Origin of the sequence: Methylobacterium sp. OAE515 (assembly GCF_041806315.1) — a bacterium.
Lineage (GTDB): Bacteria > Pseudomonadota > Alphaproteobacteria > Rhizobiales > Beijerinckiaceae > Methylobacterium > Methylobacterium tardum.
In genome coordinates this window covers 3,868,344-3,922,770 of the sequence record NZ_JBGMUV010000001.1, presented here as the reverse complement: position 1 = coordinate 3,922,770, position 54,427 = coordinate 3,868,344, and the positions used below count along the sequence as shown (strand labels likewise).

The 54,427-nt window shown below is 69.1% G+C and carries 56 protein-coding genes and 1 pseudogene (1 of these 57 running past the window's edge); 33 read left to right on the top strand and 24 right to left on the bottom strand.

The window, feature by feature from the left end; genetic code table 11:
* The first annotated feature begins 611 nt into the window (after positions 1–611).
* A complete protein-coding gene (locus tag ABIE45_RS19130) occupies positions 612–1,142 on the top strand; it encodes a DUF2314 domain-containing protein (protein ID WP_192709464.1) in 531 nt (176 codons plus the stop codon).
* A gap of 135 nt (positions 1,143–1,277) precedes the next feature.
* Here the strand turns inward: ABIE45_RS19130 and ABIE45_RS19125 are convergent, their stop codons facing one another.
* Complete coding sequence (locus tag ABIE45_RS19125; protein WP_192709463.1) at positions 1,278–1,547, bottom strand: hypothetical protein; 270 nt, start codon at positions 1,545–1,547, stop codon at positions 1,278–1,280.
* 80 nt (positions 1,548–1,627) lie between these two features.
* Positions 1,628–1,972, bottom strand: a complete 345-nt coding sequence (locus ABIE45_RS19120; protein ID WP_192709462.1) for a low affinity iron permease family protein — start codon at positions 1,970–1,972, stop codon at positions 1,628–1,630.
* A 170-nt stretch (positions 1,973–2,142) separates the two neighbouring features.
* Here ABIE45_RS19120 and ABIE45_RS19115 point away from each other — a divergent pair, with 170 nt between their 5' ends.
* Together ABIE45_RS19115 and ABIE45_RS19110 are read left to right on the top strand one after the other, a co-directional pair.
* Positions 2,143–2,445: a hypothetical protein gene (locus ABIE45_RS19115; protein WP_192709461.1), complete on the top strand. Its 303-nt coding sequence runs from the start codon at positions 2,143–2,145 to the stop codon at positions 2,443–2,445.
* 91 nt (positions 2,446–2,536) lie between these two features.
* Positions 2,537–2,683: a hypothetical protein gene (locus ABIE45_RS19110; RefSeq protein ID WP_192709560.1), complete on the top strand. Its 147-nt coding sequence runs from the start codon at positions 2,537–2,539 to the stop codon at positions 2,681–2,683.
* Positions 2,684–3,027: 344 nt separating this feature from the next.
* Here ABIE45_RS19110 and ABIE45_RS19105 read toward each other — a convergent pair whose 3' ends face one another.
* From ABIE45_RS19105 to ABIE45_RS19070, 8 genes are all read right to left on the bottom strand, one after another.
* The gene (locus ABIE45_RS19105) at positions 3,028–3,576 is read right to left on the bottom strand and encodes a hypothetical protein (RefSeq protein WP_373622473.1); all 549 of its coding nucleotides are present in this window, start codon (positions 3,574–3,576) and stop codon (positions 3,028–3,030) included.
* Between the two features lie 220 nt (positions 3,577–3,796).
* Entirely contained in the window at positions 3,797–4,237 is a 441-nt protein-coding gene (locus tag ABIE45_RS19100; protein WP_192709459.1) for a MucR family transcriptional regulator, read from the bottom strand.
* 61 nt (positions 4,238–4,298) lie between these two features.
* A complete protein-coding gene (locus tag ABIE45_RS19095; protein ID WP_192709458.1) occupies positions 4,299–5,051 on the bottom strand; it encodes a hypothetical protein in 753 nt (250 codons plus the stop codon).
* On the bottom strand, positions 4,954–6,036 hold the full coding sequence (locus tag ABIE45_RS19090; protein ID WP_192709457.1) for a helix-turn-helix domain-containing protein: 1,083 nt from the start codon (positions 6,034–6,036) through the stop codon (positions 4,954–4,956). Before ABIE45_RS19090 ends, ABIE45_RS19095 begins: the two co-directional genes overlap by 98 nt.
* A gap of 398 nt (positions 6,037–6,434) precedes the next feature.
* Complete coding sequence (locus ABIE45_RS19085) at positions 6,435–6,926, bottom strand: hypothetical protein (protein ID WP_192709456.1); 492 nt, start codon at positions 6,924–6,926, stop codon at positions 6,435–6,437.
* Positions 6,923–7,786, bottom strand: coding sequence for an MT-A70 family methyltransferase (locus ABIE45_RS19080; RefSeq protein WP_373622471.1), 864 nt, complete (start codon positions 7,784–7,786; stop codon positions 6,923–6,925). The genes ABIE45_RS19085 and ABIE45_RS19080 overlap by 4 nt, the downstream gene beginning before the upstream one ends.
* A gap of 334 nt (positions 7,787–8,120) precedes the next feature.
* Positions 8,121–8,339 carry a hypothetical protein gene (locus ABIE45_RS19075; RefSeq protein WP_192709455.1) on the bottom strand — a complete coding sequence of 73 codons (219 nt, stop codon included), beginning with the start codon at positions 8,337–8,339 and terminating at the stop codon, positions 8,121–8,123.
* A complete protein-coding gene (locus tag ABIE45_RS19070; RefSeq protein WP_192709454.1) occupies positions 8,336–8,707 on the bottom strand; it encodes a hypothetical protein in 372 nt (123 codons plus the stop codon). Before ABIE45_RS19070 ends, ABIE45_RS19075 begins: the two co-directional genes overlap by 4 nt.
* 391 nt (positions 8,708–9,098) lie before the next feature.
* Here ABIE45_RS19070 and ABIE45_RS19065 point away from each other — a divergent pair, with 391 nt between their 5' ends.
* The 5 genes from ABIE45_RS19065 (at position 9,099) to tcmP (ending at position 12,183) form a co-directional block, all read left to right on the top strand.
* Positions 9,099–9,410, top strand: a complete 312-nt coding sequence (locus tag ABIE45_RS19065; protein ID WP_192709453.1) for a hypothetical protein — start codon at positions 9,099–9,101, stop codon at positions 9,408–9,410.
* A 381-nt stretch (positions 9,411–9,791) separates the two neighbouring features.
* The gene (locus ABIE45_RS19060) at positions 9,792–10,547 is read left to right on the top strand and encodes a helix-turn-helix domain-containing protein (protein ID WP_192709452.1); all 756 of its coding nucleotides are present in this window, start codon (positions 9,792–9,794) and stop codon (positions 10,545–10,547) included.
* 44 nt (positions 10,548–10,591) lie between these two features.
* Positions 10,592–10,933, top strand: coding sequence for a hypothetical protein (locus ABIE45_RS19055; RefSeq protein ID WP_192709451.1), 342 nt, complete (start codon positions 10,592–10,594; stop codon positions 10,931–10,933).
* Positions 10,930–11,190 (top strand): hypothetical protein, encoded by a 261-nt coding sequence (locus tag ABIE45_RS19050; RefSeq protein WP_192709450.1) that lies wholly within the window; start codon positions 10,930–10,932, stop codon positions 11,188–11,190. The genes ABIE45_RS19055 and ABIE45_RS19050 overlap by 4 nt, the downstream gene beginning before the upstream one ends.
* A 48-nt stretch (positions 11,191–11,238) precedes the next feature.
* Positions 11,239–12,183, top strand: a complete 945-nt coding sequence (gene tcmP, locus ABIE45_RS19045) for a three-Cys-motif partner protein TcmP (protein WP_192709449.1) — start codon at positions 11,239–11,241, stop codon at positions 12,181–12,183.
* Here the strand turns inward: tcmP and ABIE45_RS19040 are convergent.
* Both ABIE45_RS19040 and ABIE45_RS19035 read right to left on the bottom strand, forming a co-directional pair.
* The gene (locus tag ABIE45_RS19040) at positions 12,134–12,892 is read right to left on the bottom strand and encodes a DUF5131 family protein (RefSeq protein WP_192709448.1); all 759 of its coding nucleotides are present in this window, start codon (positions 12,890–12,892) and stop codon (positions 12,134–12,136) included. The genes tcmP and ABIE45_RS19040 overlap by 50 nt on opposite strands.
* A 485-nt stretch (positions 12,893–13,377) precedes the next feature.
* Positions 13,378–13,644, bottom strand: a complete 267-nt coding sequence (locus tag ABIE45_RS19035; RefSeq protein WP_192709447.1) for a hypothetical protein — start codon at positions 13,642–13,644, stop codon at positions 13,378–13,380.
* 181 nt (positions 13,645–13,825) lie between these two features.
* On the opposite strand from ABIE45_RS19035, the gene ABIE45_RS19030 reads away from it, so the two are divergent.
* From ABIE45_RS19030 to ABIE45_RS19020, 3 genes are read left to right on the top strand one after another with little or no spacing between them, the layout of a single operon-like run.
* A complete protein-coding gene (locus ABIE45_RS19030; RefSeq protein WP_192709446.1) occupies positions 13,826–14,128 on the top strand; it encodes a hypothetical protein in 303 nt (100 codons plus the stop codon).
* Complete coding sequence (locus ABIE45_RS19025) at positions 14,128–14,349, top strand: hypothetical protein (protein WP_192709445.1); 222 nt, start codon at positions 14,128–14,130, stop codon at positions 14,347–14,349. Before ABIE45_RS19030 ends, ABIE45_RS19025 begins: the two co-directional genes overlap by 1 nt.
* The gene (locus ABIE45_RS19020) at positions 14,349–14,762 is read left to right on the top strand and encodes an HNH endonuclease signature motif containing protein (protein WP_192709444.1); all 414 of its coding nucleotides are present in this window, start codon (positions 14,349–14,351) and stop codon (positions 14,760–14,762) included. Before ABIE45_RS19025 ends, ABIE45_RS19020 begins: the two co-directional genes overlap by 1 nt.
* 14 nt (positions 14,763–14,776) lie before the next feature.
* On the opposite strand, the gene ABIE45_RS19015 is transcribed toward ABIE45_RS19020, so the two are convergent.
* On the bottom strand, positions 14,777–15,142 hold the full coding sequence (locus ABIE45_RS19015) for a hypothetical protein (protein ID WP_192709443.1): 366 nt from the start codon (positions 15,140–15,142) through the stop codon (positions 14,777–14,779).
* A gap of 83 nt (positions 15,143–15,225) precedes the next feature.
* Between ABIE45_RS19015 and ABIE45_RS19010 the strand changes: the two genes are divergently transcribed.
* Genes ABIE45_RS19010 through ABIE45_RS18990 form a run of 5 tightly spaced genes read left to right on the top strand, consistent with a single transcriptional unit; the run spans position 15,226 to position 16,840 of the window.
* Complete coding sequence (locus ABIE45_RS19010; RefSeq protein WP_192709442.1) at positions 15,226–15,495, top strand: hypothetical protein; 270 nt, start codon at positions 15,226–15,228, stop codon at positions 15,493–15,495.
* Between the two features lies 1 nt (position 15,496).
* Entirely contained in the window at positions 15,497–15,778 is a 282-nt protein-coding gene (locus ABIE45_RS19005; RefSeq protein ID WP_192709441.1) for a hypothetical protein, read from the top strand.
* Positions 15,775–16,143, top strand: coding sequence for a hypothetical protein (locus tag ABIE45_RS19000; RefSeq protein WP_192709440.1), 369 nt, complete (start codon positions 15,775–15,777; stop codon positions 16,141–16,143). Before ABIE45_RS19005 ends, ABIE45_RS19000 begins: the two co-directional genes overlap by 4 nt.
* Positions 16,143–16,664, top strand: coding sequence for a helix-turn-helix domain-containing protein (locus ABIE45_RS18995; RefSeq protein WP_192709439.1), 522 nt, complete (start codon positions 16,143–16,145; stop codon positions 16,662–16,664). The genes ABIE45_RS19000 and ABIE45_RS18995 overlap by 1 nt, the downstream gene beginning before the upstream one ends.
* Positions 16,661–16,840: a hypothetical protein gene (locus ABIE45_RS18990; RefSeq protein WP_192709438.1), complete on the top strand. Its 180-nt coding sequence runs from the start codon at positions 16,661–16,663 to the stop codon at positions 16,838–16,840. The genes ABIE45_RS18995 and ABIE45_RS18990 overlap by 4 nt, the downstream gene beginning before the upstream one ends.
* A 699-nt stretch (positions 16,841–17,539) precedes the next feature.
* Here ABIE45_RS18990 and ABIE45_RS18985 read toward each other — a convergent pair.
* Positions 17,540–17,755, bottom strand: coding sequence for a hypothetical protein (locus ABIE45_RS18985; RefSeq protein WP_192709437.1), 216 nt, complete (start codon positions 17,753–17,755; stop codon positions 17,540–17,542).
* 74 nt (positions 17,756–17,829) lie between these two features.
* Positions 17,830–18,036: a pilus assembly protein PilZ gene (locus ABIE45_RS18980; RefSeq protein WP_373622468.1), complete on the bottom strand. Its 207-nt coding sequence runs from the start codon at positions 18,034–18,036 to the stop codon at positions 17,830–17,832.
* A 231-nt stretch (positions 18,037–18,267) separates the two neighbouring features.
* Between ABIE45_RS18980 and ABIE45_RS18975 the strand changes: the two genes are divergently transcribed.
* The 11 genes from ABIE45_RS18975 to ABIE45_RS18925 all read left to right on the top strand — a co-directional run bounded on the left by ABIE45_RS18975 (position 18,268) and on the right by ABIE45_RS18925 (position 24,538).
* Positions 18,268–18,927: a hypothetical protein gene (locus ABIE45_RS18975; protein WP_192709436.1), complete on the top strand. Its 660-nt coding sequence runs from the start codon at positions 18,268–18,270 to the stop codon at positions 18,925–18,927.
* Entirely contained in the window at positions 18,924–19,289 is a 366-nt protein-coding gene (locus tag ABIE45_RS18970; protein ID WP_192709435.1) for a hypothetical protein, read from the top strand. Before ABIE45_RS18975 ends, ABIE45_RS18970 begins: the two co-directional genes overlap by 4 nt.
* The gene (locus tag ABIE45_RS18965) at positions 19,286–19,615 is read left to right on the top strand and encodes a hypothetical protein (protein ID WP_192709434.1); all 330 of its coding nucleotides are present in this window, start codon (positions 19,286–19,288) and stop codon (positions 19,613–19,615) included. The genes ABIE45_RS18970 and ABIE45_RS18965 overlap by 4 nt, the downstream gene beginning before the upstream one ends.
* 6 nt (positions 19,616–19,621) lie before the next feature.
* Positions 19,622–19,876 (top strand): hypothetical protein, encoded by a 255-nt coding sequence (locus tag ABIE45_RS18960; protein ID WP_192709433.1) that lies wholly within the window; start codon positions 19,622–19,624, stop codon positions 19,874–19,876.
* Positions 19,873–20,148 (top strand): DUF2312 domain-containing protein, encoded by a 276-nt coding sequence (locus ABIE45_RS18955; RefSeq protein WP_192709432.1) that lies wholly within the window; start codon positions 19,873–19,875, stop codon positions 20,146–20,148. The genes ABIE45_RS18960 and ABIE45_RS18955 overlap by 4 nt, the downstream gene beginning before the upstream one ends.
* Positions 20,148–20,375: a hypothetical protein gene (locus ABIE45_RS18950; RefSeq protein ID WP_192709431.1), complete on the top strand. Its 228-nt coding sequence runs from the start codon at positions 20,148–20,150 to the stop codon at positions 20,373–20,375. The genes ABIE45_RS18955 and ABIE45_RS18950 overlap by 1 nt, the downstream gene beginning before the upstream one ends.
* 1 nt (position 20,376) lies before the next feature.
* A complete protein-coding gene (locus ABIE45_RS18945; protein WP_192709430.1) occupies positions 20,377–20,700 on the top strand; it encodes a hypothetical protein in 324 nt (107 codons plus the stop codon).
* Complete coding sequence (locus tag ABIE45_RS18940; protein WP_192709429.1) at positions 20,667–21,875, top strand: integrase; 1,209 nt, start codon at positions 20,667–20,669, stop codon at positions 21,873–21,875. The genes ABIE45_RS18945 and ABIE45_RS18940 overlap by 34 nt, the downstream gene beginning before the upstream one ends.
* 161 nt (positions 21,876–22,036) lie before the next feature.
* A complete protein-coding gene (locus tag ABIE45_RS18935; RefSeq protein WP_192709428.1) occupies positions 22,037–22,414 on the top strand; it encodes a hypothetical protein in 378 nt (125 codons plus the stop codon).
* Positions 22,415–22,443: 29 nt separating this feature from the next.
* A complete protein-coding gene (locus ABIE45_RS18930; protein ID WP_192709427.1) occupies positions 22,444–23,367 on the top strand; it encodes a ferredoxin--NAD(+) reductase in 924 nt (307 codons plus the stop codon).
* Between the two features lie 115 nt (positions 23,368–23,482).
* The gene (locus tag ABIE45_RS18925) at positions 23,483–24,538 is read left to right on the top strand and encodes a hypothetical protein (RefSeq protein WP_192709426.1); all 1,056 of its coding nucleotides are present in this window, start codon (positions 23,483–23,485) and stop codon (positions 24,536–24,538) included.
* Positions 24,539–24,568: 30 nt separating this feature from the next.
* Here ABIE45_RS18925 and ABIE45_RS18920 read toward each other — a convergent pair whose 3' ends face one another.
* Positions 24,569–27,094 carry a glycogen/starch/alpha-glucan phosphorylase gene (locus ABIE45_RS18920; RefSeq protein WP_192709425.1) on the bottom strand — a complete coding sequence of 842 codons (2,526 nt, stop codon included), beginning with the start codon at positions 27,092–27,094 and terminating at the stop codon, positions 24,569–24,571.
* A gap of 313 nt (positions 27,095–27,407) precedes the next feature.
* On the opposite strand from ABIE45_RS18920, the gene ABIE45_RS18915 reads away from it, so the two are divergent.
* A complete protein-coding gene (locus ABIE45_RS18915) occupies positions 27,408–28,994 on the top strand; it encodes an alpha-amylase family glycosyl hydrolase (protein ID WP_192709424.1) in 1,587 nt (528 codons plus the stop codon).
* Between the two features lie 350 nt (positions 28,995–29,344).
* Entirely contained in the window at positions 29,345–30,883 is a 1,539-nt protein-coding gene (gene glgA, locus ABIE45_RS18910) for a glycogen synthase GlgA (RefSeq protein ID WP_192709423.1), read from the top strand.
* 243 nt (positions 30,884–31,126) lie between these two features.
* Here the strand turns inward: glgA and glgB are convergent, their stop codons facing one another.
* From glgB to ABIE45_RS18875, 7 genes and pseudogenes are all read right to left on the bottom strand, one after another.
* Entirely contained in the window at positions 31,127–33,412 is a 2,286-nt protein-coding gene (glgB, locus tag ABIE45_RS18905) for a 1,4-alpha-glucan branching protein GlgB (RefSeq protein ID WP_192709422.1), read from the bottom strand.
* Positions 33,409–36,688, bottom strand: a pseudogene (gene treS, locus ABIE45_RS18900) (maltose alpha-D-glucosyltransferase). The gene glgB and the pseudogene treS overlap by 4 nt, the downstream one beginning before the upstream one ends.
* 146 nt (positions 36,689–36,834) lie before the next feature.
* Positions 36,835–40,215: a maltotransferase domain-containing protein gene (locus ABIE45_RS18895; RefSeq protein WP_192709420.1), complete on the bottom strand. Its 3,381-nt coding sequence runs from the start codon at positions 40,213–40,215 to the stop codon at positions 36,835–36,837.
* Positions 40,216–40,447: 232 nt separating this feature from the next.
* The gene (locus ABIE45_RS18890; protein ID WP_192709554.1) at positions 40,448–45,355 is read right to left on the bottom strand and encodes a malto-oligosyltrehalose synthase; all 4,908 of its coding nucleotides are present in this window, start codon (positions 45,353–45,355) and stop codon (positions 40,448–40,450) included.
* A gap of 11 nt (positions 45,356–45,366) precedes the next feature.
* Complete coding sequence (gene treZ, locus ABIE45_RS18885; RefSeq protein WP_192709419.1) at positions 45,367–47,172, bottom strand: malto-oligosyltrehalose trehalohydrolase; 1,806 nt, start codon at positions 47,170–47,172, stop codon at positions 45,367–45,369.
* Positions 47,173–47,680: 508 nt separating this feature from the next.
* Positions 47,681–49,798 carry a glycogen debranching protein GlgX gene (gene glgX, locus ABIE45_RS18880; RefSeq protein WP_192709418.1) on the bottom strand — a complete coding sequence of 706 codons (2,118 nt, stop codon included), beginning with the start codon at positions 49,796–49,798 and terminating at the stop codon, positions 47,681–47,683.
* Between the two features lie 54 nt (positions 49,799–49,852).
* Positions 49,853–51,274 (bottom strand): trehalose-6-phosphate synthase, encoded by a 1,422-nt coding sequence (locus ABIE45_RS18875; protein WP_192709417.1) that lies wholly within the window; start codon positions 51,272–51,274, stop codon positions 49,853–49,855.
* A gap of 477 nt (positions 51,275–51,751) precedes the next feature.
* Between ABIE45_RS18875 and ABIE45_RS18870 the strand changes: the two genes are divergently transcribed.
* From ABIE45_RS18870 to ABIE45_RS18855, 4 genes are all read left to right on the top strand, one after another.
* Complete coding sequence (locus ABIE45_RS18870) at positions 51,752–52,297, top strand: hypothetical protein (protein ID WP_192709416.1); 546 nt, start codon at positions 51,752–51,754, stop codon at positions 52,295–52,297.
* 4 nt (positions 52,298–52,301) lie between these two features.
* Positions 52,302–52,727: a phage holin family protein gene (locus ABIE45_RS18865; protein WP_192709415.1), complete on the top strand. Its 426-nt coding sequence runs from the start codon at positions 52,302–52,304 to the stop codon at positions 52,725–52,727.
* 5 nt (positions 52,728–52,732) lie between these two features.
* Positions 52,733–53,104: a DUF3618 domain-containing protein gene (locus ABIE45_RS18860; RefSeq protein ID WP_192709414.1), complete on the top strand. Its 372-nt coding sequence runs from the start codon at positions 52,733–52,735 to the stop codon at positions 53,102–53,104.
* A 102-nt stretch (positions 53,105–53,206) separates the two neighbouring features.
* A complete protein-coding gene (locus ABIE45_RS18855) occupies positions 53,207–54,037 on the top strand; it encodes a hypothetical protein (protein WP_192709413.1) in 831 nt (276 codons plus the stop codon).
* Positions 54,038–54,186: 149 nt separating this feature from the next.
* Here ABIE45_RS18855 and ABIE45_RS18850 read toward each other — a convergent pair whose 3' ends face one another.
* Positions 54,187–54,427: the 3' portion of a malonyl-CoA synthase gene (locus ABIE45_RS18850; protein WP_192709412.1), read on the bottom strand. The gene runs 1,268 nt beyond the window's last position; only the last 241 of its 1,509 coding nucleotides appear in the window; the start codon falls outside the window, past its right edge; it ends in the stop codon at positions 54,187–54,189.

Genomic DNA, 54,427 nt, shown 5'->3' with positions numbered 1-54,427 from the left:
GAGGTGCACTTAAGGGCGCGAGGAGGCGCGAAGGACGGAACTGTTCGAAGCCACAGTCCCGCGACGCGCGCGAAGACCCGATCCCACTCAATCGCGTGCCCAGTGCACCAGTACCGGAATCGACGCTGCCCTGTGAGTTCGGAGGATTATGCGGCACGCGGCTTGTGCGCGAGCCAGCGCGCTGATGGATCTATTCTAAGATCTGGACCCAATCACTTGAGCGTAAGACGGCTGCTTTCGGCCCAATCCTGCCGCCCAGAGTGCCGTTGCCTCTCCCCCAAAGCGGCCGTTCGTCAACCCTCCAGGAGCTTTGCGCTGTCGACGGCCGCCTCGAACGCGGGCGTGTGGACGACGAGCTCGTGCGCGACGTCGGTCGCCGGCGCGACCGGCACCGGAAGCTGGGACATCGTCAGTGATCTGCGTTGAGTCGATAATTGCACGATGGTGCTCAAGCCGTTGCCGCGGTGGCGCCACCGCAGACTAGGTCTCTAGATGCCACTATTAGGCATTCTAGTTGCGACTAATTCACCAATTCTGGTGGCTTCTCGAAGCCGTTGAAACCTCGTTAGTGCACATCGCGCATCGTGCCCGTGTTCTGCCCGGGGGATGCGATGCGTTTATTGATGTGCCTTCTAATCGGCGGCGGCATGATGGCCGTGGGCGCGATCGGAAAGACCTTCACGCACGGTGGCGTGACCAATCCAGTCGAAGCGAAGGCAAGACGGGATGAAGCTGTGCAGGTCGTCAAGGACGATCCAGCAATGCTTGCTGCCTACCAGCGCGGCCGCGAAACCCTAAGTGGCTTCCTCGCCGTCAACGAGAACCGGCCGCCCAACTCACGCGCTTTTGCGGTGAAAATCCCAGTACGGGATGGAAACATGGTTGAGTGGTTCTGGGTCAACAACTTTGTGAGAGACGGAGACCAATTCAGGGGCGCGATCAACAACGTGCCGCGCTCGGTCAGGACGGTGCGTGAAGGTCAGGACATCCGTTTCACGCGCGGCGACATCGTCGATTGGATGTACATGCATGATGGCCGGCTGAAAGGCGGCTTCACGTCCTGCGCGCTCCTCAACAAAGACCCAAACGTGCAAGCGCGGACCGCTCTGATCCGAAAGCTCGGCATGGACTGTGAGGTCTAACGACGGCCGACGCACAGCTTCTGCTGAGAAGCCTGGGCGGGCGGGACCGCAGCGTCCGCGCTGACGCTTTTGCCAGCGCGAAGCGGACCGGCAGAACTCCACTCATTACGGACGGCGCCAAGCGTTAGACTTGGCCTAATCGTTGTCGCGTTGAGGAAGACGCTCCTCGAGATGGGACGCCGCATCCGCGTACAGCTCGAAGCGTCGCAGCAGGACAGCACGCTTTTCTGACTTCCGCGTCCCGTCCATCTTCGCCTTGGCCTTATCAGCGCGCTCGCGCATCTTCTTGGCGAGTTTCCCGAACGCCTCGTCGATTTTGGCGCCGACCTTCTCAGCCTCAGCTTTCGCGGCGTCCTTGTGCTCCAGCATGGAGCCGGGAAACGCGCTCTTTTTATCTTTGGTCATCGTTAGTCTCCTTCAATCTGGCCGCCACCCCTTAAGCCATGCAGTACGACGATGCGATCACGACCGCCTCTCACCTCTCATTAGGCAGGCGGTAAGGGCGCCTTGTCCTGCCTGAGAAGCTCCAGTTCCTCGGCGCTCCGGTCCTCGATCCCGATCAGGCGCTCGTCCGTGTCGGCCACAGCACGGATGAGTTCATCGAGCTTGATTTGGATGGCCGCGGTGTCCCGTGCCCCGGCCACCAGGATGACACCCGCCAGGAGCATGGCAGCGATGGATAGGAACAGGTTGAAGACCAGTGCCCAGTGATCGTTGAAGCTGAGAAGCGCTCCCGATCCCAGGCCCGCGGCAACGGTGAAGCAGGTCGCCAGGAAGCCGATCGGCTTCGAGAGCCACACGGCGAGGGAAACGATAGGTCGGTCGAGCATCAAGCACCAAGTTTCGTCATGCAGCTTCAGCGGTAACGTCCGGCGGACGAATTCCGAACGCCGTCGCCTCGGACAGGAGTGCGGGGTTGTCGCGCCTCCGTCGTGGCGCCTATGAACCGAGGCTCCGCACTCATTAGCCGGCCCACGGTTCGTCGGCAGAAGGAGCGATCATGGCCACGATCGAGCAATTGGCCGCCACGTTGCAGGGTCTTGCCGGACCGGGGATCAAGCGCAAGGAACTGATCGCGGCGGTCCGCGAGAAACACCCGAAGGCGTCCAAGAAGGACATCGTGCGGGCCGCCTTCTACGCCCTTACCAGCACCGTGGAAGGCGACGTGGAACGCGCCCATCGGCTTCAGGATTTCGCGCTGAGCGAGCGGACGGCCGGAGATGGCGAAGTGCCGCTCTCCGTCACGCGTCGCAAGAAGGATAGGCGAAGAGATGCTCGCCGGGGTGCGCAACAGGTCCACTGACTGAGCCAGACGGCGCGGCCAAGGTCATCTCTTCGTCGTGGCACGGCCATAGGGAATGTCCTCCCCAGCGTACCTGACCCGACGAGACCCCTTGATAGATTGGTTCGATGATCCGGAAGACGGCCGCTTTTCGCCGCCCGCCGAGAAAAGCTGGATGCGGCTGTACATCGTTGCCGGGCTGATTGGCCTTGGCACGCTCGGCGCGATCGGCGGGATGCTTCACGTCCTGCCAGCGTGACACCCAGGCAAACAAGAGCCCGCCACGGCAATGCCGGGCGGGCTGAGTAACGGCATAGGGTCTGGGAGGTTCGCCGTAAGCCGCGGCGCTACCATCACTCATGCGACAGCCCCGTGACACGTTGGCCGACCGGATGGCAGGTATCGACCCATTGCAGCCGTCCAGACAGCCGCCCGCAATTCCGAAAAGCGGTCATGGACCGAACGCTATTCAATCCAGCGCGGGGTCGGCAGCGAATGGTGCTGGGTTGCTTTTACCATAAGCTTTTGAAGAGTCACTCAGGACCGTCAGTAGCAAATGTTGGCACCATGCGAAGCATGAGGTCCGCGGTAAGTTCCTCACACTCAGCCGTTATAGACTGCTATCGCAAGACCTTTTTCAGCATCAACAATCACAAACATGCTACCCGTATAAGTATAAAAATTGTTACTGCCATTCATGGCTTCATTTGCCAAATGAACGGCCTCGCTATCGGGAAGAAAGTCTGGCAGATAAGCGCCTGCAAACTTTAATGCATCGACTCTGCAGCCACCAATGGGATTGTTCCGGACCAATTCCAGCGGATAGCAGAAGCCACCAGGTGTTACGCTCCAATAGTATTTAGGCAGGCCTCGTCCGCTGCTGTCTTGGCGTTGGGGCTGGTTGTTTAAATACGCGATGCCAAGCGATTTTAATCGACTCGTAAATTTAGGACTAAGCCTATAAACTACAATCCCTGCCTCATTCCCTCCCGGACCCAGTCCTGATAACTCGGACTCATTGTAAACAACGTTTTCAACCTGAACGTATATAGGCAAAATGCTTACTGTCATACGGTATTGAAATGCGGAATAAGCATAATATATGCCGCAGATAAACGTCGCGATTAAAGCGAGGACAAGCTTAAGATACATTGGCATCTACTAACTTTGGCATGCTCGCGGTCGTAGGGCCGAGAAGGAACGATGGTCTAGCACGAGCAACCAGACCTCGTACTTGCATCCTATCGTCTGCTATGTGCACTGGCGGCAGTAAAGATGACGTCCGCTTCCATGCGCTGCCGCTCGGAAGCGGACCGGTTGAGATCCACCCTTCTCGGACGTACACTAAGGTGTGCAGCGGCCTCCCTCCACGCTACTCCGCTGCCTGACGTTTCGCCTGAGCGCCGGGCACGCCAAGACCGATGGCCTTCGCGAGCGCTGAACGCTGGGCGGCGTAGCCCGGCGCGGTCATCGGGTAATCCTCCGGCAGACCGTAGCGCTCGCGGTAGCGCTCCGGGGTCAGGCCGTGGGCGTTGAGGTGACGCTTCAGCGTCTTGTAGGATCGGCCGTCGATGAAGCTGGTCAGACCTTCGTCCCGGATCGACTTGCGAATTTGCACGGGTGTCGGGCGCTCGATCGCAGGCGCGGTCGCGGCAGGGATGCCGGCAACTGCTGCGGGCTTCTGAAGAGCCACCAGGCCCTCGTGGACCCGGCGCATCAGCCGGGGCAGATCGGCCGCGGCGACGGGCTGGCGGCTGACATAGGCCGCCACGATGCCGGCGGTGAGGTTGATGAAGTCTGGGGTGACGGACACGGGTGCTCTCCTGCGAGGGTGTTGTGGGCGGCCGGTTCGCGCGCCGGCCGGGCGCGTCAGCTCAGTGGACGTCTTCCTCCTGGTCGGCGGGGATCGGCACGACGAGGCCGACTTTGCGGGCGAGCTCGTCGCTGATCGGGATCCGGCCCCACACGGCCTGGCCGCGGCCCTGCGCCTCGGCCGCGAGCCTGGCCCGTTCGCGGAAGCGGTCGTTCACACGCGCCATGGACGCGCGCTCGGCGGAGATCTCCTCCTCCGTCTGTTCCGTGATTACGGACTCGCCCTGGATCCCGGGACGAACCTCGTTCCACCAGCGGCCGACGGCTCCGACGCGTTCGTCCTCGGTTGCGCCGGCCGTGTAAGGCTCGGCGTCGAGCACGCTGTCCAGGCGGGCGAGCTCCGTCTCGATCGGCAGCAGGATGTGCCGGCACTCGGCCACCACGTCGTGTGAGGAGGGCACGTCACTACCGTCCCAGAGGCAGCGCCAGCCGCCCTTGCCGAAGATCTTCCGCGCCTGCTCGACCGCCCAGATCGGCACGTCGGCGAGCGCCTCGTTGTAGAGGGCGAGCCGCAACCCGGCGGCCTTGGGGCTCAGGGTCCCGTACTCGCGGCTCGCCCCCAGGAGCAGGGTCAGCACGGCCGTCAACGCGGGGCCCGGTGTCGGGACGAGGCTCGCGCGCAAGGTATCCCGCCGCGCCTCAAGCCAGGCGCGCGCCTCACCGGCCGGCGCCTGCGAGGCGCGGATGCGCTTGCGCCGGAAGTCCGTCGGATGGTCCTCCACCCGGTTCACGTAGGCGCCCGTGAAGCGGTCCATCTCCGGCGTCATGACCGTTGGCGGAGATGGTAGGGCCAAGGCCGAAAGCGGCGAGGATGTCGGCAGGGTCATCGGGGACTCCCATCAGATCGGCGGCGAGGTCGAGCATGCCGTTGGTCGAACGGCGAGCTCGGGCGGGGTGGGGAGCGGTGCGGCGGGCCTCGCGGGCGGCGCGCTCGGCGGCCTCGCGCAGCGCGGTTTCGAGGATCCCGTCGAAGGCGAGCGCCCAGTCGGCCTTTCGGGCGATCGGGCGGTGCGCGTTGGCGAGCGACCAGCGGCGCATGGCGTCCGCCGTGGCCCGGACGAAGCGGCGGTCGAAGCCGGCGATCTCAGCGGCGGCGTAGTGGCGCTCCTCCGGCGCGAAGGTCTCCGGGCAGATGCACGCCCGAACCGGGGAAGACCGGAACGTCGAGGATCGAGAGGGGGAGACCTGGGGAGAGGGAGCCCCCTCGGGGGCCGTGGCCGCGTCAGCGGACGCGGGGGGTAGCGCCGAGTCCCGAGTCTCTCTCCTGGGGGATTCCCTTCTGATGGATTCCTTCTGGGGGATTCCTCTAGGGGTGACAGCAGTGTCACCCTCGGGGGTGACTGCGCTGACACACCCGGGGGTGACTGGATCGGACGGCGGTATGGGTGACTGTGTGTCACCCTCCCCTCGATTGGGGCGGCCGCTCGATCGAGGCGGCGACGGGTCGTTCGCCGCCGGCCGGGGCACCCCCGGCAGGTAGAGGATGAACAGGTTCTCCCGCTGCCGGCCCGTCTCCGCGTGGCGCTGTTCGACCCGCAGGATGCCGAGTTCTTCCAGGACGCGGATCTTGCGCTGGACGGTGCGGACCGACTGCGAGCACTTGCGCGCCAGCGTCTCGATCTTCGGCCAGGCCTGCCCGGTCTCGGCGTGGGCGTAGTCGGCGATCACGAAGGCGACGAGCTTGGCGATCCCGTCCGGGATGTCCGTCTTCATGACGTAGTGGATGGCCTCGATACTCATGGGCGGTCGGCCTTCGTGCGGGCAAAGCTGGAGCGCTTGGCCGCGAAGCCGGTCAGGCTTCGGGCACAGCAAAGTCCGGCGTCGGAATCGCTGGGTCAGCGCGACGTCGGGTCGGCAGTGCGGGCAGGCTCGCGAGCGGGCCGTCTGCACGACCCCGCCAAGAAGAGGCGTCTGGGATCGTGGGAACGGGCCTGCGGGTCGGGCGGGATGGCTCGGCCGGACCGGGCGGCATCAGTCCTTAAGCCGTCGCTGTAGTCCCGATGCAGGGCGCGCGAGGATCTTGTGCGGCCGGGCGCGGAGGACCGCGGGGCAAGGGCCAAAGCACGGTCGGGAGTCCAGCTGGAGTCCGAGTCTGGCGGGAGTCGGAGCCGCTCTGCGGCTTGCTCCCAGGCGCCACGCTAGGCGTCCGGTCCGGGCGGTGCTGACGGCATCGGCGGCGGTTCGCTCGCGGCAGCCAGGCGGGCTGATTCGCGCGTCAGCAGCTCGGCGTAGAGCCGGCGGCGCATCGGGGCTCCGAAGGAGCGGTAAGCCGCGATCTCGGGCGGGTAGACGAGCGCCAGAGCGGCGATCGCACGGGCCTCGGCGGCTTGTTGAGCCAAAACGACAGCGGGATCCGCACCGAAGCCGGTGTCCAGCTCTGTCAGGCGGGCCGCCGCGGCCGCGAGGCGTCCCGACGGCGCAGTGTCGAGCACGAACTCGGTGCGATCCAGCTCGTCGGCGAAGCGTCCCAAGCCGGCAAGGCGCTCCCGGCTGAATCCGCCCGCGAATCCGGGGCTGAGGCGGCGCAGCAGGCCAGCCCGCGCTGCAGTCGGCGGCGCGCCAGCGGCCGCGGCGAGCGGGGTGGCGGCGATCAGGCCCAGGAGCCGGCGGCGGTCCGGATTCGCGCTCATTCCGCCGCCTCGCTCATCGAGGTCGGGGCGGCGTAGAGATTCGTGAAGTTCGGCCGGGCGAGCCGCTGGAAGGCCTCGCCGTAGGGCGGATAGCTGCAGGCACGGACCAGGTCGTAGAAGCCCTCCGGCTTCTCGCTGTTCGCCCCCACCGTCCAATCGTGATCGGTCCGGATCGAGCGGGCGGCCGCGCGGGTGCGCAGCTCGCCGCGCACGGCGAAGATCACGTGCTCCGTCGTGTTCCGGAAGTAGCGGCCGAGCCCCAGGTCCGGCTTCGTCCAGGTTAGCAGCGTCTTGTGCTGGAATCCCCAGCCGGCGAGCAGGCCGAACGCGACCTGGAGCGTGTTGTTCGTCGCCCAGAGGTAGAGGTGGCAGTTCTCCTCGGCCCAGGATTCGACCGGGACCGCGGCGATCTCTGCGAGCGTCATGGTCGCGTAATCGTGCCCGGCGGCCTCGGAGATGTTGTCCTCCTGCCAGGGCGGATCGAGGACGAGGGTGCGGAAGCGGCCGTCGACCGGCGCGAGGTCCAGAATCCGGATCTCGTCGCGCATGCGCAGGAGCTTGGTGTGCGGGCCGTCGACCTTGCCCTTGACGTCCATCTCGGCGAGCAGCGGCCCGAACCGGTCCGGGTCGGCCGCGGCCGCCTCGCACACGTCCATGATCTTCCGGAGCTGCCGTCCGGAGATGTCGAACCGGCGCCCGATCGCGTCGAGCGTCAGGGAAGGCCGTGAAACTTTCACGAGCTTGAGGCCGCCCTTGCCGCCGGCCGCCATGCGCTCGCGGGCCGCCTCCTGCTCCTTGGCGAGGAGCGAGCGCGCCATCGTGTCGATCTCGCTGGGCACAAAACGCAACAGGCCGCGCATCAAGCTTCTCTGGAGGGCGGGCGGAGTACGAGTGGAAGCGGCGCGCGGGAGGGCGCGCCCGGGCGTCATGCCGGCGCGAATCCGGAGAAGAGGTCGGATGGCCGCGGGACAGGGGGCGCAACGGCGGCGATCGCCGGCACCTCGGGCGCAGCAGCCGCAGGCGCCGCGTAGCCGGCCTCCCACGGGAAACGCAGGGCTGGCGGGACGCAGGCTGCCGCGTAGTGGACGTCACCCGGGAATCCGCGCGAGGCGTCACGGCCGCAGCCGCACGCGCAGGGCGGAAGGTCAGGAATCGCCGGCTTGCTGCCGAGGCCTGTGAGCGGGGCGGCCACGTTCAAGCTCCGGGCGGGGGGTGAAGGTCGCTGTGCTGCCCGCGCGACCAGAGGCGGAGCAGCCACTCGCGCGGGCGCCAGATGCTCTCGGGCATCGCCGGATCCGCGACGTTCGCCAGGACGCCGAGGGTTTCTGGCAGCCACAGCGACCAGCTCTGCAGCCGACGGAGGCCGGCGGCGAGGAAGGAGCGCAGGATCTCGAAGTAGCCGCCCCACTTCATCGGCGGCCTCCCTCGATCTGCTGGCGCAGCCGGGCGATCTCCCGCTCGACCCGCTCACGCTCTTCCTGGCGCGCGGCCGCGATCAGGGCCGGCGGCGGATGGTCGAGGATCACGCACAGCACCTCGGAGCCGTAGGCGCCAACGAGCTGCGATAAGGATTCGAGGCTGGGCGCGGACCCACGATCGAGCCAGCGCGCGACCGTGGCCGGATAGATCCCGGTGTCGGCGGCGACGTTATCCGCCGTCTTGCTTGGGTGCTTGCGCCGGAGGAACGCCGACAGGCGCTCCGCAACAAGTGTTCGTTCTTCACCCACACCTGTCGCGTCATCCACCACAACTGTGGGTGACTTTCTGGGCGACTGTTTCATCGGCATCCTCGATGATCTGGTCATCGAGGATGGCCGGCCGAGAGGCCCGGTCGGGAAGAGCGAGGCGGTCATCGATCGTCCCTCGCGAGGAGGTCGACGAAGCGATGATCAAGATCACGCGCCAGGGCTGCCAGGCTGAGGAGCGCGTGAAGAGAAGCAGGGGCGGCGCGCATCATGCGGCCGCCCTTCTGCTGTCTCCCAGAAGGGGCCGGAGCCCGAAGGCTCCGGCCAAGTCTAGGGAGGAAACGCCCACTCGGGCAGGTGTACGGCTTGCACGGAGCGTGCCGGCCGAAACTCGTGCGCAAGCGCAGGCGGCGTGCCGAGCACGATGCTCGACAGCCCCGCCCCGCCCGCTACCATCGGAAGTGCGAAGACCGATGGAGCTTAAAACATGTCCGACGAAGCTACGCCGATCATCAGCATGCTCTCTGCTGAGATGGTCGAAGTTCGGGCGCCCGACGTCGGCGCAAAAATCCGCTTCGGGCTCTGGTGGGAGGGTCTGGACGCGTACTGCGAGATCGCGGTGCGGGTCCGCTGCCAATCCGTTGAGGAGGCAATCCCGCTGGCGAAGGAAGAGCTGCATCGGATCACAGCCCTCCTGGCGAAGTCAGGTGGGGCAGCTGATGCAGCGGCGAGCGCAGCAGAGGCACCGGCACCGTTCTTCCGGCCTTGGACACAGCCCGGCTCCGGTGAGCCGTCGTAGGTCGCAGTTCGCTGGAGGTGTGAGCGGAGCGCATCAGGCGGCAGCTCCCTCGGTGGGGGCGGCTTTGGCAGGCCGGGGCACGGAAGGTGGCCAAGCGACCTTGTCATCGGGCCAGTGGTCCGAGAGCCATTGCAGGCCGTCATGAAGTCGTTCCGACCGCATGTCGGCGCCGTCGCGAAGTCGGGAGATCGAGTCCCCCGATCCAAAAACCATCGTCGATACGCGCGCTTCCGACCGCCCTATGGCGTGCGCCAAGGCCTCGCTGACGGTCAGAAGTTGCTCGCGGAGTCTCATCGCGCTTCACGCTGCGCTAAGTCTAGCGCGGAGTCAACGCGAAAGGTAGCGCTCCTTGTTCACGGCACGGCGGGCTAAATTTTGCGCATGCCGACCGAGGCCGACAACGCAGTGCTCCAGCGCATCAAAGCGCGCCTAGACGAGCTCGGACTCACTGAGGCTGGCGCCGCGAAGGCGGCTGGCCTGGGCGCCTCAGCCATCAGAAACATCCGCGAGGGGAAGTCCCAGTCGCCGCGCCTGGACACTGTCCGCAAGCTTGCTCCGACTCTGCAAGTTTCTCCGGAGTGGCTCGCCTTCGGAGTGGAGGATGAGGCGCTCTTGAAAGCTCAGGCGGAAACCGCCGCGAGCGAACCCGGCCTCATTCCGGTTCTCGGGGAGGTTGCTGCGGGCCGATGGCTTGAGATCGACGAGTTCGTCGACGAGCCCCTCTATGAACCAGTGTCAGTCAGTCCGGACAAACGCTGGCCCGCCGAGCATCAGTACGGCCTGGTCGTGCGGGGCGAGTCGATCAACAAGTTCGCGCACGATGGCGACGTGCTGGTGTGCGTCTCCGCGATCCCGACCCGCTACCGCCCGAAAGACGGCGACCTGGTCATCGTCGAACTGCGCCGAAACGCCGGGTTGCTCCGCCAGCGGACAGCCAAGCGGTACCTGCGGACAGAGGCGCACATCGAGCTTTGGCCCGACTCCGATCACGAGCGCTGGCAAAAGCCGATCATCATTCCAAAAGGGCTGACGCCGCTTGAGTTCTTCCTGGAGGAAGAAGGCGGGGGCATCGAGGCCGAGATCGTCGCCTTCGTCGTCAGTGCTGTACGGCCGGTTCAGCGGTGGAGGCGGCCATAAGCGCGCCTGCGACCTTCACCGGCGATCTTCGCCGGTCGTTATGCTTGGCGACGGCGCTGACCGGCTCGTGGGGCAATTATGCGGCACACGCGCAAAGCCACGCTGACCAGTTGGCCGTCTACGCTAGGACCCTCTCAACAACGACGTTCGCGGAGCAGGCCTGCTCCGGGTTCCGTGCCCGCGCACCGAAGCTCGCCCAGATGCGTGAGCGGGCCCAGATCACCGATGCCGAGGACTCAGTGATCGCGGACCGGATGCGAGAGAGCACCGCCGCAGTGACCGCGGCCTATGAGCGGACGGGGAAGGACGCGTGGTGCGCCGACGCCTACCGCTTGTTCGGGCCGGACGGCTTGCTGGTGAAGGGTGCGATGGAGAGAAAGCCATGACTGCGCTCGCGCCCTTCCGCCCCGACAAGGCCGCCAACGTCCAGTTCGGTGAGCTCCACACCGACTTCATCCTGCCGATCTGCCTGCCGGATCCCGAGCTCCAGGTCGGGGATGTTCTCGCCGTCTTAGTGGTGACCACCGTGGAAGGACAGCGCGTGGGCGTACCGATCGGGGTGAATGCGCTGGAGCACCTGAAGGGGATCGTGGAGGCGGGTCTGCGGGTGGCGCGAGCTGGGGAGCGGGACGCGACGCAGTGATCTGCCTGGCCGCTCCCAATATGCCGTTTCGAGATCGAGGAAATAACGATGGCCGGCGGCACCGCGATACCTCACGCATTTGGAGGTGCATGGACCGAGATCAAACTCGATGCGGTATCGTATTACCTAGAATGCTACACTAAAGCGCTGTCTAATACTTCCTTTGACTTATGGTACATCGACGCATTTGCAGGGACGGGAAGCCGGGAAGCCGAGAAAGAGATCGGCGGCCTGTTCGAGGGGCGGCCCAGGGAAACGGTGATCGAAACGCTTGCTGGGTCGGCCCGCCGAGCTCTGGCGATTGTCCCACCATTTCACGACTTCGTCTTCATCGAGAAATCCCGGGTCCGACGCGAGGCGCTCGAGCAGGTGCGAGCCGAGCATGCAGACAAGCGCATCGAGATCGTGCCCGGCGATGCCAACGCAGCCCTGTGTGAGCTGGTGCGTTTACCGCGCTGGCGGCGGGGTACAGCAGGTCCCGTGCGCGGGGTCGTCTTCCTTGATCCCTACTCGCTCCAAGTTGATTGGGCGACGCTCGAAGCCCTGGCTGCCACACAAGCGCTTGACGTTTGGTACCTGTTCCCCTTGCGCGACGTGACCCGACAGCTCGCATTGGACTTCAGGGGCATCGGTCCGAAGGAAGAAATGCTCGATCGCGTCCTCGGGCGGGAGTGGCGCGAGCTTTACAAACTTGATGACGGGCCGAAGGTGGCGACGCTGCCTGGCTTCGATCTCTTCGCAGACAAGGAGGAAATGAAGCGAGAAGCCAAGTACAAGCAGATCGAGGCGTGGTTCCGCGGTCGGCTGCAATCCATCTTTCCGTACGTATCGGAACCGTTGCCAATCAACACGGCTCCGACTCGGCAGGCATTTTCGTTGTTCCTCGCCGTATCTAATCCAAAATCTGCGGCGACAGATCTCGCCGCGAAGTTCGAGCGGTATGCTACAAGGCAGAATAGGCCCGCGGCATCTCGTCGAAAGTCTGGCCTCTAAAAAGGCGGCCGGTCTTTTTCTTGTTTGGCCCACCCCATTGCTTGAAGAAGAAGGCTGTGTCGTGCTCACGGCACAGCCCCTCTATTTCTTCCACCCAAGTTTGCTCAATCGCCCTAGAGCGCGGGCCGCTCTCACCGCCCACGATCGCCCAATCAATCCCAGCGAGGTCAGCCTCGGCAACAGAGCCGAGTAGTGGCTCGAACGATACAAAGCGGACAGCTGCGGGCGTCGCGCGCAGATGGTCGAGGCGCTCGAGTACCGGCGCGTCTTCGACGCTCGTGCCGAGCCACACATTTCTAAGGATTTCAAACGGAGCGGCAGACAGGACCTCGCGCATGCGCTCCGGACGCTTCGTAAGAATTTGGTAGGTGTGCTGGGGCGTCGCGGCCATCGCGGCCCAAACGCGCGCTATGAATTCCGCCGGCACCTTTTCATGAAAAAGGTCGCTCATCGAGTTCACGAAGACGAGCCGTCGGCCGCGCCATGTCGCCGGCTGGCAAAGCGACTTCTCATCAAGTGTGATTTGCCCGGTCCAAACTGATCGACCACCGCTTTTTCGCGTGAGGCCGGCGTATTTCGGCTGGCCCATGAGCTCAAGACGGGCGGCCATCCGCATGGCGTAGCAGTTGGTGCAGCCAGCGGTGATCACCGTACATCCGGCTACAGGGTTCCAGGTGGTGTCGGTCCACTCGATTGTCGTCTCGGCCATGGTAGCCTCCGGTGCACGTCAATCTTAGCCTTAGCCATGCGCCCTGTCCGTGACACTGGGGGCACGCAGGTGCAGCGCGCTTTGTGCGAACTAGCAGTTATGCCTTCAGAACGGCAGCTGATCCGCCAACCCAACCGGCACCTTCCCGAAGATCGCCAGCGTGACTGGCTCCGAGCCTACGATAGCGCTTGCGGGTGCAGCGACCGCGCGCCCCTGAACCGAACAGGCAGCAGCGGGCAGCCGTCATGCCCCCTCCGATGGGCCAACGTGATCTGGACCGGCTGGCCGTATCGGCTCGTCGTCATCACTTGGCCATGGCACTCCGGACAGCGCTTCGGCACCGAGCGATGGTGCGTGTATGCCTCGGTCGCCGTCACGCACGTCCACGCGCCCTCGACTTTGACTTCGCAGGTCTCGTGATCAGATTTGGCCATGCGCAAGACTGGCATCAAGTGTAGAGACTGGCGAGTGCAGTGCGAGCACAGTTAGAACGGCAGCTGATCCGCCAGCCCCGGCGGCACCTTCCCGAAGATCGCCAGCGTGACCGGCTCCGAGCCGTCGTCGTAGTCCGGATCTACGACCGTGCGGGTGAAGGCGGCTGCGCCGATCGCACGGCCGAGGCGAACCATCTCTTCGGCGACCTTGCACGCCTCAGCGACGCACTTGCACTCGATGTAGCGGCCCAAGGCGAGCTTGCCCTTGAGCAGGATGAACAGCTGCACTCCGTGGGCGATGATCGGCTTCAAGGGCATGGGCGCTCCTCAACTCTGCGTTGCCAGATCGAAGCGCGGGATTAAGAACAAAGCAAGAACGTGTCGCGCTGCTGTGGATGGATGTGGAAAACCGATCGCGCTTTTTTTAGCGCAAGTGGATTGACGCGCTAATTCTAGCGCGCATAATCGCTCCATCGCCATATGCGACGGAGCCGCCCCAGTGCTCACCGCCAACCTCAATCATCAGTCCGCGCAGTCTCTCCCACGCGACACCCATATCGGCCGCCCTCGTGCCGACGGCTCCCTCACCCCCGGCACCGTCCTCGGTCCCGCCTTCGGTGAGGGCTTCTACTGTGCCGAGCTGAGAGGCGTGGCTGGTCCCGTGATTGTCTGCCTCCACGTCAGCGAGGTCCTGGTCGATCCCGTGTTCGTGGATCTCCAGGCGGCGGCCGTGGCGCTGCGGGCGCTGGACGAGCGGGCGGCTGCCGCCGCTCGGCCGCGCCGCGTCGTGGGGGCGTTCTGATGTCCGCCCGCCCGCAGAACGTCTCCGGTGAACGCGCCGAGGCCGAGCGCACCTTCCACCGCGGCCTGACCTTCCTCACCGGCGTCGCGCAGGGGATGGAGGACCGCCAGGGCCTCGACACACAGGCGAATGCCCGCAAGCTCGCCGAGGCGATGGAGGCCGGCATCGGCCAGCTCGTCACCGCGCGCCGCCTGCTGCTCCAGCGCGCGGGGGTGCTGTGATGCGCGCGCTGCGGATGAACTTCCCCGGGCGCGTCCGCGAGGCGGCGTTGGAGCGCGCCCAGGCCCGCTGCGAGCACGTCGACGCCGACGGCAACCGCTGCCCCTGCGCCCTCCACCCGGGCCACTACGAGTTCGCCCACATTGTCGCTGACCGCATGGGCGGTCGCCCGTCCCTCGACAACTGCGCCGTCTGGTGCACGCCCTGTCACCGCGCCGCGTACGCCGCCGATGCGGCGAAGATCGCCCAGCAGCGCCGCCTCGAGAAGCGCGAGCGCGGCACCAAGGCGCCGTCCCGCCCGATGCCGGGCTCGACCTTCTTCAGGACCTCCCGCGGCCTCGACGGGCTGGTGCGCGATCGCGCCACCGGCGCCGTCCTCTCCCGCCGCGGCTCGATCGACGTGAGGGACCTATGAGCTCCAGTGTGCCGTCACGCTCGGTCGAGGTCTTTGCCCTCCAGTGCTTCCTGCAGCACGGCTCGCACGCGTTCGGCGGCATGCTGGAAAGCCGCATTCGCTGGGGTGTCGAGCCGGCCCGTTTCAGCGGTCGCGACAGCCTCCGGGATGCTCCGCTCCAGTCCGCGGAGGAAATCTCGCCCTTCGTCCCCCGCCTGAACGAGGTGGCCCTGGGCGAGCGTCAAGAAGGCTTGCCGCAGAAGCTCGAAATCCAGATCGCGCCCGTCGTGCATATCATCTCCACCTGCGTTGCCGGTGCGGCTTTGTTCAGCAGTCGCCGGGCTGGCTCGCTGGGGATCGAAGACCGAAGCCCGGCTCAGGCCGTTGGCAGGTTGCGGCATCGGTTGATCCGACTGCAAACCGCATGCGCTCGGCCAGGTTCCGGGGGCTTCTGCCCCGGCTTGCGCGACGTGCGGGGTCAGTGATGGCTGTTCGCACCCGCCGCCAGCCCGCGCCCGACCCGGCCCACGTCGTCGCTCCGGCCCGGCCCGAGTTTGGCGCCTACCGGCTGGACGATCTCGGCTTCTGCCGCTGCAAGTTCCCCTCCGCCATGGTGCGGGGCGAGCATCGCTTCTGCGGCAAGCCGACGACGATCGATGCGTCCAACCGGCACGGCTCCTGGTGCGATGAGCACCGGGCGGTCGTGTTCACGCCCCGGCCGGTCCTGACGGTGCGCAAGGCGGGGAGGGCCTGACATGCCCCACGCCAAGGAGCATCCGCTCGCCGGCCGTTGCGTCGTCCCCGACGCGATGACGGGCGCCAGCATCTACATCGTCGATTGGCTCGACCGCCTGCCGGGTGGCCTCGCCCTGCTGCACCCGGATCATCGCGTCGCCCGCGCCTTCCGGCGCCGCGTGGCCGTCCTCGACCTGCACGCGTCGGGCGCGGTCCTCGCTCGCACCACCGCCGGCCTCACGCTCGTCCATCACGCCGAGCTGCCGTCTTACGATCTCGTGCCTGTGGGGGTGATCTCGTGAGCCGTCCCGCCGCTTTCTTCGGCGAGCTCGCCGACATCCGCTTCCAGCGTGCCGACCGCACGCTTCGCGCCGAAATCGCGTTGCCGATCCAGGCGTTCGACGCCTTCCGCGCCCGCATCGGTTTCCCGCCGGCGGCCGCCAGCCACGGAGCGCCCGAGGCCGCGCCGGCGGTGGCGCTCCTTCCGTGCCGCAGGTTGCGCCATCCGGACCAAGAGGCGGACGCACTCGCCGACGCCGCGCTTACGCTCCTCGAGGAGCTGATCGCGTCCGGAGATCTCCGCTTCGACGTCCGCCGTGCCCGCCGCGTCGAGGCGCTGGCCAACGCCGTCCCCTTCCAGCCGCTGCACGTCGTCGAGGAGCGCTGATGCTGCGCCAGGGCACCCCACCGCGTGAGTTCCCCGATGCCGAGGCCATGCAGGCGCACTACCGCGCCCTGCAGGCACGCCTCTGGTCACCGCGCAGGATCGAGCCAACCCGCGAGGCGACTCGCACCCACGCCCTCGTTGATGCCCAGCGAGCGTGCGAGCAGCGCGAAGCCGAGGTGCGCCGGCAGGCAGAGCTCGAAGCCGTCGCGGAGATGGACGAGCTCGTCTTCCAGGTCCTCGATCCGGAGCAACTCGCCCGCGAGCCCAGGCGCATCATCGCCCAAGTCGCGGTGGCCTTCGGGCTGACCCACGCGGACGTCGTCGGGCCCAGCCGCACGGCACCGGTGCTGCGCGCGCGTCTGGCCGCGATCGCCGCTGTGCGTGAGGCCCATCCGGACTGGTCGCTTCCTCGCCTCGGCCGAGCGTTCGGCGGCCGCGACCACACCACCATGCTGCACGCACTACGGAAGATCAAACGCGTGGGCGTCCCGCAGCTTCCGGCTGGGAGCGAACCCGCATGAAGCCCGTCACCGCTTCGCTCGCCTGCGTCACGGTGATCCTCGTCCTCTCCATTGTCCTGGCGCTTGTGCTCATCTCGGTTCTGGACGCCGAGCTGCGACGGTCGACAGCTCGGAAGACGGTTGCCAACGACAACGAGCGTGCTTCTGCGCCCAGGCCTCAGAGGAGGGCCGGATGAGCACGATTGTCAGCTCTTTGTCGGAGTTCCGGAGCCACAAGCCTCAGACGAAGTGCGGCGGCAGGATCAGGAACTGCGCGTGCACGATCGGGCTGAATGCTATGACGACCGTCACGACGGCGTCCACGAAGCGGTTGGTCAACGTAACTGGCTTTGTCATCGAGTGCCCCCTCGATCCGGTGGCCGGCGAGCGGCTCCGTTGCGACGGGCTTATGGTTAAGCCTCGTTTCGACCTGATTGCTTCGATTGTTGCGTCGGCGATGTCGCAGCTGCGCTCTGCCTCGGCGAGCCGAGAGGGGGCGGCGTCATGAGGGCGCGCGCTTCAACGAGCCGCTACTCGCCCATCCGGTCTGTGAGAGGCATGCGGCGCGGCCCTCAAGGACTTTGCGCTGCTTCGATACTGTTTCGCCATCGCTGCGATCAAAAGTACCGCCGCCCCGACAAAAAGGGCGACCGCCAGCCACAGCAAGATCTTAGAAGCAAGATCGATCATCTGTTATTGCTAGGCAATCTGTCTTACTTGCGGATTTCAGAACGGTTTCAATTGAAACATTGGTCGGTCGAAATTCCGGTCACGACGGTCCGCCGCTTAAGTAACTTGGCGCACGCCGACCTCCACCCCCTCTTCGCGGACCAAGCCACGAGACCGATGGCATGATCGCGCCCCTCAGCATCGACAGCTTTGCGGGCAGTGCGGGCTCATTTGGAGATGTGCCGTCCGAGCTGCCGGATCACCACAGCGGCGAGCACATACCAAGCGCCGGGATGCAACACCTCCGCGATGTTCCAGATGAGCGAGCCACCTGTGGCTGGCGGCAGTCTGACGATCGCGCCGACGACCAGCCAGATGCCGAGTACGCCGAGAGCAGAGGCTGTCGCGAGAGCGGCGATGCGGATGAACTCGAGTGGCTCCATAACCCCGCATCTGAACTGACTTCGCACTTCTGCCCAGTGCGACACGGCAACGGAGCCACAGGCCCCTCCAGCGCTCACGCGGCGAACGCGACACCAACCTTCCGACCGTTGCGCCATATCACGCTGCACGCTTTGTCGACGTGCAGGGACGACGCAATCAGGCGGAACGTCCCCGGCAGCGCCACATCTGGATTGATCTCCAGCAGCGCACCATGGTCACAAACGTTCCAGACGAGGCAGTCCAGTGGTGGTAAACGCTCGCCGAAAAAGATACCGCCCATTTTAAAGGCATCCCTGCGGCGAGACCTTCTTCGCTCTACAAACATTGCCGAACCGAAGCCTCGAACAAGACGGAACGCCTGCATTCATTATGCAGGCGCAAGTTACCGAATTGTGGTGACCCACTCTATAGACTGGGGGAATAATTACTTCGAGCTGCGCGACGCCTGGTGCCGTACCGCTGTCCGCCCACTCAATGCGGGCGAGCTCAACGGCATGCCAGAAGTGCGCCCGTGAAGCCCGCAACGGCCCCGATCGGCGTCGCAGAAGATGCCCTCGGCTTCCTGGTGAGCCTGCCGCGCCAGTTCTGGCTCGTGGTCGGCCTGCGCAAGACGTTCCCGCGGCTGCGGGCGGCGACCGAGGCCTGGACGTACTTGGTGCCGCCCGGCCGCGACGTCGCCGCGCGGATCGAGGGTTGGATCGCCGAGGTCGAGCTGCAGGTCCGTGCTGAGGCCCGCCGCCGATCCTGGACCGCGACGGACGCCGAGTGGAACGGTGCCGGCGAGCCGGAGGCGCCGCGGCCTGTTGCGGCTGAGCCGGCGATCGTCGTCCTGCCGAAGAAGCGCACCGCCAAGCCCGTGCTGCAGCTGCTCGCCGATCTCGCCGGCGGAGCGGTGATGGTGGCCACCGTCAGCCCGGATGGCGTGCGCGGCTATCGCCTAGCGCCATCGGGTCGGCACGTCCGCACGGCCGTGGCCGATCGCGCGATCGCCCTACGCCTGATCGTGCCCGGCAATGACGGTCTGTTCGGGCCCGAGTGGTCGCAGACCTGGCGCGCGCCAACTCCGGAGGAAGTCGCGGCCGTCAAACCGAAGAAGTCCCGGAAGCCGAAGCCTGCTCCGCCGACCCGAGCCCACCGCTCCACCCCGCAGCCTCAGGAGGCCAGCCCATGACGTCGCCGTCCATGATCCATGCCGCCCGCCGCGCGCCCGACGCCCTCGACCATGTCATCCGCATGGTGCGCGTCATTCAGGAACGGACGACCGGGCCAGAGGAGGCCTGCACCATCGTCCACCTGTTCCAGGCAGGCTTCACCGAGGCACAGGTCGCCGCCTACCGCGATCCCGCTCGCGCGCTGATGCAGGGTCTTCCGACGGGCCTGCGTCACTGCCCGCCCGGGCGTCTGGCAGCAAAGCTCGCGCTAAAACGTGTGCCGGAGATCCGCGCGGCTTTCGCCCAGCGCCAGGCAGCGACTCGATCCATCTGGTCGGCGCCACGAGTCGCGGAGCGCGCGACGGTGGAGGCCGCCTCGTGAAGACCGGCCTCATCATCCTCCGCGCCGACGGCACCCGCGAGGACCGCACCGTCGACATGACCGGCGATCCCGGCCTCGCCGAGCTGCGGGATGTGCTGGAACCGATCCTGGTCGGCCGGCCCGAGCACGTGGCCGTGCTTCACGAGGGCCGGCGCACCGACATGTTCGTCCACGAGGACGGGTACGGCGAGGGCCTGCCCTGCAACGACGCAGCGACCGCGATCTACCGGGCCTCCTGGATGCAGCGGCATCCGGAGACGAACCCGAACGCCCTTCCCTGGATCGCCGGCGACGCCGTGATCTTTGACCGCACCGTGTGGAGCTGACGCGCCATGGCTTGCGACTGTATCGCCACGATGAACACCGCTCTGGCGGAGCGGAACACCGAGATCCAACCAACGATCATCTTCGGCACGGAAGAACGTCCGGGCTTCACCTGCGTGACGATCGTCACGGAGAAGATCAAGGCGCGTGGTCCACGGGCGGCCGTCCCGCTCCCGAGCTACTGCCAGTTCTGCGGGACGGCGTACGCGTTCACGGACGCGGATGCCGGCGCCGGTGGCTCGCACGGGCAGGTGGCGGCATGACCGCCGGCCTGTCCACCGCAGGCGACGTCTCCTCGGCCGAGGGCGTCGCTGCCGACGAGCTGAAGCAATTCATCGAGCGCCTGGAGCGCCTCGAGGAGGAGAAGGCCGGCATCATGAGCGACATCAAGGAGGTGTTCGCCGAGCTGAAGGGCCGCGGCTTCGACGCGAAGGCCGTGCGGACGATCCTGCGGGTCCGCAAGCAGGACCACAGCGAGCGCCAGGAGCAGGACGCGATCCTGGAGCTCTACATGCAAGCTCTGGGGATGGTGTGATGGGCTCTCTTCGCCTCGTCCCACCCGATGGCGCCGACTGGACCATCGACGCCGTGAGCACGCCAGACGGCGTCGAGCTCGCGATCGCCTTCACGTTGCAGGGCACGCCCATCACCGCCCGCTTCGTCATAGACCGCCCGGATGCGCGCAAGCTCTCCGATGATCTCCGCGCGGCCGCCGGCGACGGCACGATGCGCACCTTCCCGAAGCCGGTTTCAGGGGGCTGAGATGACCACGCCTCGCGCGACAAAGCCCGGCCGCCCTGCCCTCACCTTCGACGATCTGCCGCTCTTCGCTGCCGATCGCGATATCGCCGAGGCCGTCGTCGGGCCGGACGAGGCCGACAAGCGCGCCTGGTGCGCAAGCGTCGCCTCGCTGGAGGCCTGCGGCTTCCCCACCCCCGCGAAGCTCTACGGCAAGCGCTACGTGCCGGCCGTTCGGGCATTCTACGATCGGCAGTATGGTCCCGTCGGCCGCGCGCCCACCGACTCACCTGGGCAGCAGGAGCCCCGAACGGGATGGACAAGCCCAAGATCAAGGCGCCGGGCCTGAAGTTCCGGCCGCGCAGCGGCGGCTGGGCGGCGTACTGGATCCCCTCCCCCGAGGCTGTGAGCCGCGGCTACCCGAGCGGCACAGTGCCGCTCACGCGCTATCTCGCCACGCCTGAGCTGTTGGCTGACCAATGTCAGCGCCTGCAGAACGATATGCTCGCCTGGCTCGACGGCCTGCGGCGCGATCCCCTCGCCTTCGACGGCACGATCGGCAGCGTCCTGCGCATCTACCAGAGCCACGAAGAGTCGCCGTTCCATGGGCTGAAGCCGGCATCGCGCCGCCCGTACCTGCATTACCTTCGCCGCCTCGAGGCGGAGATCGGCGATGTGCGCGTTGACGCCGCGACGGGTCTCCACGTGAAGCGGTGGCACGCCGGCTGGTCCGAGGCGGGCGCCAAGCCAGCGGCGGGACAGACACGGGTCGCGGTGCTGAAATCCGCCCTCACCTTCTGCATCGTCGCCGGCCACCGCTCCTGTCGCACCTTGCGCGACGACATCCGCGAGCTGCGGCTGCCGGTGCCGCGACCCCGCAGCATGTACGCCACGGTCGACCAAGTGCGGAACGCAATCGCCGCCGCACACGCGATGGGCCGGCCGTCGCTGGCCCTCTGCTACGCCGTCCAGTTCGAGACGGCGCTCCGGCAGTGGGATGCTGCCGGGCAGTGGTACCCGCTCGCGGATCCGACGATCTGCCCGGTGGTCTACGGCCAGCACAAATGGGCCGGCCTCGAATGGCGCCACATCGGCGAGGACCTGGTGCTGCGCTACACCCCTTCGAAGACCCGGGCGAGCAGCGGCGCCGAGGTGGTGATCGACCTCCGGCTGTGCCCCATGGTGTTGGAGGAGATGGCGCGGATACCGGACGAGGCGCGCTCCGGACCGCTGATCGTCAACGAGGCAACCAAGCTACCATTCACGGATCAGCAGTTTCTCTCAGCTTGGAAGCGGGTCCGCGAGGCGGCCGGGCTGCCGCCTGAGCTCTGGAGCCGCGATCTGCGCGCATCCGCTATCACGGAGGGCCGTGGCGCCGGTGCGTTCACCGATGATGCCGCCAAGGTCGCCGGCCACACGAAGTCGCGTACCACGGCCGACGTCTACGATCGCGAGCGCCTGGAGGCGCACCGCCGGTTCGCCACTGCCCGCCTCGGCCGGCGCACCCCAAAATTAGAGGGCTGAACGCTCCGGGAACGTCACGAGGAACGACCTGGGAATGCCGCCCGTAAGATGTTGAAGGGTAAATAAAATCTGAACGTCATTGTTAAGGCCCCCTTAACCATGTCCGATCAAGCTCCTGTTGACGGATGGGCCTTTCAGCGCCCGCGCAGGGGATGGGTCGGATGGCCGAGGCGGCACGGCGTTATCAGCAGGCAGGCAGCTCTGACCTCGTGCGCCGCCTGATGGCCCGGCCGGTGCGGCTGGAGCAGCAGGCTCGGACCCGGCTGCCCCTGCCCGGCCGCGGGGCGCGCCCCTCCGACGAGTCCGTCGAGGATTATGCCGACGACCTCTCGGTCGACGCCGACGAGGCCGACGAGATCGCCCGGCTCGAGACCGAGCTGCAGGTGATGAAGGCCGTGCTCCGCGCTCAGCGGCAAGAGGTCGAGGCGCTGCGGGCTCAGCGCCAGCTCCTTACGGATTCCGCCCCGACCGACGACGTCCGCGCGACCCGGGAGCGCTGGGCGGCCCTCGTCGACACGCTCCTGATCCGCGCCCGCTGATCCGTCACCAGGGCATGCGGGGGAGAGCCATGGGGGCGCGCTGCTCGCTCGTCGTCAACGGCCGGTCGGTGCGCGTCTCGACCGGCGATACGCCGCTGGAGGCGGCGCTCGCCGAGGGCATGATCGCGCCGCTCCCGTCGCTGCACGGCACGCTGCTCGCCGGCCAGGGGGCCGTGGCGCCCTCCGGCCGCCGCCCGCCCGCCCGCCGCGCCCGTGCCGAGGCCCTGCGGCCTGCCCTGCCCGGCGCCCCGATCCCGGGCCAGGAGGAGGCCGCGGCGGCGCCCGTCACCCTCCGCAAGGGCACGGTCACCGAGATCCGCCGGCTCAGCCCCGGCATCGTCGAGGTCGTGACGACCCTGACCAAGCGCCTGACCGGCGAGCCCGGCCACCAGACCCTCGTGACCTTCGCGGGCATGCCCGCCATGACCCTGTCCCCGACCCTGCGGGTCGACGGTGCGGCCGAGATCAACGAGGCGGTGTTCCACATCCCCCGCGACCCCGAGGGCGACCCGGTCGACGCGATCCGGCTCGACCAGCCCGTACGGCTGAAGGGTCCCGTGGGCCGGGGCCAGTACCGCCCCGGGGGCGGACGCCTCGTGCTAGTGGCGGCCGGCGCCGGCTTCGGCCCGATCTGGGCGATCGCCCGGGCGGCCCGCTACGTCGAGCCCGCCCGCGAGGTGGCGCTGGCGGTCGGCGCCCGCGACGCCCTCGACCTCTACATGCGCGAGAGCCTGGACTGGCTGCGCCGCACCGGCGTCGCCCGGATCGTGCTCTGCGCCGATCGCGGGCGCCAGCGGCCGCCGGACGTGCGCTCCGGCCCGCTCACCGCCCACCTGCCGAGCCTGCGCGCCACCGACGTCGTCCACGTGGCCGGCGACGTCTCGACGGTGGGCGCCGTGCAGGTGCTCGCCGCCACGGTGGGGGCGCGCTGCTACCCGATCGTGATCGACTGACGGTCACGACGGCGCACGGCCCGCGGGGGGATTCCGCCTCGACGCGGGCGGGATCGGCTGATACCCGCGCCCGGACATCCACCCTGACCGTGAGCCGAGCGGATTTCGCGTCCCGATGTTCCGCGTCCTCTGCCTCGGCTACAGCGTCACCGAACTGCCGGGCTATGTCGAGCGGGCCAATGCCCACGCGGAGGCCGAGGGCCGGCCGGTCACGTTCCTGCGGTGCGGATGGGGCGGCCACTCGCTGCCCACCCTCGCCTGCCTGATCGACGAGATCCTGGACGCGACGCCCTGCGATCACGTCCTCCTGGAACTGTTCACCGGCAACGTCCGCTACTTCGACGGCGCAACGATGCGGGCCTATCTCGACGACATCCTCGCGGCGACCGCCCGGCGCGGCCTGCCGGTCGCCTTCCTCAACCTCCACCAGGGCGGCGTCGATTACCGGGCCGAGCCCGTCGCCGGCCTGCTCGCGGAGTACCGCGCCCTCTACGGGATCCCGTCTCTCGACATCGCCGCCCCGGTGGCGGCGGCGGGGGCGGGGGACATCACCTATCTCCTGAAGGACGGCACCCACGTCACGCCGGCCGGGGCCGAGCTCTACGGCACCCTGGTCTACAGCTTCCTGCGCGCACCGCCCCCGGGCCGCGCCTATATCGACCGGTTCCGCCTGCTGCCCGGCCGGTTCGAAGCCCTGCCCCTGCGCACCCTCCCCGGCCTGACCTGCGGGTTCGAATCGCTGCGCAACGGCATCTTGCTGAAGTTCCTGGAGGTTCCGGAGGATGGCCGCGCCGAGATCCCGCTCGGGCGCCCCCGGGACGTGATCGGCCTGCTCGTGACCTACGGGCCGCAGATGGGCACGCTGACGGTCGAGGATCCGGCGACCGGACGGGCGCGCGCGATCCTCGCCTACGACGCGTTCTCCTACTACACGCGCTCGGTCTTCCGCAGCGTCAGGTTCCCGGCGGCCCGGTCCCTCCGGATCGCGCAGTCGGCGGACCTGCCGGACATCCCCCTGCGCAAGGGCGAGCCCGACCGGGGGCCGCGGCTCGGGCGCGTGTCGCACGTGTTCTGCCGGCGCAGGCTCGGGCTCGCCGCGCGCGCCGTGCTCCTGCGCCACCGGCTCCGGCGCGCTCTGCGCCGCGCGGGGCTGCGGCTCAAGGGACGCTGATGGGGGCGTGCCCCGCGCGCGCCGGGACGCTCAGCCCAGCCGGACCCGCCAGATCTCCTCGGCGTATTCGCGCATCGCCCGGTCGGAGGAGAACCACGCCATCCGGGCGGTGTTGCGGATCGCCATCGCCCACCAGCCGCGCGGATCGCGCCACGCGGCGTCGATCGACCGCTGGACCCGCCAGTAATCGTCGAAATCGGCGGTGAGCAGGTACTGGTCGTGCTGGCGCAGGTCGTCGGTGAGCGGCCGGAACCGGCCCGGCTCCTCCGGCGAGAACCGCCCCGAGGCGATCATGTCGAGGGCCGCGGCGAGACGCGGGGAGGCGTGGATCGCGCGGGCCGCGTAGTCCGGCTCGGCCTGCCGGGCGCGGACCCCGTCGGCCTCCAGGCCGAAGATGAAGATGTTGTCCGCCCCGACATGGTCGCGGATCTCGATGTTGGCGCCGTCGAGGGTGCCCACCGTGAGCGCGCCGTTGAGGGCGAACTTCATGTTGCCGGTGCCCGAGGCCTCCATGCCGGCGGTGGAGATCTGCTCGGACAGGTCCGCGGCCGGGATGATCGACTCGGCGAGGCTCACCGAATAGTTCGGCAGGAACACCACCTTCAGCCGGCCCGCGACCTCGGGATCGTCGTTGACCGCCTTGGCGACGTCGCAGGCGAGCTTGATGATCAGCTTGGCCCGGACGTAGCTCGGCGCCGCCTTGCCGGCGAAGATCTTCACCCGGGGCGTCCAGTCCCGGTGCGGCTCGGCCTTGATCGCTTGGTAGAGCGCCACGGTCTCGATCACGTTCAGGAGCTGGCGCTTGTACTCGTGGATGCGCTTGACCTGGACGTCGAACAGCGCGTCCGGATCGACGTCGATGCCGGTGCGGTCGGCGATGAGGGCAGCGAGCGCCTCCTTGCGCTCCCGGCGCACCGCCGCGTAGCGCGCCACGAAGGCCGGATCCTGCGCGTGGGCCTCGAGGCCCCGGAGCAACTCGGGATCGTCGAGCACGCCCGCCCCCACCGTCTCCACGGCGAGCCGGGTCAGGCCCGGATTGGCGTTGTGGAACCAGCGGCGGAAGGTGATGCCGTTGGTCTTGTTGACGATCTTGTCGGGATCCAGCGCGTGCAGGTCGGAAAAGACCGTGGAGCGCATCAGGTCGGTGTGCAGGGCCGAGACGCCGTTGACCCGGCGCGCGCCGTGGAAGGCGAGGTGCCCCATCCGCACTCGCCGCCCGTGCGACTCGTCGATCAGCGAGATCGACGCGAGGTAGGCGGCATCCTGACGGCCGTGCTTGGCCTGCTCCTCCAGGTGCATCCAGTTGATCAGGTAGATGATCTGCATGTGGCGCGGCAGCAGCCGCTCCATCAGCTCCACCGGCCAGGTCTCCAGCGCCTCGGGCAGGAGGGTGTGGTTCGTGTAGTGCAGCGTGTGGGTGGTGACGTACCACGCATCCTCCCAGGAGAGGCCCTGGACGTCGAGCAGGATGCGCATCAGCTCCGGTACCGCGATCGCCGGGTGCGTGTCGTTGAGCTGGATCGCCGCGTGGTCCGGCAGGGACCGGACGTCGCCGCGCTCGGCCACGTGGCGGGCCACCAGATCTTGGATCGAGGCCGCGGTGAAGAAGTATTCCTGGCGCAGGCGCAGCTCCTGGCCCTCGGCCGAGGAATCGCTCGGATAGAGCACCCGCGAGATCGCCTCGGCGCGCATCCGCGCCGCGACCGCTCCGACATGGTCGCCGCCGTTGAAGCGGGCGAGGTCGATCGGCTCGCCGGCCTCGGCCTTCCACAGGCGCAGGCCGTTGACGTGGCGCCCGCGCCAGCCGACCACCGGCACGTCGTGGGCCACCGCCCGCACGGTCTCGGCCGGCTGCCAGTGGCGCCGGATCACCCCCTCCTCCGGCGAGGACAGCGTGACGGTGCCGCCGAAGCCGATCGTGTAGGTCGCCTCGGGCCGGGCGAATTCCCAGGGGTTGCCCTCGGCGAGCCACGTCTCCGGCGCCTCGCGCTGCCAGCCATCCTCGAAGGACTGGCGGAACAGGCCGTGGTCGTAGCGGATGCCGTAGCCCATCGCCGGGATGCCGATGCTGGCCATGCTCTCCATGAAGCAGGCGGCGAGCCGCCCGAGGCCGCCATTGCCCAGCGCCGCGTCGGGCTCGGCCTCCTGCACGGCGTCGAGATCGACCCCGAGTTCCCGCAGCGCCGCCCGGGTGGTCTCGGTGAGGCCGAGATTGTTCAGCGCGTCCGACATCAGCCGGCCGATCAGGAATTCCAGCGACAGGTAGTAGACGCGCTTGTTCGGCACGCCGCGCTCCGAGGCGAGCGCCGCCGCCACGACCCGCTCGCGCAGGGCCAGCGCGGTCGCGGCGAACCAGTCGCGCGGGCGTGCGGTCTCCGGCGTGCGGCCGAGGGTGAAGGTGAGCTTGGCGCGGATCGCTTCCCGCAGATCGACCACGGCATCGCCGCTTGCGGAGAGCGCCGGGACGGTCCAAGGAGCAGGCGCCGGCGCCTCCGGAGCGCGCTCGTCGCGCGAGGCGTCCTGTGGCGCGGGTCGGATCAGAACATCGTTCAACACGTGCGGGTCCCCCAAAAGTCAGTCCCCGGATTCTGGCGCCGGGAGGATCGTGGGCGGATTATCTCTCTTGATGGATTGCCGCCGCATGAACGGCGGGCGATCCGTGCCCCGAAGCGTCCGACCGTGCGGTCGGCTTCCGGCGAAGTCGTGGCAGCGCCGCTGCGGCGGAGCGCACGGGCACGCAGCAGCACATATGGCGCGCCGCCGTGACATTCCAGTCACACGCGCCGGATAAGCCCGGGCCGCATCCGCCGCCGGTCGCGGGCGCGCGGCTCTGTCCTCAACCCTGGGCCGACAACGCGAGAGGCGCAGCATGACCGACACCGTCTGGTGGAAGCGCGGGACCGTCTACCAAGTCTACCCCCGTTCCTTTCAAGACACGAATGGCGACGGTGTCGGCGATCTGCCGGGGATCACGGCGCGCCTGGATTACCTGGCCTGGCTTGGGGTCGACGCCGTGTGGATCTCGCCGGTCTACCCCTCGCCCATGGCGGATTTCGGCTACGACGTGGCCGATTACTGCGGGATCGACCCGCTGTTCGGCACGCTGGCCGATTTCGATGCGCTGATCGCCGAGGCCCACCGGCGCAAGCTGAAGGTGATCCTCGACTTCGTGCCGAACCATTCCTCGATCGTGCATCCGTGGTTCGCGGAGAGCCGGTCGTCGCGCACGAGCCCGAAGCGGGACTGGTACATCTGGCGCGATCCCGGCCCCGATGGCGGTCCGCCCAACAACTGGCTGTCGAATTTCGGCGGCCCGGCCTGGACCTTCGACGCGGCCACCGGCCAGTACTATTACCACGCCTTCCTGGCCGAGCAGCCGGACCTGAACTGGCGCAACCCCGCGGTGCGGGCGGCCATGCACGACGTGCTCCGCTTCTGGCTGGAGCGCGGGGTCGACGGGTTCCGGGTCGACGTGATCTGGCACCTGATGAAGGATGCGGGTTTCCGCGACAACCCGGCCAATCCCGACTACGCGCCGGGCGCGCCCGAGATCAACCGCTTCACCCAGGTCTACTCCGCCGACCGCCCGGAGGTGTTCGACGTGATCGCCGGAATGCGGGATGTGCTGCGCGGTTACGGCGAGCGGGTGCTGATCGGCGAGATCTACCTGCCGGTGGAGCGGCTGGTCGCCTATTACGGTCCGGACCTGACGGGCGCTGACCTGCCGTTCAATTTCCAACTGATCCAGACCCTGTGGCGGGCCGAGGCCGTGGCCGACCTCGTGGCGCAGTACGAGGCGGCCCTGCCCGAAGGCGGCTGGCCGAACTGGGTGCTGGGCAACCACGACCAGCCGCGCATCGCCGCCCGCGTCGGGGCCGATCAGGCCCGCATCGCCGCGATGCTGCTCCTGACCCTGCGGGGCACGCCGACCCTCTATTACGGCGACGAGATCGGGCTCGGCCACGTGCCGATCCCGCCAGAGCGCGCCCGCGACCCGTGGGAGCACAACGAGCCCGGGCACGGCCGCGATCCGGAGCGCACGCCGATGCAGTGGGACGACAGCCCGCAGGCGGGCTTCTCCACGGCCGAGCCCTGGCTGCCGCTGGCGGAGGACTGGGCGACCCGCAACGTCGAGAGCCAGCGCTCGGATCCGGGCTCGATGCTCACCTTGCACCGGCGGCTGCTCGGCCTGCGCCGCGACCACCCGGCGCTCGCCGTGGGCGGCTACCGAGCGGTGCCGGTGGGGATCGCCGAGGTGTTCGCCTACGAGCGCTTCGCCGATGGGGCCGTCCTGCGCGTGCTCCTGAACTTCGGCGCGGCGTCGCAGGATCTGCCGCTGCCCGAGGGCGGCTGGACCGTGCTGCTCTCGACCCGCGCAGGGCGTGCGGGCGAGACGGCCGACCTGACCCTGACGCTGGAACCTGCCGAGGGGGTGATCCTGCGCCGCGCCGGGTGAGCGGAGCCCGCTCCCGGCTTCGGCACCCGTCAGACCGGACACCGAATCAGTGTCCGGTGCGCGCCGCCCATCTGCCGGGAATCGGCGGGCAGGCCCCGTCCGGCGTGTCCGGTCGGCGACTTCTCCGGCTGAAGAGGCTCCTTCAAGAGCCGAATACCGCCGTTCCGTCGCGATTTTCTGCTGCAATGCGACATAGGTAAGTGACGCTTAATGCGCACGGTGGCGTATTTTGTGCGTCGCAGCGGAACCGTCGCGGCAGAGGAGCATTAGCCGTGGTTGAGATCGCGACAGCCGTGCCTGGCCGATCGTCTGCCAGACCGGGGCATTCCGCCCGGCCAGGATCAATGCTGATGCTCGATGCGCGCCGTGGTGGTTCCTTCGCCGAGTGGTCGTCCGGCGAAGAGGACGGCGGCGTTCCCGTATCGGTTCCGGCCCGTCCCGCCTCCCTGCGCCGCCGCATCCTCTACGCGACGCCCGAGATGGCCGATTTCGTGAAGACCGGCGGTCTCGGCGAGGTCTCGGCCGCCCTGCCCCGGGCCCTGGTGCCGCATTACGACATCCGCGTGCTGATCCCCGGCTATCGGCAGGTCCGCGCGGCGTTCCCCGAGATCCCGGTCATCGCCCGCCTCGAGGGCTTCGCGGGCGTCCCGGCCTGCGACCTCGGCCTCGTCGAGGCGGTCGACGGCCTGCGCATCTACGTCCTGCTCAGCCCCGACCTCTACGAGCGCGACGGCACGCCCTACGGCGACCAGCAGGGTGATTTCGGCGACAACGACCTGCGCTTCGCCCGCCTCAGCCTCGCGGCGGCCGAACTCACCGCCGGCATCGATCCCGACTGGGCGGCCGACCTCCTGCACCTCAACGACTGGCAGGCGGCCCTGGCCCCGGCTTATCTCGCCTGGCGCGGCCGGCGGGTTCCCAGCGTCCTGACGATCCACAACCTCGCCTACCAGGGCCTGTTTCCCCGGGACGCCCTGCCGCGGCTCGGCGTGCCGGAATCGGCCTTCCAGGTCGACGGCGCCGAGTTCTACGGGCAGCTCTCCTTCCTGAAGGCCGGCATCTTCTACGCCTCGCAGGTCACCACGGTGAGCGAGACCTACGCACGGGAGATCCAGACCGCCGAGATGGGCTGCGGCCTCGACGGGCTGCTGCGGACCCGCGCCGGCCAGGGCCGGCTCGCCGGCATCCTCAACGGCATCGACGAGACCTGGGACCCGAGCACCGACCCGCACCTCGCCACGCGCTTCGAGATCGACGACTGGAAGGGCAAGCGCGCCAATGCCGAAGCGGTGCGCCAGCAATTCGGCCTGGCCGTCTCCCGCGGGCCGCTCTTCGCCATCGTGTCGCGCCTCGTCCACCAGAAGGGCATCGACCTGAGCCTGCAGGCGGCCGAGGCCATCGTGGCCGAGGGCGGCCAGCTCGTGGTGATCGGCCAGGGCGAGGGCCGGTTCGAGCAGGCGCTCCGCGGCCTCGCCAAGCGCCATCCGGAGGCTGTCGGGGTCCATGTCGGCTTCGAGGAGGCGCAGGCCCGGCGGATGTTCGCCGGCAGCGACTTCCTGCTGATGCCCTCGCGCTTCGAGCCCTGCGGGCTGGCCCAGATGTACGCGCAGCGCTTCGGCTCCCTGCCGATCGTGCGCCGGACCGGGGGCCTGGCCGACACCGTCGAGGACGGGGTGACGGGTTTCACCTTCGGGGAGGCCTCGGCGGCGTCCTTCGGCGGGGCGGTCCGCCGGGCGCTGGAAGCCTTCGGCCAGAAGAAGCGCCTCAACGCCATGCGGCGGCGCGCCATGTCGGCCCGGTTCGGCTGGGACCAGGCCGCCGACAACTACGCCGGCCTCTACGGACGGGCGATCGGCAACAGCATCGCGCTGCGCTGGCGGGCCGCGTAGGGATTTTTCGCGGCCTTCCCCTCTGCGGGGCGGGTAAGCCGGTTCGGGTTCAGATCGTCTCTGCCAACGGCGCGGGAGCTTCCTCTCGCGCCGCTTCACTGCGCGCCGTCGTTCCGGGGCGCCGCAGGCGAGCCCAGACCCGCCGTCGGTGCAGATCTTGACGCGTCGGCGGGTCTGGATCCCGGGCTCCGCTGCGCGGCCCCGGGATGACGCGGTGACGCCTGGGCGGAGGCGAAAGTCTCCTCACCCCTCCAGCAGGAAGATCATCGTGGCGAGCGGCGGCAGGGTCAGCGACAGGCTCTGCTTCTGACCGTGGCTCGCCTGATCGTCGGTATGGCGGCCCCCCTGGTTGCCCAGGTTGGACCCACCGTAGACCCCGGCATCCGAGTTGAACGCCTCGCGATAAAAACCCGCCTGCGGCACGCCGATCCGGTAGCCCTCGCGCGGCACCGGCGTGAAGTTCGACACCACGATGGCGACCTCGCCGGGCTTCGCGCCCTTGCGGGCCCAGGCGATCACGCTGTTGTCCTGATCATCCGCCACGAGCCACTGGAAGCCGGTATGCTCGACGTCGCGGCTGTAGAGAGCCGGCGTTGAGACGTAGAGCCGGTTGAGATCGCGCACCACGCTCTGCACGCCCTTGTGCAGCGGGTCGTCGAGATGGTGCCAGTCCAGGCTGTGGTCGTGGTTCCACTCCCGCTCCTGGCCGAACTCGCCGCCCATGAACAGCAGCTTCTTGCCGGGATGCCCCCACATGAAGCCGTAATAGGCCCGGAGATTCGCGAATTTCTGCCAGCGGTCGCCCGGCATCTTGCCGAGCAGCGAGCCCTTCCCGTGCACGACCTCGTCGTGGGAGAGCGGCAGGATGAAATTCTCCGAGAAGGCGTAGAGCAGCCCGAAGGTCAGGTTGTGGTGGTGGTAGCGGCGGTGGATCGGATCCTCCTGCATGAAATGCAGGGTGTCGTGCATCCAGCCCATGTTCCACTTGAAGCCGAAGCCCAGGCCGCCCGTGTAGGTCGGGTGCGAGACGCCCGGCCAGGAGGTCGATTCCTCCGCGACCGTGATGGTCCCCGGCGCGTGGCTGTAGGTCGCCTCGTTGGTCTTGCGCAGGAAGTCGATGGCGTCGAGATTCTCGTTGCCGCCGTAGCGGTTCGGGATCCATTCGCCCTGGCGGCGGGAATAGTCGAGGTAGAGCATCGACGCCACGGCATCCACCCGCAGGCCGTCGAGGTGGTAGTGCTCCAGCCAGAACCGGGCGTTGGCGGCGAGGAAGGTCGCGACCTCGGTCCGCCCGAAATTGTAGATGTAGGTGCCCCAATCCTGGTGGAAGCCCTGGCGCGGGTCGGCGTGCTCGTAGAGGTGGGTGCCGTCGAACAGGCCGAGCCCGTGGGCGTCGAGCGGGAAGTGGCCCGGCACCCAATCGAGCAGCACGCCGATGCCGGCCTCGTGGGCCGCGTCCACGAAGGCGGCGAAGTCCTCGGGCGTGCCGAAGCGGCTGGTCGGCGCGAACAGTGAGACCGGCTGGTAGCCCCAGGACCCGTCGAACGGGAACTCGGTGATCGGCAGCATCTCAATATGGGTGAAGCCCATATCCTTGACGTAGGGGATCAGCCGCTCGGACAGTTCCCGGTAGGTGAGATAGCGGTTGCCCTCCTCGGGCACCCGCGCCCAGGAGCCGAGATGGACCTCGTAGACCGAGATCGCCGCGTGGCGCGGATCCTTGGCGCCGCGGGTGCTCATCCAGCCGGAATCGCGCCAGTCGAACTCGCCCGACCCGTGGGTGACCGAGGCGGTCTCCGGCGGGTGCTGGGCCGCGAAGGCGACCGGGTCGGCCTTGAGCGGGACTAGGGACCCGTCGGGCCCGCGGATCTCGAACTTGTAGCGCACGCCGGCCTTCAGGCCCGGCACGAACAGCTCCCAGATGCCGCCGTCCTGCCAGAGGCGCATCGGGTGGCGGCGCCCGTCCCAGTCGTTGAAGTCGCCGACCACGCTGACCTTGCGGGCATTCGGGGCCCAGACCGCGAAGCGGAAGCCGTCGATGCCGTCGAGCTGCCCCGATTGGGCGCCGAGCATCCGGTAGACCAGGTTGGTGCCGACCTCGCGCAGGGAGGCGACGTCATACTGCTCGATCGACGAGCCGAAGCCGTAGGGGTCGTAGCGGCGGCGCTTGGTGCCGTCCCAGGATTCGACCTCGATCTCGTAGAGCGGCCGGTGCTCGCCCGCGATCCGGGCGACGTAGAAGCCGTCCGGGTGACGCTTCTCGAACGGCACGGTGCGCCCGTCCATCACCAGGGCGGCGGCCCGGGCCTCGGGCAGCACGGCGCGCACCTCCCAGGCATTCGGCCCGACCCGATGGGGCCCGAGAACCGCGAACGGATCGCCGTGGCTGGCGGCCATCAGAGCGGCGATCGCGTCCGGGTGGACGCTCGGCGGCTGCCCGGCGGTGCCGGAGCCCGGGACATCCGCATGCCGCGCCGTCCCCGCCTCCGGTTCGGCCCGCGGTGCGAAGGTCTCGTCGATCGCCGTCATGCAGTTGCTCCGGGCTCGTGTCCGTCCGTGTCCAGAATGGTGAGAACCCCATGGGCAGGGATTTCGATCCAGTCCGGTCGGTTATTGGCCTCGTAATCGACTTCGTAGAGGGCCTTGGTCAGCAGGCAGAGGCGCAGCAGCCGCGCCCGCGTGTCTGGGTCGGTCACGGCCGCCCGGGACCCGTCCACGGCCGACTGGTAGCCGGTCAGGAACGCCGCCTCGATCATGCGCCGCCACGCGGCGGCGGCGCCCCGCGCCCGCTCCTCGCTGTCGCCGAACCGGGCGGCGATCTCGCGGGTCACCGTCTCGGCCCCGTACGCGAAGGAGCGCATCAGCCCGGCCACGTCGCGCAGCGGCATCGACTTGGCCCGGCGCTCGTCGGCCGGACGCGAGGGCTCGCCCTCGAAGTCGACGATGATCAGGTCGCTCTCGGCGACCAGCACCTGCCCGAGGTGGTAGTCGCCGTGGATGCGCGTCTTGTGGGCGCCGACCGGCGGCTCGGCGGTCAGCGCCGCGATCAAGGCCTCGACCTCGCTCGCCCGCCCCGCCAGCGCCGCGCAGGCCGGCTTGCCGACATCGAGGCCGCGCTCGGCCAGGCCCTTCAACGCCCGGAAGGCGCGCTCGGCCTGGTGGCGGGCGTCGCGCGCCAGCACCGCGAGATCGTCCGCGGTGAACGGCTCGGCCGCGAAGGCCGGATCGTCGGTCTCGATGGCGAGGGCCGCGTGCAGCTCGGCGGTGCGCCGCCCGAGCAGGTCGGCCCAGGGCCCGTGGGCCTGGAACGCCTCCGCGGGGGTCGCCGCCTCGCTCTCGGGGGTGAGCACCACGGTCTCGAAGTCCCGGCGCAGGCCCTCCCAGCATCAGCGTCCAGGCGTCGCCCTGGTTCATGACGAACTTCTGCAGCACCGCCAGCGCCGTGCGGGTGCCGTCCTCGGCCACGTGCTCCAGGGTACCGAGCAGGGCCGGCGTGTTGGCGAAGCCCGCCTGCTCGGTGAGGAAGCGCCCGACCTCGATCTCGGGATGGATGCCCGGCTGCAGACGGCGCAGCAGCTTGAGCATCATCTTCGAGCCGATGGCGATCGAGGTGTTGCTCTGCTCGGCCGAGAGCCGGCGGATGTCGGCCACGTCGACCGTGACCTCCGGGTCGAAGGCCGAGGTGGTGGCGAAGACCAGCCGCCCGCTCTCCGTGGGCAGCTCGGTGCCCCGCCGCATGTCCTCGATCAGGCTGGCCGCGAAGCTGTTGGAGCCGGCCGCGCCGTAGAGCAGGCCGGTGCGCGGGCCGCGCCGGACCCGGGCGACCGCGAAGGGAAGGAGCGCCTCGTCCTCGCGGCCCTCCTCGACGCCGACCGGCACGAAGTAGTCCTGGGTCTCGCCGTTGGCGAGCTGCACCTGCAGCCGCGGCAGCAGGAAGCGCGCGCTCCCGTCCCCGTCCTTCAGGGCGGCGCAGTCGATGACCTTCACGGCCCGGATCCGCGAGCCCTTGGCGCCGAACCAGCGCCGGCTCATCAGGAACGACGGCACCACGGTGCGCTCGAAGGCGACGCGCTCGCGGCCCGACATCAGGCTCTCGATGCCGCCGGTGAGCACCAGGGTGAACAGCTCCGGCGGCTCCTGCTGCGGGCCGACCACGCCGGAGCGCGCGGCGTTCAAGCTGAACCAGTAGAAGCCGTAGGACGGCAGGGTCAGCAGGTAGGGCAGATCGCCGATCGGCGGGAATTCGGTGCCGCCGGTCAATTCGATCGGCACCGCGGTGCGCAGTTCCGACAGGTCGAGCTGCACCGCCTGGGGCGCGCGCGACAGGTTCGCCACGCACAGGATCCGCTCGTCCTCGTGCTCGCGGATCCAGGCCAGGACCTTGCGGTTCGAGGGATACAGGAACTGGATCGTGCCGCGGCCGAGGGCGACGCTGTTGTTGCGGATCGCGATCATGCGCCGCGTCCAGTTGAGCAGGCTGGTCTGCGCCTGGGTCTGCGCCTCGACGTTGATCGCGTCGAAGCCGTAGATCGGGTCCTGGATCGCCGGCAGGAACAGCTTCTGGGGATTGGCCCGGGAGAAGCCGCCGTTGCGGTCGGGCGTCCACTGCATCGGCGTGCGCACGCCGTCGCGGTCGCCGAGATAGATGTTGTCGCCCATCCCGATCTCGTCGCCGTAATAGAGCACCGGCGTGCCGGGCATCGACAGGACGAGGGACTTCATCAGCTCGATCTTGCGCCGGTCGTTCTCGAGCAGCGGCGCGAGGCGGCGGCGGATGCCGAGATTGATCCGGGCCCGCCGCTCGGCGGCGTAGAACGACCAGAGGTAGTCACGTTCTTCGGCCGTGACCATCTCGAGCGTCAGCTCGTCGTGGTTGCGCAGGAAGATCGCCCACTGGCAGCCTTCCGGGATCTCCGGGGTCTGGCGCATGATGTCGGTGATCGGGTGCCGGTCCTCCCGGGCGATCGCCATGTACATCCGCGGCATCAGCGGGAAGTGGAACGCCATGTGGCATTCGTCGCCGTCGCCGAAATACTGCGCGGTCTCCTCCGGCCACTGGTTGGCCTCGGCCAGCAGCATCCGGTCGGGATAGCTGGCATCCAGCGCGGCGCGGATCTTCTTGATGACGTCGTGCGTCTCCTGAAGATTCTCGCAATTCGTGCCGTCGCGCTCGATCAGGTAGGGGATCGCGTCGAGCCGCAGCCCGTCGACGCCCATGTCGAGCCAGTAGCGCATGGTCGCGATGACCGCGTCCAGCACCTTCGGGTTGTCGAAGTTCAGGTCCGGCTGGTGGCTGTAGAACCGGTGCCAGAAATACTGCTTGGCGACCGGGTCCCAGGTCCAGTTCGAGGCCTCAGTGTCGAGGAAGATGATCCGCGTGTCCCGGTACGGCTCGTCGGTATCCGACCAGACGTAGAAGTCGCGCTCGGGCGAGCCGGGGGGCGCCTCCCGGGCGGCCTGGAACCAGGGGTGCTGGTCCGAGGTGTGATTGATCACGAGCTCGGTGATCACCCGCAGGCCGCGCTCGTGCGCCGCCGCCACGAAGGCCCTGAAATCCTCCATGGTCCCGTAGGACGGGTTGATGCCCTCGTAATCGGCGATGTCGTAGCCGTCGTCGCGGAGCGGCGAGGGGTAGAACGGCATCAGCCAGATCGCCGTGACGCCGAGGTCGCGCACGTAGTCGAGGCGCTGGGTCAGGCCCTCGAAATCGCCGATCCCGTCGTTGTTCGAATCGAAGAACGACTTGACGTGGATCTGGTAGATGATGGCGTCACGGTACCATTGCGGGTCGCTGCGATCGATCATCGCGTCGCTGCCTCATCGGTCGAAGGGACTGGGACCGGCGGTCGGGACCGGCCGGGGCGCGGGCGGTCGGCCGCGCGGGGCAATGGTCGGCGACGGGCGGGCCCGTCGCCGGGGTCAGGAGTCATGGTCGAGTGCCACGGGCGGCCTCAGCCCGCAACCCGCCGCGGCGCCCGCAGGCGCCAGATGACGCAGGATCGCTCGGCCGGATCGAGGGCGATGCGGTGGGACTTGCCCCGCAGCTCGAACCGGTAGCCCTGGAGCAGATCCTCGACCTCCACGGCGCCGTCGTCAGGCAGACCCAGCAGCCAGAGCGGCACCTCGTAGGTGCATTCCTGGCGGTTCTTCGGGTCGAGGTTGACCATGATGAAGACGCAGTTGTCCCGCTCTGGCGTCGTCTTCGCGTAGGCGATGATGTTGTCGTTCCAGGCGCCCGTGAAGGTGACGTTGCGGAAGTCCCAGAGGGCGGGATTCTCGCGCCGGATCGTGTTGAGCTTGACGATGTGCTCGCGGATGTTGCCGGGCCGGTCGTAATCCCAGGCCTTCAGCTCGTACTTCTCGGAGTTGAGATACTCCTCCTTGCCGGGATACGGCGCGGCCTCGCACAGCTCGAAGCCATTGTAGATGCCGTAGACCGACGACAGGGTCGCGGCGAGCGTGCCGCGGATCACGAAGCCGGCGCGGCCGCTGGTCTGGAGGAAGTACGGGTTGATGTCGGGCGTATTGGCGAAGAAGTTCGGGCGGTAATACTCGCCCATCTCGCCGGCCAGCTCGAGGGCGTAGTCGGTGAGTTCCTGCTTCGTGTTGCGCCACGTGAAGTAGGTGTAGCTCTGCTGGTAGCCGGCCTTGGCGAGCTTCTTCATCATCTTCGGCCGGGTGAAGGCCTCGGCGAGGAAGATCGCGTCCGGATACTGGCCGTTGACCTCGCCGATCACCCATTCCCAGAACGGGATCGGCTTGGTGTGCGGGTTGTCGACCCGGAAGATGCGCACGCCCCGGGCGCACCAGCCGAGCAGGATGTCGCGCAGCTCGATCCAGAGCGAGGGCAGGGCGCCGCCGTAGAAGTGGACGTTCGAGATGTCCTCGTACTTCTTCGGCGGGTTCTCGGCGAATTTCAGCGTGCCGTCGGGGCGCCACTCGAACCATTCCGGATGGTTCTTGATCCACGGATGGTCCGGCGAGCACTGGATCGCGAAGTCGAGGGCGATCTCCATCCCGTAGGCGTGGCTCGCCGCGACCAGCCGCTCGAAATCCGCGAGCGTGCCGAGGTCGGGATGCACGGCCTCGTGGCCGCCCTCCTCCGCGCCGACCGCGTAGACCGAGCCGACATCGCCGGGCTCGGCCTTGAGGGTGTTGTTCTTCCCCTTGCGGTTGGTCCGGCCCACCGGATGGATCGGCGTGAAGTAGAGGACGTCGAAGCCGAGTTCGCGGATCTCGGGCAGGCGCCGGATCACGTCGTCGAAGGTGCCGTGGCGGTTCACGTCCATCGACTGGGAGCGCGGGAAGATCTCGTACCAGGCGGAGAACCGGGCCGCGAGGCGGTCGGCGATCACCGGCAAGGTCACGGGATAGCGGGTCAGGTTCACCCGCTCGGCGTTCCGGCGCACGAGGCGCGCCGCGTCGGGGGCCAGGATCCGGTCGAGCTGGGCGGCCGAGCCCGTCTCCTCGGCGGCGAGCGCGGCCACGAGCGCGGCGAGCCGGTCGGCGTCGCGGCCGCCGCGGGTCCGGGCGAGGGAGGCGGCGGTCCCGACCAGAGCCACGCCCTCGATCGTCTCCAGGCGCACGTCGACGCCGGCGGCGCGCTTCTTCAGGGTGTCGCGCACCCAGGACGAGAAGGCGTCGCGCCACGCGATCAGGGTGAACTCGTAGCGGGCGTTCCGCTCCAGGGGGAAGTGCCCGGCCCAGCGGTCGTTGTCGACGAAGACCATCGGGTCCTCGCGCCACGCCTCGGTGCCGGCGACCCGCGACAGGATCGCGGCGTCGATGATCTCGTGGCCGTCGGAGAAGATGTCGGCCTCGACCCGCAGGGACTCGCCGACGATCCGCTTCACCGGCGAGCGGCCGCCGTCGATCTCAGGGCTGACCGCCTCGATCACCACCCGCCCCTCCCCGTCCGGGGTGCCGCGCGCGGGAAGCCGGGCGACCTGCTGGGCGCTGGCCGCGAGGATGCGGAGCTCGCCCGGCATCAGGTCGATGGCGCTGCCGGGATGGAACGCGATCGGCTCGGCCTCCGGGGTCCGGTCGACGAAGGCGCCGAGCATCCCGCCGGTGCGGGTGATGAGCGCCCCGGCCTCCACCGGCACCGGTCTTTCGGTCGGGTTGTAGAGCACGATCAGCCCGTGCTGGGCCGAGGCCGGGTGCCCGGTGTCGAAGCGGGCGAGCGCCACCAGATCGCTGTCGGGCGACGAGATCCGGATCTGCGCACCCTCGACATTGGCGGCCGGCAGCTCCGCCCGCAGGGCGTTGATCGCCCGCACGAAGCCGGAGATGTCGATGCCGGTCTCGTTCTCGCGGTCGCGCGGCGTGGTCTCGACCACGTGCAGCGCCCGGCGGTAGCCCCACTCGTAGCCGATCGGCATCAGGACGCCGGCCGAGAAGAATGCGGCGAGCGCGTAGCGCGTGCGCAGATGCTGCGCCACCGCCTCAGGGCCGCCGCCGATCTCGGCGGCGAGCCGCTTCATGTCGTGGTTTTCCGGGAAGGCGATCGAGGGGGCCAGCACCCGCAGGCGCTCGTACTGCTCGAGTGCCCAGGGCTTCTTCAGGTCCCACCACGCGAAGGAGTTGAACAGGTAGTCGAAGCCGGCGCCGGCCGTGGCCTTGGCCTCCTCGAAGGTGCAGCCGAGGGTCTCGGCGGCGAACAGGCAGGCGGGGTCGCGCTCCTTGGCTTCCCCGATCAGGACGCGCCAGGTCTCCGGCGGCACCTTGTAGGCGGCGTCACAGCGGAAGCCCGCGACGCCGAGCCCCTGCAGATGCGCCACGTAGGCGCCCCAGATCCGGGTCAGCTCGTCCCGGGCGGCGGGGGTGTGGTAGTCGAGCTCGGCCAGGTCGCCCCAGACGGTGCGGATCGACGGGTCGTCCGGATCGACGGCGGCCGGATGCATGATCGAGCCGTCGGGCTCCTTCATGAACAGGTCGGGCCGCTCGGTGGCGAGCCGCGCGTTGTCGGCGGTGTGGTTGATCACGAGGTCGGTCATCACCGACAGGCCCAGCGCCTCGGCGGCGGCGCAGAAGCGGCGGATCTGCTCGTCGTCGGGCGTGCCGTCAGGATCGCGGAACCGCTCGTCGAGGCGCTCGGGATCGGCGACCGCGTAGAGGCTCCGCGAGCCGCCGGTCTGGTGGAACGGGTTCAGGTAGATCCAGTCGAAGCCGAGCGCGGCGATCCGCGGCAGCTCGGCGGTCCAGTCCGCGACGCGCCCGACCAGGAGCGGGAACAGGTTGTAGATCCGCGGCCCCGCGGCACGGGGCGCCAGCGTGGCCGGCAGGACGGCCTCGGCCCCGGACGTCGCAGCGGCTTTGGTCGGTGCGTTCATGCTGGCTTCTGGCTCCCGTTCCTGTGTCGTAACGCCCGAACCGCGCGGGTGTGCCGCGTGATCCGGCCTGTCTTGTCTCAGCAGACTTGCGTGACAGGGCTGCGGAGGCGGCCCGCGAAGAAGCGCCCGGACTGCCGTCGTCCTTGCGAGCGGAGCGAAGCCATCCAGCAGCGCCACGCTGATTCAGGTCGTGCGGCCCTGGGTCGCTTCGCTGCGCGCGATGACGGCGCGGTCACGGCTCCCGCCGCAGCACCGCGTAGGGCAGGTCGCGCAGGAGATCGCCGAGATCGGCCCCCTCCCCGCCACTCTCGACGATCCGCCCCGAGACGAGGTGCCGCCAGCGGGTTCCCGGCCCGAGATCGACCCGGGTGCCCGCGAAGGCTTCGCCGGACCAGCCCGCCTCGCCGACCAGACCCGCGAAGAGACGCGGCACCGCGACGAACAGGTCGCCGCCCTCCTGGCCGGGATCGGTCCGCCGGTAGGCGATGACGTGGACGGCCCGGGAACCCGTCGCGTCCACGGGCTCGTAGGCGGCGCTGGCGTAGAAGTCCGGCCGCTCGGCCCGCTCGGCGAGCAGCCGCGTCAGCGTCGCCTGCTTGACCCGCCCGTCCGGCCAGTGGCCCAGCAGCTCCGCGGGCGCCCCGCCCTCTTCCAGCATCCGCTCCAGGGCCGGGTAGTCCACCGGGCGGCGGTTGTCGGGATCGACGAAGGAGAAATCCCAGATCTCCGTGCCCTGGTAGGTGTCGGGCAGGCCCGGCAGGGTGCATTTCAGGACCGTCCGGCCGAGGCTCGCCAGCATGCCGAGATGGGCGAGCCGTCGGGCGAAGGGCCGGATTTCGCTCAGGAAATCCGACCCCGGGGCGATCAGCGCCGTGAACAGCCGCCTGACCGCGCCCTCGTAGACCTCGTCGACGTTGACCCAGCTCGACCGGCGCTTGCCCTCCCGCATGGCCTTCTCGCCGTAGGCGATCAGCCGGTCCCGGAAATCCGCGATCGCCCCGGCCTCGTCCCGCTCCAGAAGCTCCAGTGGCCAGGCGCCCAGGATCGCCTGGAAGAACATCCACTGGTCGTTGGCGTCCGGGGCCGGCTCGCCGTCGATCCGGGCGAGGTGCGGGCCGGCGACCCGCTGCCACAAGTCCCAGGCCTTGGCCCATTCCTCGGGGATCTCCGAAAGGGCGAGCAGCCGCGTGCGGGCATCCTCGCCCCGCTTGGTGTCGTGGGTCGCGGTGGTGATCATGGCGCTCGGCCAGTCCCGGGCGCGGGCGATCTGCAGATCGTGGAAGTGCTCCGCGTCGATCCCGTACTCGCCCGGATCGCCGCCGACCTCGTTGAGGCCCAGGAGACAGGCGTAGCGGTAGAACAGCGTGTCCTCCAGGCTCTTGGCCATGACCGGGCCGGTGAGCTGCTGGAACCGGCGGCGGAAGCGCAGCACCACCCGCGGGTCCGGCCGGCCGGGGCCCGCCGTCTCGACCCGACCGAGCAGGACGTCGGCGGCGAAGTCGTGGACCGAGCGGTCCGGCAGGCTCGACCAGCGCTTGGCCTTGGCGACGGCGCCCTCGATCAGGCGGACATCCTCGGGCTCGACCTCGCCCTCCTCCAGATCCGACGGCAGGTAGCTCCGGTAGGTCGGGAAGCGCGCGATGATCTCGATCAGCGCCCGGCGCAGGGCGTTGACGGTGAAGTCGCGGGTGCGCCGGTCGGCGTCCGCGACCTCCTTGAGGTCGGTGGTCAGCACCTCCAGCTCGCTCGCGAAGCTGATCTCGAGGATCTCGGCCTTGGCGGCGCGGAGCTGGAAGCCGTAGGGCTCGTCGAACCCCGTGGCCCAGGTGTAGAGCCGCTCGATTTTCCCGCGCCGGCCCTTGTCGACGAGAATGCCGTCGAGCTGGTTGAGCACGTCGTAGCCCGTGGTCCCGGCCACCGGCCAGGGCCGCAGCCGCTCGCCCGGCTCCAGGATCTTCTCGACGACGACGTAGAAGCCCGGTCCGACAGCCGCCTGGAGCGCCCTTGCGTAGCCCAGCGGGTCGGCGAGGCCGTCGATATGGTCGATGCGCAGGCCGTCGATCCGGCCCTCGCGGACGTGCCGGAACACGGTCTCGTGGGAGCGGTGGAAGATGTCCGACAGCTCGACCCGCAGGCCGGCGAGCGAGTTCACGTCGAAGAAGCGGCGGTAGTTGATGTCGCTCGACGCCACCCGCCAGTGGGCCAGCCGGTAGGCCTGCGCCTCCAGCAGCCGGTGCAACGGCCCGAAGCTGTCCGGGCGGCCTTTGAAGCCGTTGAGCAGCGCCAGCGTGCTGGCGGTGGCCTCCTGGATCAGCGGCGACACGCCGTAGATCTCGGCGAGCCGGCGCTTCAGCCCCTCGGCCTCCTCAGGGAAGCCTTTGCGGCGGGTCTCGTCGGTATCGATCGACATCGCCCGCAGCCGCTCGGAGATGGCGAGCAGTTCCGCGGTGGTGTCGTCGTCCACCGCCCCGATCGCGGCGATCACCCGGTTGAGGATGGTCGGGTAGCTCAAGGGGCGGATCGGCAGCTGGTGCTCGTAGTGCCAGACGCTGAAGGCGCCCTTCTCGGGGTCGAACTTCAATTCCAGCGTGCCCTTCTCCAGGGCCTCGCCGTAGCGGTCGCCGAGGAATGGGATCACGAGGTTGCGCCCGGCCCCGAGCCGCTGCCAGTCGATGTCGAAGGCGTCGGCGAAGGGCGACAGGGAGCCCCATTCGAGCACCGAGAGCCACCACGGATTGTCGGAGCCGCCGACGCCCATGTGGTTCGGGACGATGTCGAGCAGCAGCTTGATCCCGTGGGCGTGGAGCGTCTCGGAGAGCGCGATGAAGCCCTCCTCGCCGCCGAGCTCCGGGTTGATCGCGCCGTGATCGACGATGTCGTAGCCGTGGGTCGAGCCGGGCCGCGCCTTCTGGAGCGGCGAGGCGTAGACGTGGCTGATCCCGAGCCGGTGCAGGTAGGGGACGATCCGGCCCGCATCCGCGAAGGTGAAGTCCTTGTGGAACTGCAGCCGGTAGGTCGCGCGCGGCGGCGGCGCGGCGAGCCGCGCGGCGCCCGAGCGCGGGCCCCGCGCCTCGGCCGAGAGGGACGCCGCGAGCTTCGCCAGCGGCCCGCCGGGGGCGGCGATGTCCGCCAGGTCCCGGTCGAGCTTGCGCCGCCAGTTCGGGTAGCCCTCGGTCGAGCCCGGCACGTTGGCCTGGGCGAGTTCCGAGACCACGTCCTCGTACTGGACGGCGGTGAGCATCGAGGGCGCGCGGGCGAGGTAGCGGGCGGCGGCTTCGAAGGGCGCGGAATCCGGCGGCTCGGCGGAGGGCAGCAGCTGTTCGGCCGCCAACGCCTCGGCGAGGCGGCGGCGCTCGACGACGCGCTCGCTCCGCTCGGTCTCGGCCCGCTCCTGGTCGTAGAGGCCGAGCGACTGGCGGGTGTCGGTGTCGACCCCGCGCCACCAGCCGACGAAGGTCGGCAGGTCGTGGGTGGTGATGGCGGTGAGCGCGTCTCGCGGGTAGGCCGAGGGCGGCTTGAACCGGCCGTCGGCCTCGCGCTCGAAGGCGAGGATCCGGTAGCTCAGCACCCCGGCCCGCATCAGCGCGTCGGAGAAGCCCTCGGGCGCGGTGCCGAGGTCTTCCGCGATCACCAGGCATTTGTTGCGGTGGCTCTCCAGCCGCAGCACCGCCAGCATCGGCTCGAACGGCATGGCCACGTAGGCGCCGGCTTGGGCCCCCGCGCCCAGCGGGATCAGGAACAGGCGGGCGAGCTGGAAGGCGTGGTCGATCCGGATCGCGCCGGCGTGGCGCATGTTGGCCTGCACCAGCGCCCGGAAGGCCGCGAGCCCGTCGCGCTCCATCGCCAGCGGGTCGAAGGCCGGCAGGCCCCAGTTCTGGCCCTTCGGTGCCAGCAGGTCCGGCGGCGCGCCGATCGAGACCTTGTCGGCGAAGCGCTCCGGATGCGACCAGATCTCGGAGCCGCCTCGGTCGGCGCCAACCGCGAGGTCGCGGTAGAGCCCGACCCGCATGCCGGCACCGAGCGCCGCCGCGGAGGCCTCGGCGAGCTGTCGGTCGGCGAGGTATTGCAGCCACGCGTGGTAGCCGACCAGCTCGGCATTCTCCGCCGCGAAGGCCCGCACCGCCTCCGTGCCGGCCCGGCGATAATCCTCCGGCCAGTCGCCCAGCCAGTGGGCGCCCTGCTGCCGGAAATGCTCGGACAGCGCCTCGAACACGGCGTGCGACTCGAGATCCTCGCCGCCCTCCTGACGGAAGCGCTCGAAACCCGCATCGGTCCCGGCCCGGGCCGGCGACTCCGCCCAGAGCGCCCGGAGCACCGGGTCGAGCACGTCATGCACGCCCTGGTGATCGACGAGGGCGGCCTCGCGCAGGGCCCGGATCGCGTCTTCCCGCTCGGCGAGCAGCGCCTCGGCCCGGGATCCGGCAAGCCCCGGCAGGCTGCGTGGCGCGATGAACAGGGTCTCCAGGAACAGGCGCGAGGAGGGCGAGTAGGGCGAGATCTTGGTCCGGTCTGATCCGAACAGGGCGTGGACCGGGCTGAGCCCCAGGAACGCCGCGCCGCGCAGGGCGGCCTCGCGGGCGGCCTCGCCGGCATCCGCGTAGGTGCCGATGCCGATATTGCTGCCCGAGCGCAGGCCGTAGAGCTGGGCGGCCATGCCCCAGTCCGAAGCCCCCTCCTCCGTGTAGGGGCGCGGGCGCCAGCAGCGCTGGGGCGCGGCGATCACCCAGGCTTCTGTGCGGGTCTGCCCGGCCTGGACGGTCAGGCGATGGTAGCCCGGCGTCAGCGGCGGCAGCTCGAAGCCCGGCTCGGACCCTTGCGGGTTGGCCCTGCCCTCCCGGGCCGTGCCGCGCTCGTCCACGAGGCGCCAGACCAGGGTATGGGGTGCACCGTCCTGCAGGCGCACCGGCACCCGGGCGGCCCGGCGGGCCTCCACGGGCAGGAGCGGCGGGATCAGGCCGCGGCGCAGGCGCTCGACCTCGGCGAGGCTCCCGGCGATCGCCGCCTCATCCTCCACCGCGAAGCCCAGGGCCGCGAGCAGGCCACGGCGCACCTCCAGGGACGTCTCGACGGGCTTGCCGAAGGCATCGGTATAGCCGCCGGCCACGCCGACGAGGTCGGCCAGCTGTTCCAAGGCACTCACGTTCAAGGCGCTCACGAGCGGGCCTCCGTCAGGAACACGCCCGCCCAGGAGGGCAACTCGCGTCCGGCCCTGTCCGGGGCGTTGGTCCAGACCACCCGGGCACCGCCCGGATCCAGCGCGAAGGGTGCGTCGCCGACATTGGCGACGAACCGCAGGGTGCCGGCGCCGAAGCGCCACGTGCAATCGACCACGTCGGCCCGCGGCAGGGTGGCGGCGGCGCCCTCGTAGCCGGACTTCGCCAGCGGCACGACGACGTCGCGGCGCAGGCCGAGGAGCCGGGTCGTCTCGGTCAGCACCTCGCGGTGGGGCGAGCGCTCTCGCTCGGACCAGTCGAGCTTGGAGGCCTCGAAGGTCTCGCGCTCGGTCGGATCCGGGATCTTCGAGGTGTCGTCCGCGAACGCCGCGAAGCTCTTGAACTCCCGGCGGCGGCCATCGCGCACCGCCTTGTTCAGGTCCTCGTCCGGCGCGAAGTCGACGAAGAACAGGAACGGCGCCGAGGCCGACCATTCCTCGCCCATCCAGAGCATCGGGATCTGCGGCGCCAGCAGGAAGCCGGCCCGGGCGAGGTCGAGCTTTTTCGGGTCTGCCAGATGGTTGAGCCGTTCGCCGAGCGCCCGGTTGCCGACCTGATCGTGGTTCTGCAGGAAGGTCACGAAGGCCGAGGGCGGCAGGTGCCCGGAAGGCTCGCCGCGCGGGTGGTTGTCGAGCGTGGCAAAGGGCTCGCCCTGATAGGCAAACCCCTCCGCGAGGCAGCGAGCGAGGTGTTCGACCGGCTTGTCGGCAAAGCTCTTATAGTAGCCGGCATCCTCGCCCGTGAGCAGGACATGCCAGCAATGGTGCAGGTCGTCGGCCCACTGGGCGTCGTGCATCTTCGGGCGCCCGGCGGCGTCCCGCTCCAGCCAGCGGGCCTGGTTGGCCTCGTTCTCCAGCATCAGGTGGATCTGGCGGTCCGGGAAGGTCTTGCGGACCGTCTCGCCGAGCTCGGCCAGGAAGTGGCGCGGCGAATCGTCGAGGATGGCGTGGACGGCGTCGAAGCGCAGGCCGTCGAAGCGGTACTCCTCCAGCCAGTACAGGGCGTTCTGGATGAAGAACTGGCGCACGGTGGCGCCGCTCTCCTTGCCGTCGAAGTTGATGCCCGCGCCCCACGGCGTCTGGTGGCGCTCGGTGAAGAACGTCTTGGCGTAGGCGTGGAGGTAATTCCCGGCCGGGCCGAAGTGATTGTAGACCGCGTCGAGATAGACCATCAGGCCGAGCCCGTGGGCGGTGTCGATCAGGCGCTTGAGGTCGTCCGGGCGGCCATAGGCGCCGTCCGGCGCGTAGGGCTGGACGCCGTCGTAGCCCCAGTTGCGCGAGCCCTTGAAGTCGGCGAGCGGGAGCAGCTCGATGGCGGTGACACCCAGCGCCTTGAGGTCGGGCAGCCGGGCCTGCAGGCCGGCATAGGTGCCCTCCGGCGTCGCGGTGCCGACATGGCACTCGTAGATCACCGCCTCCTCGAAGGGCCGCCCGGTCCAGCCCGCGTCGGACCATTCGAAGCTGCGCGGGTCGATCACCTCGCTCAGGCCCGACACGTCGTCGGGCTGGAAGCGCGAGGCGGGGTCGGGGGCCACGAGGTCGCCGTCGATGCGGAAGCCGTAGCGGGCGCCGGGCTTCACGCCGGGCAGGGCGGTGCGCCGCCAGCCGCCGCCGGATTCGGGCAGCGGGTGGTCGATACCGTCGACGACGAGGTCGACGCTCTGGGCGGTGGGCGCCCAGAGGGCGAAGCGCACCCCGCCCCCGACCATCTCGGCCCCGAATTCCATGCTGTGGGCGCGCCGCATCGGGCCACATTCCTCGTCGTTGGTCGCGCGCACCGGGGCACAAGCGCAGCAGGGTCATCTGTCGTGGGAGAAGGCCCCGGGCTCGATCCGGTTCCCGCACCGCAGCTATGGCGGGCGCGAGGTGTGGCAATGGGGGGACGGATGCCCGTGCGTCTCCCGCCCCCACAGAGGGGGATGGAGAGATGCGGGGGGCCGCTCGCGCTCAATCGTCACTGGAGACGTGTGAGGCCGGTAATCTGCGAGGAAGGGCAGACCGGGATCCGGCCGTCACCCTTATCGGTGAACGATCGTCGACGTCGTCAGCCGTCCTTGTGCCGGACATTCAAGCGCGCGCTTTGGATCCACAGATCGCCGCAAACCGCGAGAAACATTACGCATTCGGCCTCGGATGCCGAGGGTGCGGTCGGAGCCGATCCCGGTCTGGTCGATTCTTTGCCAGGACGGCGCCAGCATCGAGACCATCAGGCCATGGCGCGACAGATGCACGATCTGAAGACGAGAGCCCGTCCTACCGCTCCGGCACCCACCCGGTCCGGCTCCCGTTCTCCGTCCCCGCGGCGGTGAGCACCAGGACCGTGCGGCCCGGCAGCGGCACGGCGGCCCCCGCTTCGTAGGCCGGGGCGTCCGGCGGCAGCGCGCCGTCCGGCTCGCCCGCGTCGAAGACCGGCCTCCAGGGACCGCCGATCACCGGGGCGAGGTGGAACGTGAGAGGCCCCGCCCCGGCGTTGAACAGCATCAGGAGGCGGTCCCCCGGGCCGCCATCGTTGCCGATCTGCATGCCGAACACCTGGAGCCCGTCGTCGGACCAGTGGCGCCCCTCCATCTCGGTGCCCTCGGGGGCGAGCCAGTGCACGTCGCGCAGGGGCTCGTCCGGGTCGATCAGCGCGCCGGTGAAGAAGCGCTTTCGCCGCAGGGCCGGCTGGGCGTGGCGCAGGGCCAGGAGGTTGGCGACGAAATCCGTGAGCCTGGGATCGGGATCGGTGCTCCAGTCCATCCAACTCGTCGGGTTGTCCTGGGCGTAGGCGTTGTTGTTGCCGCCCTGGCTGCGGGAGCGCTCGTCGCCCATCAGCAGCATCGGCACACCCTGGGCCAGCATCACGGTGGCCAGCATGTTGCGCTTCTGGCGGGCGCGCAAGGCCAAGATCGCGGGATCGTCGGTGTCGCCCTCGACGCCGTAGTTGCGGCTGACGTTGTGGTTATGGCCGTCGCGGTTGTCCTCGCCGTTGGCCTCGTTGTGCTTCTCCTCGTACGCCACCGTGTCGGCCAGCGTGTAGCCGTCGTGGCTGGCGATGAAGTTGACGCTGGCGAGCGGCGAGCGCCCCGATGGCGCGAACACCTCGCGCGAGCCGGTCAGGCCCTGCGTGACCTTGGCGAGCGTGCCGGGATCGCCCTTCCAGAAGCCCCGTGTGGCGTCGCGGAACTTGTCGTTCCACTCGCTCCAGCCGCGCGGGTAGCCGCCGAGCTGGTAGCCGCCCTCCCCGATGTCCCAGGGCTCCGCCACCATCTTGACCCGGGCCAGGACCGGGTCCTGCGCCACCGCCTGGAAGAAGGCCGCCTGCGGGGTGAAGGCGAACGGGGCGCGCCCGAGGCTCGAGGCGAGGTCGAAGCGGAAGCCCGCGATGCCATAGGCGGTGACCCAGTGGCGCAGGGAATCGAGCACCAGCTGCATCACTCGCGGGTGGCTCGCGTCGAAGGTGTTGCCGCAGCCGGTGCAATCGAGATTGCGGCGCGGATCGGCGGGGTCCAGCTTGTAGTAGCTGGCATTGTCGATGCCGCGGAACGACAGGGTCGGGCCGGTGTGGTCTCCCTCGGCGGTGTGGTTGTAGACCACGTCGAGCCAGGTCTCGATCCCGGCGGCGTTCAGCTCCCGGATCGCCGCCTTCAGGCCGCCGAGGCCGCCCTCGCCCAGGTAGCGCGGGTCCGGCGCGAAGTAGCCGACGGGCTGATACCCCCAGAAATTGACCAGCCCCTTCTCGACCAGGAAGCGGTCGTCCGCGAAGGCCTGGATCGGCAGCAGTTCCAGGGCGGTGACGCCGAGCTTCACGAGATGCGCGATGATCGCCGGGTGGGCGAGCGCCGCGTAGGTGCCGCGCTCCGCCTCGGGGATGTCGGGATGGGTGCGGGTCAGCGCCTTGACGTGCGCCTCGTACACCACCGTTTCGGCGAGCGGCCGGCGCACCGGAGCCAGCGCGAGGTCGGGCACCTCCGGGGCGGTGACCACGCATTTGGGCATGTAGACCGCGCTGTCGCGCCGGTCGATGCGGTCTTCCCGGCCCCGGCGGTGCCCGTAGAGCGCGTCGTGCCAGCGGATCTTTCCGCGGATCTCCCGCGCATAGGGGTCGAGCACCAGCTTCGAGGCGTTGAACCGGTGCCCGTTCGCCGGATCCCAGGGCCCGTGCACCCGGTAACCGTAGAGCTGGCCCGGCAGCACCCCGCGCAGGTAGCCGTGCCAGACGTCGTCGGTCCGGCAGGGCAGCCGGACCGTGCGGGTCTCGTGCCGCTCTCCCGGCTCGAACAGGCAGATGTCGACCGCGGTGGCGTGCTCGGAGAACAGGGCGAAGTTGACGCCGCGCCCGTCGAAATGCGCGCCGAGCGGCGCCGGCACCCCGTCGTCGACGGCGATCATGCGCAGCGTCCGGTCACACGGAGGGCGGCGGGCGGAAGCAGCGGGCGGCGCCGGCTATTCGGCGGCCGCGGCGGCGGCGGGGGGCTCGCGCTCCACCGTGCGGAAATTCTCGAGTTCCGCCAGGAAATTGCGCGCCCACCAGTCGACATCCTCGCGGGTCATGCGCTCGACCATCGGCTTCCAGCGCGCCAGCCGCTCCGCCTTCGGCATGTAGAGTGCGGCCCGGATCGCCTCGGCGACCTCGAACCGGTCGTAGGGGTTGATCAGCAGCGCCTCGGGCAATTGCCGGGCGGCACCGGCGAATTTCGACAGGACCAGCACGCCCGGATCGTCCTCGGACTGGGCGACCACGTATTCCTTGGCGACGAGGTTCATGCCGTCGCGCATCGGCGTGACGAGGCCGACCCGGGCCGCCCGGTAGAGGCCGGCGAGCACCGGGCGGGGATAGGCCTTGGTGATGTACTGGATCGGCGTCCAGGCCGGGTCGCCCAGCGAGCCGTTGATCTCGCCGACCTTCTCGTTCACGTCGCGGGCGAGCTGCTCGTATTCCGGCACCTCGCTGCGGGATTTCGGCGTGATCTGGATGTAGGTGACGTTGCCGCGCTGGTCGGGATTGGAGGCGAAGAAGCTCTCCACCGCCTCCATCCGCTCCGGCACGCCCTTGGAGTAGTCGAGCCGGTCGACGCCGATCAGCAGCTTGCGGGTGCGCAGGCCCGCGATGGTCTCGCGCACGACCTTGTTGGCATTGGCCCTCTCGGCCGCCTCCTTGAAGCCGGCGACGTCGATGCCGATCGGGAAGGCGCGGATCCGGGTGCGGCGGCCGTCGACCATCAGTGAGCCGCCGCCGAGCGGGATCGCCCGCTGGGTGTCGACGAGGTTGCGCTGCAGGTTCTGGACGTCCGCCTCGGTCTGCAGGCCGATCAGGTCGTAATCGACGATGGCGCGCAGCAACTCGCCGCTCGCCGGCAGAGAGTTGAACACGTCGGCGGCCGGCCAGGGGATGTGGTGGAAATAGCCGATCGGGTTGTCGAGCCCGAGACCGCGCAGCTCGGCCGCGAGCGGCAGCAGGTGGTAATCGTGCACCCAGATGATGTCGTCGGGCTCGACCAGCTTGGCGAGCGCGCGCGCGAAGGTCCGGTTGACGCGGCTGTAGCCAGCGTAGTCCGAGCGCGAGAAGGCGCCGAGCCCGAGCCGGTAATGCATGATCGGCCACAGGGCCCGGTTCGCGAAGCCGGCGTAATATTCCAGGTGGTCCTGCGGCGAGAGATCGACCACCGCGTACTGGACGCGGCCCCGGTCGATCAGGGTCGGCTCCTCGGAGGGCTCGTCCGTGATGGTGCCGCTCCAGCCGAACCACAGCCCCTCATAGGCCGTGAAGGCCTCCTTGACCGCGACGGCGAGGCCGCCCGCCGCCACCGCCTTGCCGCCCTCTTCCGGGACGGCGACGCGGTTCGATACGATCACAAGGCGTGCCACGCGGGTCGGCTCCGGATCAGGGGCGCGGGTCGGGTCGAGGATCTCGCCGCGCCTGCATCGGGACTTCAACTATATGTCAGAACGCGCGGAGGCTCTGCGCGATCCTTTGTTGTGTCTTGGGGCGACCCAAGCCGGGGCGACCCAAGCTGAGGCAACCCAAGCGTGAAGCCGGGCGCGGGTCAAGTCGAGGTCGTGCCGTTCCCCGACAGGGCGACCGCTCCGTCCCGAACCGAACCGGCTCGCGCCCCACCCGACGAGTCGGGCGGGGCGGCGTCGCGCAAGCGTGACGGTTCTGCCGGACGCTGCCTGAACGCGGACTGAGCGGTGCTGCGGACCGCCGGTGCGCGATGCGGTCCGGAGCGTCGAGTCCACCGGAACCGGTGTCACCCCAATCGGTTACTCAGCCATCGCGGGGGCCGCGGTCGCCGCGGCCGCCGCGAGCGGCGCCGACCCTGCGTCGCGAGGAGTGTTTTCGAGATGGCCGGCAACGAGTTACCGCAGGATACGCCCAAGGACACGCTCGCGGATCCGCTCCGCGAGACGTCGCACGCGACGGCGCATGAGGCGCCGCACGGGTCGGCGGATGAGCGCGCGCAGTGGCGCGCCCTGCAGGGCGATGTCGAGGGGCTGGCCGACGTGGCGGCGGAGCGCGGGCGCGGGCTCCTCGACGCGGCGCGGCTGCAGGCGCAGTCCTATGTCGAGCAGCGCAAGAGCGACGCGGCACAGTCGGTCCACGATCTCGCCCAGACGATCCGCAATTCCGGCCGCGACCTCGGCGACAAGCCGAACGTGCGCGCCTTCTTCGACAGCGCCGCCGACGGTCTGGAGCAGCTCGGCTCCTCGATCGAGCGCCGCAGCCTTGGCGACTTCTACAACGAGGCTGAATCCTTCGCCCGGCGTGCGCCGGTGGCGGTCGCGGTGGGCACCTTCGTGGCCGGCCTAATCGCCGCCCGCTTCATCAAGTCGTCGAGCCTGCCGCCGGAGGCGCCGGAAGGCGACGCCCGCGACAGCTTCCGGGCCTGACGTCATGGCCCAGGGTTCCGATCCGCGCCAAGCCAGTCCCTCTGCTGGCCCCTCCAGCATCCAGAGCCTGATCGGCGACGCCCTGCGGGAGACCAACGAACTCGCCCGCAAGGAGATCGCGCTGTTCCGCGCCGAGATGGCGGGCAACATCCGCCAGCTCATCGTGGGCCTGGCCTGCATGGTCGGCTCGGCGGTGTTCGCCGTGGTCGCCTTGCTGGTCCTGATCGGCGCCCTCGTGAAGTGGCTTGCCACGGTCGTGGGCTCCGAGTGGCTCTCCGCCCTGATCGTCGGTGGCGTGCTGCTGGTCATCGCCGTCGGGATGGCCCTGTGGGCGCGCAGCGTTCTCTCCCTCTCGACCCTGGCCCCGACGCGCACCACGCGCCAAGTTCGCCAGGATGCCCAGGCTTTGTCGGAGCGTGTGTCCGGATGAGTACGATGAACGACCTCGAGAAGGAGATCGAAGAGAGCCGTGCCCGGCTCGACGACACGATCGACCGCATCCAGGGGCGGCTCTCGGTGCCGAACCTCGTAGACGAGATGCTGGGCAATGCCCGGCGCGTGCCGGCCCTGAACAGCACCTACGATTCGGCCCTGGAGGCGGTGCGCCGCAATCCCGTGCCGGTGCTGCTGATCGCGGCCGGTGTCGGCCTGCTGTTCAACCGAATGGCGCGCGACGCACAGCGCCGCCGCACGGAGGTTTCGGCCGAGCGCGTGCCGACCCTGAACACCGGTGCGGCCCGCGGTTACGACCCCGATCTCCCGACGGTTCGCCCGGCCCGCGATCCGCTGGACAGGACCGAGATCTGACGACCGGGCGGGACCCGGGACGAGACCCACGCGCCCGGCTGGAAGGCCAGGCAAACCGGCGCCGAGCACGGACCGCCGAGACCGATATCTGAGGACAGCGCCATGACCGACAAGCCGGGCATCCCGACCACGCCCTCCAGCATTCCCGAGCAGCTCGCCGCCGAGGCCGCGATGCCGCATGGCTCCGGTGACAAGGGCCTGCGGCCAGATCCGGCCGGGCTCGGCGATCCGGGCGCGCCCGGCACCGCGGCGGGCGACTTCACCCTGCGACCGGACCCGCACGGCCGGCACGACCCGCTCCCCCAGGGCGCCACCCCCCTCTCGGCGGGCGGCACGTCCGGCACGACATCCGGTGGCTCGTCCTCGGCAGAGGATGGGGCGTCCGCCGCGAAGGACAGCGTCCGGGCGGCGAGCGACCGCGCCGCCGACCTCGCCGGGCAGGCGCGTCGGACCGTGTCGGACTTCGCCAACGACATCAACGACCGCCTCGGCGGTGCGGCCGATCAGGCCCGCGACCGCGCATCCGCGGCCTACGACGACGCCCGGGAACGGGCCGGCCTCCTCCACCGCCGCAACATGCGGGCACTGGACGACCTGACGAGCCAGGGGATCGACGGGATCCAGCGCGGCCGCACCACCGTCGAGCGGTTCGTGGACGACAACCCGCTGCTCGTCGGCGTGGTCGGCGTCGCCGCCGGCCTGCTGCTCGGCGCGCTGCTGCCGCGCACCCGCCAGGAGGACCGGAGCATCGGTCCCTGGGCCGACGAGGTGCGAGACCAGGGCCTACGCTACGCCCGCGAGGTGACCAATATCGGTCGCGAGTTCGTCCAGACCGCCCTCGATCCGGACAACCTCAACGCCGCCGCCCGCAAGGTGGCGGATCCGGACGGCCACAAGCCGCCGGAGGACGAGCGGACGCAGCACAACCTCTGATCCGCGGGCTGGAGCTTCGCTCTGTCAGGGCTCCCGGCACGGTCATCACGCGCGCAGCCAAGTGACCCAGCGTTGCGCGACGTCGAGAGGCGTCGCGTGGCCTGGGTTGCTTCGCTCCGCCCGCAAAGACGGCGTGGCGGATCGGAACATCAGCCCCGGTACAGCTCCGCATGCGCCTCGCGGAGCAGGTTCTTCTGGACCTTGCCCATGGTGTTGCGCGGCAGCTCGTCCACGAACAGGACGCGCTTGGGGCATTTGAACCGGGCGAGCCGACCCTCCAGGGCGGCCTGCACGCCGGCCTCGTCGGGGCATCCGGCACCGCCCACCACCACGGCGGTGACGGCCTCGCCGAAATCTGGATGCGCCAAGCCGATCACCGCGGATTCGACC

Excerpts from the sequence above, each read along its gene's own strand:
- ABIE45_RS19130 (WP_192709464.1), top strand. The coding sequence starts at position 612 with ATGCGTTTATTGATGTGCCTTCTAATCGGCGGCGGCATGATGGCCGTG.
- ABIE45_RS19125 (WP_192709463.1), bottom strand. The coding sequence starts at position 1,547 with ATGACCAAAGATAAAAAGAGCGCGTTTCCCGGCTCCATGCTGGAGCAC.
- ABIE45_RS19120 (WP_192709462.1), bottom strand. The coding sequence starts at position 1,972 with ATGCTCGACCGACCTATCGTTTCCCTCGCCGTGTGGCTCTCGAAGCCG.
- ABIE45_RS19115 (WP_192709461.1), top strand. The coding sequence starts at position 2,143 with ATGGCCACGATCGAGCAATTGGCCGCCACGTTGCAGGGTCTTGCCGGA.
- ABIE45_RS19105 (WP_373622473.1), bottom strand. The coding sequence starts at position 3,576 with ATGTATCTTAAGCTTGTCCTCGCTTTAATCGCGACGTTTATCTGCGGC.
- ABIE45_RS19095 (WP_192709458.1), bottom strand. The coding sequence starts at position 5,051 with ATGGACCGCTTCACGGGCGCCTACGTGAACCGGGTGGAGGACCATCCG.
- ABIE45_RS19090 (WP_192709457.1), bottom strand. The coding sequence starts at position 6,036 with ATGAGTATCGAGGCCATCCACTACGTCATGAAGACGGACATCCCGGAC.
- ABIE45_RS19085 (WP_192709456.1), bottom strand. The coding sequence starts at position 6,926 with ATGAGCGCGAATCCGGACCGCCGCCGGCTCCTGGGCCTGATCGCCGCC.
- ABIE45_RS19080 (WP_373622471.1), bottom strand. The coding sequence starts at position 7,786 with ATGCGCGGCCTGTTGCGTTTTGTGCCCAGCGAGATCGACACGATGGCG.
- ABIE45_RS19075 (WP_192709455.1), bottom strand. The coding sequence starts at position 8,339 with ATGAAGTGGGGCGGCTACTTCGAGATCCTGCGCTCCTTCCTCGCCGCC.
- ABIE45_RS19070 (WP_192709454.1), bottom strand. The coding sequence starts at position 8,707 with ATGAAACAGTCGCCCAGAAAGTCACCCACAGTTGTGGTGGATGACGCG.
- ABIE45_RS19065 (WP_192709453.1), top strand. The coding sequence starts at position 9,099 with ATGTCCGACGAAGCTACGCCGATCATCAGCATGCTCTCTGCTGAGATG.
- ABIE45_RS19060 (WP_192709452.1), top strand. The coding sequence starts at position 9,792 with ATGCCGACCGAGGCCGACAACGCAGTGCTCCAGCGCATCAAAGCGCGC.
- ABIE45_RS19050 (WP_192709450.1), top strand. The coding sequence starts at position 10,930 with ATGACTGCGCTCGCGCCCTTCCGCCCCGACAAGGCCGCCAACGTCCAG.
- tcmP (WP_192709449.1), top strand. The coding sequence starts at position 11,239 with ATGGCCGGCGGCACCGCGATACCTCACGCATTTGGAGGTGCATGGACC.
- ABIE45_RS19040 (WP_192709448.1), bottom strand. The coding sequence starts at position 12,892 with ATGGCCGAGACGACAATCGAGTGGACCGACACCACCTGGAACCCTGTA.
- ABIE45_RS19035 (WP_192709447.1), bottom strand. The coding sequence starts at position 13,644 with ATGCCCTTGAAGCCGATCATCGCCCACGGAGTGCAGCTGTTCATCCTG.
- ABIE45_RS19025 (WP_192709445.1), top strand. The coding sequence starts at position 14,128 with ATGTCCGCCCGCCCGCAGAACGTCTCCGGTGAACGCGCCGAGGCCGAG.
- ABIE45_RS19020 (WP_192709444.1), top strand. The coding sequence starts at position 14,349 with ATGCGCGCGCTGCGGATGAACTTCCCCGGGCGCGTCCGCGAGGCGGCG.
- ABIE45_RS19015 (WP_192709443.1), bottom strand. The coding sequence starts at position 15,142 with ATGCCGCAACCTGCCAACGGCCTGAGCCGGGCTTCGGTCTTCGATCCC.
- ABIE45_RS19010 (WP_192709442.1), top strand. The coding sequence starts at position 15,226 with ATGGCTGTTCGCACCCGCCGCCAGCCCGCGCCCGACCCGGCCCACGTC.
- ABIE45_RS19005 (WP_192709441.1), top strand. The coding sequence starts at position 15,497 with ATGCCCCACGCCAAGGAGCATCCGCTCGCCGGCCGTTGCGTCGTCCCC.
- ABIE45_RS18995 (WP_192709439.1), top strand. The coding sequence starts at position 16,143 with ATGCTGCGCCAGGGCACCCCACCGCGTGAGTTCCCCGATGCCGAGGCC.
- ABIE45_RS18990 (WP_192709438.1), top strand. The coding sequence starts at position 16,661 with ATGAAGCCCGTCACCGCTTCGCTCGCCTGCGTCACGGTGATCCTCGTC.
- ABIE45_RS18985 (WP_192709437.1), bottom strand. The coding sequence starts at position 17,755 with ATGGAGCCACTCGAGTTCATCCGCATCGCCGCTCTCGCGACAGCCTCT.
- ABIE45_RS18980 (WP_373622468.1), bottom strand. The coding sequence starts at position 18,036 with ATGGGCGGTATCTTTTTCGGCGAGCGTTTACCACCACTGGACTGCCTC.
- ABIE45_RS18970 (WP_192709435.1), top strand. The coding sequence starts at position 18,924 with ATGACGTCGCCGTCCATGATCCATGCCGCCCGCCGCGCGCCCGACGCC.
- ABIE45_RS18960 (WP_192709433.1), top strand. The coding sequence starts at position 19,622 with ATGGCTTGCGACTGTATCGCCACGATGAACACCGCTCTGGCGGAGCGG.
- ABIE45_RS18955 (WP_192709432.1), top strand. The coding sequence starts at position 19,873 with ATGACCGCCGGCCTGTCCACCGCAGGCGACGTCTCCTCGGCCGAGGGC.
- ABIE45_RS18950 (WP_192709431.1), top strand. The coding sequence starts at position 20,148 with ATGGGCTCTCTTCGCCTCGTCCCACCCGATGGCGCCGACTGGACCATC.
- ABIE45_RS18945 (WP_192709430.1), top strand. The coding sequence starts at position 20,377 with ATGACCACGCCTCGCGCGACAAAGCCCGGCCGCCCTGCCCTCACCTTC.
- ABIE45_RS18940 (WP_192709429.1), top strand. The coding sequence starts at position 20,667 with ATGGACAAGCCCAAGATCAAGGCGCCGGGCCTGAAGTTCCGGCCGCGC.
- ABIE45_RS18935 (WP_192709428.1), top strand. The coding sequence starts at position 22,037 with ATGGCCGAGGCGGCACGGCGTTATCAGCAGGCAGGCAGCTCTGACCTC.
- ABIE45_RS18930 (WP_192709427.1), top strand. The coding sequence starts at position 22,444 with ATGGGGGCGCGCTGCTCGCTCGTCGTCAACGGCCGGTCGGTGCGCGTC.
- ABIE45_RS18925 (WP_192709426.1), top strand. The coding sequence starts at position 23,483 with ATGTTCCGCGTCCTCTGCCTCGGCTACAGCGTCACCGAACTGCCGGGC.
- ABIE45_RS18915 (WP_192709424.1), top strand. The coding sequence starts at position 27,408 with ATGACCGACACCGTCTGGTGGAAGCGCGGGACCGTCTACCAAGTCTAC.
- glgA (WP_192709423.1), top strand. The coding sequence starts at position 29,345 with ATGCTCGATGCGCGCCGTGGTGGTTCCTTCGCCGAGTGGTCGTCCGGC.
- glgB (WP_192709422.1), bottom strand. The coding sequence starts at position 33,412 with ATGACGGCGATCGACGAGACCTTCGCACCGCGGGCCGAACCGGAGGCG.
- ABIE45_RS18895 (WP_192709420.1), bottom strand. The coding sequence starts at position 40,215 with ATGAACGCACCGACCAAAGCCGCTGCGACGTCCGGGGCCGAGGCCGTC.
- treZ (WP_192709419.1), bottom strand. The coding sequence starts at position 47,172 with ATGCGGCGCGCCCACAGCATGGAATTCGGGGCCGAGATGGTCGGGGGC.
- glgX (WP_192709418.1), bottom strand. The coding sequence starts at position 49,798 with ATGATCGCCGTCGACGACGGGGTGCCGGCGCCGCTCGGCGCGCATTTC.
- ABIE45_RS18870 (WP_192709416.1), top strand. The coding sequence starts at position 51,752 with ATGGCCGGCAACGAGTTACCGCAGGATACGCCCAAGGACACGCTCGCG.
- ABIE45_RS18865 (WP_192709415.1), top strand. The coding sequence starts at position 52,302 with ATGGCCCAGGGTTCCGATCCGCGCCAAGCCAGTCCCTCTGCTGGCCCC.
- ABIE45_RS18860 (WP_192709414.1), top strand. The coding sequence starts at position 52,733 with ATGAACGACCTCGAGAAGGAGATCGAAGAGAGCCGTGCCCGGCTCGAC.
- ABIE45_RS18855 (WP_192709413.1), top strand. The coding sequence starts at position 53,207 with ATGACCGACAAGCCGGGCATCCCGACCACGCCCTCCAGCATTCCCGAG.